55 protein-coding genes and 2 tRNA genes are annotated in these 57,207 nt (G+C 45.6%); 29 read left to right on the top strand and 28 right to left on the bottom strand.

Going from position 1 to position 57,207, the window contains the following annotated elements; translation table 11 throughout:
- Positions 1–243 precede the first annotated feature (243 nt).
- Genes aroQ through D1136_RS06055 form a run of 4 tightly spaced genes read left to right on the top strand, consistent with a single transcriptional unit; the run spans position 244 to position 3,419 of the window.
- Complete coding sequence (aroQ, locus tag D1136_RS06070) at positions 244–663, top strand: type II 3-dehydroquinate dehydratase (RefSeq protein WP_161876722.1); 420 nt, start codon at positions 244–246, stop codon at positions 661–663.
- A 57-nt stretch (positions 664–720) separates the two neighbouring features.
- On the top strand, positions 721–2,118 hold the full coding sequence (pyk, locus tag D1136_RS06065; RefSeq protein WP_161876721.1) for a pyruvate kinase: 1,398 nt from the start codon (positions 721–723) through the stop codon (positions 2,116–2,118).
- Positions 2,119–2,132: 14 nt separating this feature from the next.
- Positions 2,133–2,723 carry a uracil-DNA glycosylase family protein gene (locus D1136_RS06060; protein WP_161876720.1) on the top strand — a complete coding sequence of 197 codons (591 nt, stop codon included), beginning with the start codon at positions 2,133–2,135 and terminating at the stop codon, positions 2,721–2,723.
- A gap of 33 nt (positions 2,724–2,756) precedes the next feature.
- Positions 2,757–3,419, top strand: coding sequence for an HD domain-containing protein (locus tag D1136_RS06055; protein WP_161876719.1), 663 nt, complete (start codon positions 2,757–2,759; stop codon positions 3,417–3,419).
- A 43-nt stretch (positions 3,420–3,462) separates the two neighbouring features.
- Here the strand turns inward: D1136_RS06055 and D1136_RS06050 are convergent, their stop codons facing one another.
- The 4 genes from D1136_RS06050 to D1136_RS06035 form a co-directional block, all read right to left on the bottom strand.
- The gene (locus D1136_RS06050) at positions 3,463–3,837 is read right to left on the bottom strand and encodes a DUF3127 domain-containing protein (RefSeq protein WP_161876718.1); all 375 of its coding nucleotides are present in this window, start codon (positions 3,835–3,837) and stop codon (positions 3,463–3,465) included.
- Between the two features lie 91 nt (positions 3,838–3,928).
- Positions 3,929–4,642 (bottom strand): FKBP-type peptidyl-prolyl cis-trans isomerase, encoded by a 714-nt coding sequence (locus D1136_RS06045; protein ID WP_161876717.1) that lies wholly within the window; start codon positions 4,640–4,642, stop codon positions 3,929–3,931.
- 37 nt (positions 4,643–4,679) lie between these two features.
- Positions 4,680–5,282 carry an FKBP-type peptidyl-prolyl cis-trans isomerase gene (locus tag D1136_RS06040; RefSeq protein ID WP_161876716.1) on the bottom strand — a complete coding sequence of 201 codons (603 nt, stop codon included), beginning with the start codon at positions 5,280–5,282 and terminating at the stop codon, positions 4,680–4,682.
- Positions 5,283–5,424: 142 nt separating this feature from the next.
- The gene (locus D1136_RS06035; protein WP_161876715.1) at positions 5,425–6,075 is read right to left on the bottom strand and encodes an ABC transporter ATP-binding protein; all 651 of its coding nucleotides are present in this window, start codon (positions 6,073–6,075) and stop codon (positions 5,425–5,427) included.
- Between the two features lie 171 nt (positions 6,076–6,246).
- Between D1136_RS06035 and D1136_RS06030 the strand changes: the two genes are divergently transcribed.
- From D1136_RS06030 to D1136_RS06010, 5 genes are all read left to right on the top strand, one after another.
- A tRNA-Leu gene (locus D1136_RS06030) sits at positions 6,247–6,328 on the top strand.
- A gap of 117 nt (positions 6,329–6,445) precedes the next feature.
- Positions 6,446–7,798, top strand: coding sequence for a trigger factor (tig, locus tag D1136_RS06025; RefSeq protein ID WP_161876714.1), 1,353 nt, complete (start codon positions 6,446–6,448; stop codon positions 7,796–7,798).
- A 65-nt stretch (positions 7,799–7,863) separates the two neighbouring features.
- Positions 7,864–9,081: a pitrilysin family protein gene (locus D1136_RS06020; RefSeq protein WP_202623073.1), complete on the top strand. Its 1,218-nt coding sequence runs from the start codon at positions 7,864–7,866 to the stop codon at positions 9,079–9,081.
- Positions 9,082–9,092: 11 nt separating this feature from the next.
- Positions 9,093–9,731, top strand: a complete 639-nt coding sequence (locus D1136_RS06015; protein WP_161876713.1) for an O-methyltransferase — start codon at positions 9,093–9,095, stop codon at positions 9,729–9,731.
- 79 nt (positions 9,732–9,810) lie between these two features.
- The gene (locus D1136_RS06010; protein ID WP_161876712.1) at positions 9,811–10,605 is read left to right on the top strand and encodes a thymidylate synthase; all 795 of its coding nucleotides are present in this window, start codon (positions 9,811–9,813) and stop codon (positions 10,603–10,605) included.
- A 152-nt stretch (positions 10,606–10,757) separates the two neighbouring features.
- Here the strand turns inward: D1136_RS06010 and D1136_RS06005 are convergent, their stop codons facing one another.
- A complete protein-coding gene (locus D1136_RS06005) occupies positions 10,758–11,819 on the bottom strand; it encodes a glycosyltransferase (protein ID WP_237567001.1) in 1,062 nt (353 codons plus the stop codon).
- A 145-nt stretch (positions 11,820–11,964) separates the two neighbouring features.
- On the opposite strand from D1136_RS06005, the gene D1136_RS06000 reads away from it, so the two are divergent.
- Positions 11,965–12,453, top strand: coding sequence for a dihydrofolate reductase (locus D1136_RS06000; protein ID WP_161876711.1), 489 nt, complete (start codon positions 11,965–11,967; stop codon positions 12,451–12,453).
- A 4-nt stretch (positions 12,454–12,457) separates the two neighbouring features.
- Here D1136_RS06000 and D1136_RS05995 read toward each other — a convergent pair whose 3' ends face one another.
- Positions 12,458–13,234, bottom strand: coding sequence for a glycosyltransferase family 2 protein (locus D1136_RS05995; protein WP_161876710.1), 777 nt, complete (start codon positions 13,232–13,234; stop codon positions 12,458–12,460).
- 296 nt (positions 13,235–13,530) lie between these two features.
- Between D1136_RS05995 and D1136_RS05990 the strand changes: the two genes are divergently transcribed.
- Complete coding sequence (locus D1136_RS05990; RefSeq protein ID WP_161876709.1) at positions 13,531–14,307, top strand: glycosyltransferase family 2 protein; 777 nt, start codon at positions 13,531–13,533, stop codon at positions 14,305–14,307.
- On the opposite strand, the gene D1136_RS05985 is transcribed toward D1136_RS05990, so the two are convergent.
- Genes D1136_RS05985 through D1136_RS05970 form a run of 4 tightly spaced genes read right to left on the bottom strand, consistent with a single transcriptional unit; the run spans position 14,296 to position 17,664 of the window.
- Positions 14,296–15,060: a lipopolysaccharide kinase InaA family protein gene (locus D1136_RS05985; RefSeq protein ID WP_161876708.1), complete on the bottom strand. Its 765-nt coding sequence runs from the start codon at positions 15,058–15,060 to the stop codon at positions 14,296–14,298. The two genes, D1136_RS05990 and D1136_RS05985, sit on opposite strands and share 12 nt — an antisense overlap.
- Positions 15,061–15,074: 14 nt before the next feature.
- On the bottom strand, positions 15,075–16,127 hold the full coding sequence (locus D1136_RS05980) for a CDP-glycerol glycerophosphotransferase family protein (protein ID WP_161876707.1): 1,053 nt from the start codon (positions 16,125–16,127) through the stop codon (positions 15,075–15,077).
- A complete protein-coding gene (locus tag D1136_RS05975; protein WP_161876706.1) occupies positions 16,124–16,627 on the bottom strand; it encodes an adenylyltransferase/cytidyltransferase family protein in 504 nt (167 codons plus the stop codon). Before D1136_RS05975 ends, D1136_RS05980 begins: the two co-directional genes overlap by 4 nt.
- Positions 16,624–17,664 (bottom strand): alanine--glyoxylate aminotransferase family protein, encoded by a 1,041-nt coding sequence (locus tag D1136_RS05970; protein WP_161876705.1) that lies wholly within the window; start codon positions 17,662–17,664, stop codon positions 16,624–16,626. The genes D1136_RS05975 and D1136_RS05970 overlap by 4 nt, the downstream gene beginning before the upstream one ends.
- 266 nt (positions 17,665–17,930) lie before the next feature.
- Here D1136_RS05970 and D1136_RS05965 point away from each other — a divergent pair, with 266 nt between their 5' ends.
- From D1136_RS05965 to D1136_RS05955, 3 genes are read left to right on the top strand one after another with little or no spacing between them, the layout of a single operon-like run.
- On the top strand, positions 17,931–19,370 hold the full coding sequence (locus D1136_RS05965; protein ID WP_161876704.1) for an MBOAT family protein: 1,440 nt from the start codon (positions 17,931–17,933) through the stop codon (positions 19,368–19,370).
- Between the two features lie 3 nt (positions 19,371–19,373).
- Positions 19,374–20,225, top strand: a complete 852-nt coding sequence (locus tag D1136_RS05960; RefSeq protein ID WP_161876703.1) for a hypothetical protein — start codon at positions 19,374–19,376, stop codon at positions 20,223–20,225.
- A gap of 38 nt (positions 20,226–20,263) precedes the next feature.
- A complete protein-coding gene (locus D1136_RS05955; RefSeq protein WP_161876702.1) occupies positions 20,264–21,565 on the top strand; it encodes an O-antigen ligase in 1,302 nt (433 codons plus the stop codon).
- Here D1136_RS05955 and D1136_RS05950 read toward each other — a convergent pair.
- From D1136_RS05950 to ispD, 3 genes are all read right to left on the bottom strand, one after another.
- Positions 21,546–22,526, bottom strand: a complete 981-nt coding sequence (locus D1136_RS05950; RefSeq protein ID WP_161876701.1) for a glycosyltransferase family 9 protein — start codon at positions 22,524–22,526, stop codon at positions 21,546–21,548. The genes D1136_RS05955 and D1136_RS05950 overlap by 20 nt on opposite strands.
- A 75-nt stretch (positions 22,527–22,601) precedes the next feature.
- A complete protein-coding gene (locus tag D1136_RS05945; RefSeq protein WP_161876700.1) occupies positions 22,602–24,020 on the bottom strand; it encodes a capsule assembly Wzi family protein in 1,419 nt (472 codons plus the stop codon).
- 5 nt (positions 24,021–24,025) lie between these two features.
- On the bottom strand, positions 24,026–24,733 hold the full coding sequence (gene ispD, locus D1136_RS05940; protein ID WP_237567000.1) for a 2-C-methyl-D-erythritol 4-phosphate cytidylyltransferase: 708 nt from the start codon (positions 24,731–24,733) through the stop codon (positions 24,026–24,028).
- Between the two features lie 148 nt (positions 24,734–24,881).
- Here ispD and D1136_RS05935 point away from each other — a divergent pair, with 148 nt between their 5' ends.
- Both D1136_RS05935 and D1136_RS05930 read left to right on the top strand, forming a co-directional pair.
- Positions 24,882–25,865, top strand: a complete 984-nt coding sequence (locus D1136_RS05935; RefSeq protein ID WP_161876746.1) for an SDR family oxidoreductase — start codon at positions 24,882–24,884, stop codon at positions 25,863–25,865.
- A gap of 10 nt (positions 25,866–25,875) precedes the next feature.
- Complete coding sequence (locus tag D1136_RS05930) at positions 25,876–27,162, top strand: nucleotide sugar dehydrogenase (protein ID WP_161876699.1); 1,287 nt, start codon at positions 25,876–25,878, stop codon at positions 27,160–27,162.
- A gap of 65 nt (positions 27,163–27,227) precedes the next feature.
- Here the strand turns inward: D1136_RS05930 and D1136_RS05925 are convergent, their stop codons facing one another.
- The 10 genes from D1136_RS05925 to D1136_RS05880 form a co-directional block, all read right to left on the bottom strand.
- Complete coding sequence (locus D1136_RS05925) at positions 27,228–29,447, bottom strand: GH92 family glycosyl hydrolase (protein ID WP_161876698.1); 2,220 nt, start codon at positions 29,445–29,447, stop codon at positions 27,228–27,230.
- A gap of 75 nt (positions 29,448–29,522) precedes the next feature.
- Positions 29,523–30,485, bottom strand: a complete 963-nt coding sequence (locus D1136_RS05920) for an ROK family protein (RefSeq protein WP_161876697.1) — start codon at positions 30,483–30,485, stop codon at positions 29,523–29,525.
- A 247-nt stretch (positions 30,486–30,732) separates the two neighbouring features.
- The gene (locus D1136_RS05915) at positions 30,733–31,431 is read right to left on the bottom strand and encodes a tRNA1(Val) (adenine(37)-N6)-methyltransferase (RefSeq protein WP_161876696.1); all 699 of its coding nucleotides are present in this window, start codon (positions 31,429–31,431) and stop codon (positions 30,733–30,735) included.
- 11 nt (positions 31,432–31,442) lie between these two features.
- A complete protein-coding gene (locus tag D1136_RS05910; RefSeq protein WP_161876695.1) occupies positions 31,443–31,838 on the bottom strand; it encodes a DUF5606 domain-containing protein in 396 nt (131 codons plus the stop codon).
- A gap of 73 nt (positions 31,839–31,911) precedes the next feature.
- Positions 31,912–32,649, bottom strand: a complete 738-nt coding sequence (locus D1136_RS05905; RefSeq protein ID WP_161876694.1) for a TerB family tellurite resistance protein — start codon at positions 32,647–32,649, stop codon at positions 31,912–31,914.
- Between the two features lie 5 nt (positions 32,650–32,654).
- Positions 32,655–33,245 carry a dephospho-CoA kinase gene (gene coaE, locus D1136_RS05900; protein ID WP_161876693.1) on the bottom strand — a complete coding sequence of 197 codons (591 nt, stop codon included), beginning with the start codon at positions 33,243–33,245 and terminating at the stop codon, positions 32,655–32,657.
- 3 nt (positions 33,246–33,248) lie between these two features.
- Entirely contained in the window at positions 33,249–34,238 is a 990-nt protein-coding gene (locus D1136_RS05895; RefSeq protein ID WP_161876692.1) for a CdaR family protein, read from the bottom strand.
- 105 nt (positions 34,239–34,343) lie between these two features.
- On the bottom strand, positions 34,344–34,655 hold the full coding sequence (gene yajC, locus D1136_RS05890; protein ID WP_161876691.1) for a preprotein translocase subunit YajC: 312 nt from the start codon (positions 34,653–34,655) through the stop codon (positions 34,344–34,346).
- A 43-nt stretch (positions 34,656–34,698) separates the two neighbouring features.
- On the bottom strand, positions 34,699–35,097 hold the full coding sequence (locus D1136_RS05885; protein ID WP_161876690.1) for a DUF1573 domain-containing protein: 399 nt from the start codon (positions 35,095–35,097) through the stop codon (positions 34,699–34,701).
- 9 nt (positions 35,098–35,106) lie between these two features.
- Positions 35,107–35,877 (bottom strand): AMP nucleosidase, encoded by a 771-nt coding sequence (locus D1136_RS05880; protein ID WP_161876689.1) that lies wholly within the window; start codon positions 35,875–35,877, stop codon positions 35,107–35,109.
- 127 nt (positions 35,878–36,004) lie between these two features.
- Between D1136_RS05880 and D1136_RS05875 the strand changes: the two genes are divergently transcribed.
- The gene (locus tag D1136_RS05875; RefSeq protein WP_161876688.1) at positions 36,005–37,234 is read left to right on the top strand and encodes an S-adenosylmethionine:tRNA ribosyltransferase-isomerase; all 1,230 of its coding nucleotides are present in this window, start codon (positions 36,005–36,007) and stop codon (positions 37,232–37,234) included.
- Between the two features lie 11 nt (positions 37,235–37,245).
- The gene (locus D1136_RS05870) at positions 37,246–37,689 is read left to right on the top strand and encodes a type I restriction enzyme HsdR N-terminal domain-containing protein (RefSeq protein WP_161876687.1); all 444 of its coding nucleotides are present in this window, start codon (positions 37,246–37,248) and stop codon (positions 37,687–37,689) included.
- A 73-nt stretch (positions 37,690–37,762) separates the two neighbouring features.
- On the opposite strand, the gene meaB is transcribed toward D1136_RS05870, so the two are convergent.
- Positions 37,763–38,866 carry a methylmalonyl Co-A mutase-associated GTPase MeaB gene (gene meaB / locus D1136_RS05865; protein ID WP_161876686.1) on the bottom strand — a complete coding sequence of 368 codons (1,104 nt, stop codon included), beginning with the start codon at positions 38,864–38,866 and terminating at the stop codon, positions 37,763–37,765.
- Between the two features lie 38 nt (positions 38,867–38,904).
- A tRNA-Pro gene (locus D1136_RS05860) sits at positions 38,905–38,977 on the bottom strand.
- A 417-nt stretch (positions 38,978–39,394) separates the two neighbouring features.
- Here D1136_RS05860 and D1136_RS05855 point away from each other — a divergent pair.
- The 9 genes from D1136_RS05855 (at position 39,395) to D1136_RS05815 (ending at position 48,817) form a co-directional block, all read left to right on the top strand.
- Positions 39,395–40,144, top strand: coding sequence for a DNA-binding domain-containing protein (locus D1136_RS05855; protein ID WP_161876685.1), 750 nt, complete (start codon positions 39,395–39,397; stop codon positions 40,142–40,144).
- A gap of 143 nt (positions 40,145–40,287) precedes the next feature.
- Positions 40,288–41,661 (top strand): SUMF1/EgtB/PvdO family nonheme iron enzyme, encoded by a 1,374-nt coding sequence (locus tag D1136_RS05850; protein ID WP_237566999.1) that lies wholly within the window; start codon positions 40,288–40,290, stop codon positions 41,659–41,661.
- Positions 41,662–41,942: 281 nt separating this feature from the next.
- Positions 41,943–42,758: a formylglycine-generating enzyme family protein gene (locus D1136_RS05845; protein WP_161876684.1), complete on the top strand. Its 816-nt coding sequence runs from the start codon at positions 41,943–41,945 to the stop codon at positions 42,756–42,758.
- A 283-nt stretch (positions 42,759–43,041) separates the two neighbouring features.
- Entirely contained in the window at positions 43,042–43,872 is an 831-nt protein-coding gene (locus tag D1136_RS05840) for a formylglycine-generating enzyme family protein (protein WP_161876683.1), read from the top strand.
- A 248-nt stretch (positions 43,873–44,120) separates the two neighbouring features.
- A complete protein-coding gene (locus D1136_RS05835; protein ID WP_161876682.1) occupies positions 44,121–44,303 on the top strand; it encodes a hypothetical protein in 183 nt (60 codons plus the stop codon).
- Positions 44,230–45,402 (top strand): radical SAM protein, encoded by a 1,173-nt coding sequence (locus D1136_RS05830; RefSeq protein ID WP_370461317.1) that lies wholly within the window; start codon positions 44,230–44,232, stop codon positions 45,400–45,402. Before D1136_RS05835 ends, D1136_RS05830 begins: the two co-directional genes overlap by 74 nt.
- Positions 45,403–45,416: 14 nt before the next feature.
- Complete coding sequence (locus D1136_RS05825; RefSeq protein WP_161876680.1) at positions 45,417–46,169, top strand: hypothetical protein; 753 nt, start codon at positions 45,417–45,419, stop codon at positions 46,167–46,169.
- Complete coding sequence (locus D1136_RS05820; protein ID WP_161876679.1) at positions 46,166–46,435, top strand: hypothetical protein; 270 nt, start codon at positions 46,166–46,168, stop codon at positions 46,433–46,435. Before D1136_RS05825 ends, D1136_RS05820 begins: the two co-directional genes overlap by 4 nt.
- A gap of 78 nt (positions 46,436–46,513) precedes the next feature.
- On the top strand, positions 46,514–48,817 hold the full coding sequence (locus D1136_RS05815) for an SUMF1/EgtB/PvdO family nonheme iron enzyme (protein WP_161876678.1): 2,304 nt from the start codon (positions 46,514–46,516) through the stop codon (positions 48,815–48,817).
- A 212-nt stretch (positions 48,818–49,029) separates the two neighbouring features.
- Here the strand turns inward: D1136_RS05815 and ppdK are convergent, their stop codons facing one another.
- A complete protein-coding gene (gene ppdK / locus D1136_RS05810; protein WP_161876677.1) occupies positions 49,030–51,762 on the bottom strand; it encodes a pyruvate, phosphate dikinase in 2,733 nt (910 codons plus the stop codon).
- A gap of 308 nt (positions 51,763–52,070) precedes the next feature.
- Here ppdK and D1136_RS05805 point away from each other — a divergent pair, with 308 nt between their 5' ends.
- Both D1136_RS05805 and D1136_RS05800 read left to right on the top strand, forming a co-directional pair.
- On the top strand, positions 52,071–53,015 hold the full coding sequence (locus tag D1136_RS05805) for a TIGR01212 family radical SAM protein (RefSeq protein WP_161876676.1): 945 nt from the start codon (positions 52,071–52,073) through the stop codon (positions 53,013–53,015).
- Positions 53,016–53,035: 20 nt separating this feature from the next.
- On the top strand, positions 53,036–53,527 hold the full coding sequence (locus D1136_RS05800) for a prolyl-tRNA synthetase associated domain-containing protein (RefSeq protein ID WP_161876675.1): 492 nt from the start codon (positions 53,036–53,038) through the stop codon (positions 53,525–53,527).
- Here the strand turns inward: D1136_RS05800 and D1136_RS05795 are convergent.
- Together D1136_RS05795 and D1136_RS05790 are read right to left on the bottom strand one after the other, a co-directional pair.
- Complete coding sequence (locus D1136_RS05795; RefSeq protein WP_161876674.1) at positions 53,524–55,749, bottom strand: S9 family peptidase; 2,226 nt, start codon at positions 55,747–55,749, stop codon at positions 53,524–53,526. The genes D1136_RS05800 and D1136_RS05795 overlap by 4 nt on opposite strands.
- Positions 55,750–55,925: 176 nt before the next feature.
- Positions 55,926–57,206 (bottom strand): M64 family metallopeptidase, encoded by a 1,281-nt coding sequence (locus D1136_RS05790; protein WP_161876673.1) that lies wholly within the window; start codon positions 57,204–57,206, stop codon positions 55,926–55,928.
- Between the last annotated feature and the right edge of the window lies 1 nt (position 57,207).

Raw genomic sequence — 57,207 nt, 5'->3', positions numbered from 1 at the left:
TATTTACAAATGAAGAAGTTTAACAATCAGCAAAAAAGTATTTGAGTGAATGTTATGTTTTAAATGATTGGAATACAGTGTATTGCAAGGTGTGAGGTGGGGCTGCGCTTGTTTTTGTCCTTTATTGCAGGATGTGTCAGGTTGTAAACAGGAATTGGAGAAGACAATAAATTTACAACCTGGGAAAAAGAAACGGGAAAATTTGACTAATTTTGTAAAATTGGTAAGATAAAAACAGAAAAGATGAAAGTATTGGTACTTAATGGCCCTAATTTGAATTTATTGGGTATTCGTGAGCCGGAGGTTTATGGTAAGGAAAATTTTTTGGATTATTTAGATACTCTCCGTTCAAAATACAGGCAGGTAGAAATTGCTTATTATCAATCCAATATAGAAGGAGAACTGATTCATAAGATTCATGAGGTGGGGTTTGATTATGACGGCATTATTTTGAATGCCGGAGCTTATACTCATACTTCCATTGCTATTGCGGATGCTATTGCCGCTGTCGGGGCGCCGGTGGTGGAAGTCCATATTTCCAATACGGCTCGCAGAGAGGCATTCAGACATGTTTCTTATCTTACGGCGGTTTGCCGGGGAGTGATTATGGGATTTGGTTTGAAATCTTATGAATTGGCTTTACAGGCTTTGATAAATAATTGATAGATGATAACTATTTCCGGCGCTCTACGATAAAATAGAAAAAAAAGAATAAATGATATGAAGAGGACAAAAATTGTAGCTACTATTTCGGATAAAAGGTGTGAAGTCGGTTTTTTGCGGGAATTGTTTGAAGCGGGGATGAATGTAGTGCGCCTGAATACGGCCCACCAAACTTTGGATGAGGCTATGAAGGTGATTCAGAATGTTCGTGCAGTTTCGGAGCAGATTGCTTTATTGATTGACACCAAAGGACCGGAGGTCAGGACAACCGGAGTGGAGATTCCTGTTAGAGTGGAAAAAGGAGATGTCGTTTATATGAGCGGGGATTTGAACCTGAGAAAAGAGAAATTGATAGGAGTATCGTATGAAAATTTTGTTCAGGATGTCCGGATTGGCGATAAAATTTTAATTGATGACGGGGATGTGGAGCTGGTTGTACAGGCTAAAGGTGACAACATGCTGGAGTTGGTTGCTTCCAATCCCGGTGAAATAAAAAACAAGAAGAGTGTGAATGTTCCCGGTGTCAGTATGAAATTACAGTCTTTGAGTGAGAAAGACCGTAATTTTATAGAGTTTGCCATAAAAAACGACCTGGATTTCATTGCCCATTCTTTTGTGCGCAGCAAAGACGATGTGTTGGAAATTCAGCATATTCTGGATGCTCATAACAGTAAAATAAAAATTATAGCAAAAATAGAGAACCAGGAAGGAGTTGACCATATAGACGAGATTCTGGACCATGTATACGGGGTGATGGTGGCGCGGGGGGATTTGGCCATAGAAATTGATGCGGAGAAGATACCTTTGATTCAGAGGATGATTGTCAACAAATGTATAGAGAGTAAAAAACCGGTGATTATTGCCACCCAGATGTTGCATTCCATGATAGAACATCCCCGGCCGACTCGTGCCGAAGTCAGTGACATTGCCAATGCAGTGTTTAGTGGTACGGATGCTGTGATGTTGAGCGGAGAGACTGCGTATGGTAATTACCCGGCAGAGGCTGTGAAAGTTATGGCGAAAGTTGCCGAAGCGAATGAAGCTACTTTACTTCCGGATTCCAACCGGAACCTGGTGCGAATCAATAATGAGATTACAGCGGCATTGGCCAGGGCGGCAGTGAGAATGACAACCATGTTACCTATAAAAGCTATTGTGGTCGATACAAATTCAGGACGGACGGCCCGTTATTTATCGGCATTCCGGGGTGGGCATCCGGTGATAGCCCGCTGTTATGAAAAAAGGGTGATGCGCGAGTTGGCACTTTCTTATGGGGTTCAGCCTTATTTTTCGGTTAAACCTCATTCCCGGGATGAGTTTATGCGGGATATTCCTCAGGTATTATCTGAAAAAGGTTATCAGCCGGAAGAGCAGATTCTGGTTGTCGGAGGGAGTTTTGGACATGTCAGGGGGGCCTCATTTATGGAGATATGCCGCATCAGTGATATAAAATAGAAAGCCTGGCAAGAATGGAAACAGACGAAGAGAAAATAGAACGGCATCCGTTGGAGCCGTTTTTTCCGGAAGGAGCTCGCTTGCTTCTGATGGGGAGTTTCCCGCCTAAACGGGAACGCTGGAAGATGGATTTTTATTATCCTAATTTTCAGAATGATATGTGGCGGATTATTGGTTTGGTATTTTTTGATGAGAAAGATTATTTTTTGACTGAAGACAAAAAGTCTTTCTGTGAGTCGCGTATCCGCAGTTTTTTAATCCGGAAAGGGATTGCTTTGACTGATTCAGGTCGGGAAGTAATCCGGCAGAAAGATAATGCTTCCGATAAGTTTTTAGAGATTGTGGGGACGATAGATTTGTCGGAGGTGTTAAAGTGTTTGCCGGAATGTGAAGCGATAGTGACCACGGGCCAGAAAGCGACTGATACTTTACTTACTATGATAGAGGCTCAGCAGCCCGGAGTGGGGCAGGCTGTGGAGTTTGTCTATGATGGCAGGAAATTGCGTCTTTACCGGATGCCATCTTCTTCGCGGGCTTATCCGAAGCCTTTATCTGCTAAGGCTGAAGAATATAAAAAAATGTTTCAGGAAATGGGAATGTTGTAATTATTCCTTCCCATGAAATAGAGAAAAGGAGATATGAAAATTACGTTTGAGGATATAAAGAGTGACGGAAGAATTAAGTGTTACATAGCACAGGCTGATAAAGCCCTGGCTGCGATGGGGTATACGGAACATGCTTTTGCCCATGTCGGAAAGGCGGCAGAAACGGCAGAACATATTTTAAAAACTTTGGGATATCCGGCCCGTCTTGCAGAATTGGCAAAGATCGCCGGTTATATGCATGACATTGGTAATGTGGTTAACCGGATTGACCATGCCCAAAGCGGAGCTATTCTGGCTTTTCGTTTATTGGACAATATGGGAATGGATGCCGATGAAATAGCTTTGGTGGTCAGTGCGATTGGTAATCATGATGAAAGCACTGCTGCTGCTGTTAATCCTATTGCTGCTGCTTTGATTCTGGCAGATAAGACGGATGTGCGCAGAAGCCGGGTGCGTAACCGGGATTTTGCCAGTTTTGATATTCATGACCGTGTAAATTATGCCGTGGAAGAATCCAAAATTTATTTTAATGAGGATAACTCTGCGATTGTATTGGAACTCATTATTGATACAACCATTTCGGCAGTTATGGATTATTTTGAAATTTTTCTCGGTCGTATGATGCTTAGCCGGAAGGCTGCAGAATTTTTGAATATCAGGTTTGAATTAATCATTAACGGGCAAAGGTTGTTGTAAAACCGGAAACTAAAAACTGGTTTTCAGTTTCCGGTTTTGCTGCTTAAAAAGGCAGGTCGTCAGCCTCCGGCATAGGGGGAATGTCTTCTACGCGATATTCCGGTACCGGGATATCGGCTGGATTCCGGGGTTCCAGTTTTTCTATACGCCAGCCTTCCAGATTTGTAAAATACGATGTTTGTCCTTTGTTTTCCCATTTCCTGCCCCGTATATTAAAATATACTTTGATATTTTCTTGAAGGGAAATGTTTTCCAGCAAATCACACCTGTCCTGGATTAGTTGTACTTTCACGAAATCGTTCCATTGCGGATTTTTTTCGTTTTCTACTTCTATGACAAATTCCCTTTTTTGAAATTTGTCGCTGATATGTTGTGTTTCTTCTTTGAAAATCAGTTTGCCGCTTATTTCGTAGTTCATCCGTTTTGTAAAATTGAAAATTATTGGCGCAAAGATAACAAAGTCCGGAGGAAATTCCTCCGGACTTTGCCAATAATATTTATCCTGAAAATTATTTTTTGTCAGTAGCCGGAGCTTCCGGAGTGACGATGTTCAATAATTCGATTTCAAAAACCAGGGTTTCATTCGGTGCGATCGGGCCGCCTCCTCTTTGTCCGTAAGCCTGGTCTGCGGGAATAAATACCTCCCATTTAGATCCTACCGGCATGGATTTCAAGGTAGTTGTCCAACCCGGAATAACGTTATGCAACCCGAATTTCACCGGTTCTCCGCGGGAATAAGATGAATCAAATTCGGTACCGTCCAGGTGGGTTCCTTTGTAATTTACTTCTACAATATCCGTATCGGTAGGAATGGGACCGTTACCTTGTTTGATTACTTTGTACTGGATTCCGTTGGCTAAGGTGTCTACTCCTGCTTTTTTGGCATTCTCTTCCAGGAATTTTTTTCCGGCTTCAGCATTTTCCTGTGCTTCAACCATAGCTTGTTTCTGGAAATAGCTGGTCAGATACATTTCCATTTCCTGGGGAGTTACTTTGGTCTCTTTTTTCTCCAGTGCAGTATTAATACCGGCTACAATTGCAGACATATTGGGTTTTTTAAAGCGCATGTTTTGCAATCCGCTACCGTACATATAGCCAATGTAATAGCTGGCAGAGTCTGCTGCTGTTTTCAAAGGAGCAGTGGTTGAGGTCAAAGAACCGCTGTTGCACCCCATGGCCATTACTCCTACACTCAAAATAAGTAGTAAATTTTTTGCTTTCATGGTATTAGTAATTAAGTGATGAATTATGTTTCTGTTGTTATACGATGGCCAATAATTCCACATCAAAGATTAAGGTTTCATTAGGTCCGATAGATTGTCCGGCTCCGTGTGTTCCATACGCCAGGTTGGAGGGGATATAAAGCTGCCATTTTGAACCTACAGGCATTAATTGTAATGCTTCCACCCATCCCTGGATAACTCCGCCTACCGGAAATTCGGCAGGTTCTCCTCTGCGAACGGAAGAATCGAAAACCTGTCCGTTAATGAGCCGGCCTTCGTAATGGCATTTCACGGTATCGCTGGCTTTGGGTTTTGGTCCGTTTCCTGCTGTCAGGATTTTGTATTGCAGGCCGCTTGGCAGTACAACGACTCCTTCTTTTTTCTTGTTTTCTTCGAGAAAGGCTTTTCCGGTTTCCAGGGCTTCGTTACCTTTTTCTTTTTGCAGTTTGTCGAAGTAGTCCTGAAGTATATTATTGGCTTCATCGGGCATGATTTCAGGCATCTGACCGGAAAATACGGTGTTCATAGCATCATTGAATGCTTCGGCATTGATGGTTTTTACTCCCGAAGAGATCAGATTGCTGGCAATGCTTAATCCCAGACTGTAGCTGACTTTGTCAAGTTCGTTTGAATATTTCATTATTTTCGTTATATTTTATGATTGCGCAAAGATAATTTAAAAAGGTTAAAAGTAAAAAGTTCAGAATAAAAAGTAATTTTATGGCAAAGAACCTGCATTTAGAAAGAGTGTACTTTATTCGGAGCGGATAGGTTACATCTTTTCAGACGATTTTTCCGTCACGGATGAGTATTTGTTGGTCAGCCATGGTTGCCAGCTGGGTGTCGTGGGTGACGATGACGAATGTTTGTCCCAGTTCGTCCCGGAGGTCGAAGAAGAGTTGGTGAAGTTCGTTTTTACTCTGCGAGTCAAGATTTCCTGAGGGTTCATCGGCTAGTACGACTTTGGGGGAATTCATCAGGGCCCTGGCTACGGAAACCCGTTGTTGTTCTCCTCCTGATAGTTCAGACGGTTTGTGGTGGGTCCGGTCTTTTAAACCCATTATTTCCAACAGGCGGTAAGCTCTTTTTTCCGTGTCCTTCTTGTGAGACCCTTTAATCCAGCCCGGAATGCATACATTTTCGAGAGCGGTGAATTCCGGTAGCAAGTGATGGAACTGAAAAATAAAACCGATGTTTTGGTTACGGAAAGATGCCAGTTTATTGGGAGAATAAGAAGAAATGTTCTCCTGTTCATAGCGGATTTCTCCTTGGTCGGGCAGGTCTAACGTGCCTAATATATGCAATAGAGTGCTTTTTCCGGCACCGCTGGCTCCGATGATAGTGACTACTTTTTTTTCAGGAATGACCAGGTCGATGCCTTTTAACACTTTCAGGTCGCCGTAACTTTTCCAAATATTCTTTGCTTCAATCATACCCGCAGATATTAAATTTATGATTTCCGGTTTGATGTATTCCTGTCATTTCTATCGTCGGTAAAAATAAGAATATAAGTTGATAAATAAGTATCTGACTGCTTATTATTTTATAAAATTGTTTGGCTATTTGAAATTAAGTATTACTTTTGCAGCGTCAAAAATGGGCACGCGGGCGTGGTGGAATTGGTAGACACGCCAGACTTAGGATCTGGTGTCGCAAGACTTGGGGGTTCGAGTCCCTTCGCCCGTACAGAGCAGGGAAAGCCGCCTTATGAGAGGTGGCTTTTTTCTGATAGGAAACAATAGCAATTAATGTAAAATCGTTGTGAATATCTGAAAATCACAACCGCTGAAACAACCGATAGGCATGAATATAACAAAAAACCAAATCGACAATCTGAATGCTACCATTAAGATTGAATTAGGTAAAGAAGATTACGCCGGACGCGTAGAAAAGGCACTGAAAGATTACCAGAAAAAAGTAGTGGTAAACGGTTTCCGTCCCGGAAAAACTCCGATGGGCATTGTAAAGAAGATGTATGGCAAATCTTTGTTGGTGGACGAAATTAACAAAGTGCTGGGAGAGAGTCTGAATCATTACATCCAGGAGAACGACCTGCAGATTCTGGGTGAACCGCTGCCGAGTGAAACCGAGCAGAAAGAATTGAATCTGGATGAGGAAAACTTTGAGTTTGTATACGATATTGCCCTTTCTCCGGAAGTAAATGCCAAGATGAGTAAGCGGGAAAAAGTGCCTTATTATGTCATCAAGGTGGATGATGAAATGATTGACAAGCAGATTGAAAGTATTTGTAAAAGCAATGGAAATTTACTGCCTGTTGAGGAGATTGAAGGTACTGAATATCTGAAAGGGGAATTGATTGAATTGGATGAAAAGGGAGAAGTGAAAGAAGGAGGTATCAGGAATGAAGATGCTTCTATGTCTGTTTTTCATATGAAAGATGAAGCGGCGGTGAATGCTTTCAAAGGCAAAAAATCCGGAGAAGAAGTAAAGTTCAATGCCGCAAAAGCTTATCCCAACAAGACCGATTTTGCTTCTATGTTGGGTGTGAATAAGGAAGAGGCAGAGAAAGCAGGAGAAAATTATTGTTTTATCATAAAGGAAATCAAGCGTTATGTGGATGCAGAGGTGAATGAGGAATTGTTCACGAAATTGTATGGAGAGGGAGTAGTGAAAGACGCTGCGGACTTCCGTAGTCGTGTGAAGGAAGATATTGAAAAACAGTTGAAAGGACATTCTGAATATCGTTTTACAATTGATGCTAAGGAAAAACTGGTAAAGAAGAATGAAGATGTAGTCCTGCCGGAAGCTTTCCTGAAAAGATGGATTGTTGCGGTGAATGAAAAGATGACTCCTGAGGAAGTGGAGAAGGATTTTGAGGGTTACCGGGATGAGTTCAAATGGCAGTTGGTAAAATCCGCTATTGTAAAAGAATTTGACGTCAAGGTGGAAGCCGAAGATATGAAGAAAGAAGGACGTCAGATTGCTGCCGCACAGTTGCAACAATACGGGCTTTATGGGTTGAGCGATGAGCAGTTGGACGGTTTTGCCGCTAAGTTGCTGGAAGATGAAAAACAACGTCACCACCTCTATGAAAGAGCTTTGGATAGCAAGATTTTTGATGTGATCCGTGAGAACGTGAAATTGGAGGAGCAGGAAATTGCAATGGCTGATTTTGAAAAATTATTTCAGAATTAATTGGTTAGGATAAAAATAAATACCGGAAAAAGCCTTGCGTTGCAGGGCTTTTTTTGTTGAGGATTATGTATCAGACTTATATATTGAATAACGGATTAAAGATTATTCATCAGCAGATTCCCCGAAAGGCGGCCTGGTGCGGGTTGATTATTGGAGTTGGAAGCCGGGATGAAGGAAAAGAGGAGGAAGGGATTGCCCACTTTATAGAGCATGTTATTTTCAAAGGGACCGAAAAGCGAAAAGCCTATCATATCCTGAGTCGGATGGAAGATGTCGGCGGGGAGCTGAATGCGTATACGACTAAAGAAGATACTTGTATTTACGCATCTTTTTTGCCCCGGGATTATGAGCGGACGTTGGAGTTGTTTGCAGATATTGTATTTCATTCCGTGTTTCCTGATAAAGAGATAGAGAAAGAAAAGGAGGTGGTGATTGATGAAATCAATTCTTATAAGGATAGTCCCGGGGAATTGATATTCGATGATTTTGAGGAGTTGATTTATCAGGGCTATCCGATCGGAAGGAATATCCTGGGGAGTGAGGCTGCGGTAAAGCGTTTAAACCGGGAGAGTATATTGCAGTTTGTAAAGCGGAATTATCAGCCGGGGCGTATGGTGCTTAGTTCGATGGGAGATATTCCGTTTGAGAAACTGATCCGTCTGGCAGAACGTTATTTCGGGGATATTCCCGGAAGTGAGACTCCTTTGCTGAGGAAGTGTCCCGAACGGTATCTTCCCCGTACCCAGGTGATAAAAAGGGATACTTATCAGCGGCATTGTATTATAGGAAATGTGGCTTACGATTACACGCAGGATAACCGTCTGGCTTTGTCGTTGCTGGTAAATATATTGGGAGGAATGGGAATGAACTCCCGTTTGAATCTGAATATTCGGGAGAGATATGGATTGGCTTATAATGTAGAGGCTGCTTACACGCCCTATTCAGATACCGGGGTATTTACCGTTTATTTCGGGTGTGATGCCGGAGACCTGGAGAAATGTATCCGGTTGTGCCGGAAAGAAATGACGGAATTGTGCCGGGTTCCCCTGGGACAGATGCAATTGCGCAAGGCAAAAAATCAGATGATCGGGCAGTTGACACTGGCGTCTGAGAATTATGAGAATATGATGCTTTCTATAGGCAAGAGTTTTTTGGTTTACGGAAAGGTGGATGAACTGGATAGTATTTGTGCAGAGATTCAGGAAATTGATGCTGCGCTTTTACAACGGGTGGCCCGGGAGATTTTTGCAGAAGAAAAGCAGTCTGTGTTGATTTATGAATAAGAAGGATGGATATGGAATTAACTTCTGATTTAGAAGAATATATAGAGTTGCATACCGAGAAAGAGCCGGAAATTCTGGCCCGGTTGTCCCGTGCTACACATCAGAAAATCCTGCGGCCCCGGATGTTGTCGGGAAATATGCAGGGACAGTTCCTGAAATTGTTGTGCCGTATGAATGGGGCCGAACGCGTACTGGAAATCGGTACTTTTACAGGATATGCCGCTTTGTCTATGGCAATGGGAGTGGGAGAGAAGGGGGTTGTGCATACCATTGACATTAATGACGAAATAGAAGAGTTTGCACGTTATTATATGGCCCGGAGTGGTTTGGAACGGCGGATTGTTTTTCATATTGGGGATGCCTGTGAAATCATTCCCCGTTTAGAGGGGATGTTTGACCTGGTGTTTATAGATGCTGATAAGAGGCAGTATTCCCGATATTATCGTCTGGTATTTGACAAGGTACGTCCCGGGGGGCTTATTGTGGCGGATGATGTATTGTGGGACGGAAAAGTTTTAGAGACGGATTCCCGGGATGCCCAGACTAAGGGTATTCTTGAATTTAATGATTTGGTGCAAAAGGATGAACGGGTGGAAAATATATTGTTGCCGTTACGGCATGGTCTGATGTTAATCAGGAAGAAGGAATGAGGAAAAGGGAATATGAATATTCCGATTATTTCGTATTTTTGTCCGGTTCTAATTTATCAACACTCTATTAAATATCATCATGCAGCAATATTTGGATTTACTCGACCGGATTTTAAGAGAAGGAGAAGAGAAAACCGACCGTACGGGCACTGGTACGGTTAGTATTTTCGGGCATCAGATGCGTTTTGATTTACAGGCGGGATTTCCTTTGCTGACAACGAAAAAGCTGCACTTAAAATCCATTATCTATGAGTTACTCTGGTTTTTGAAAGGAGATACCAATGTGAAGTATTTGCAGGAACATGGAGTGAAAATCTGGAATGAATGGGCGGATGAGTCGGGGGAACTCGGACATATATACGGTTATCAGTGGCGTTCCTGGCCGAATCCGGACGGAACTCATCTGGACCAGATTACTCAGGTAGTACATGATATCAAGACCAATCCGGATTCCCGCCGATTGATTGTCAGTGCCTGGAATGCCGGAGATATTAAGAACATGGCCCTGGCTCCGTGCCATGCTTTGTTTCAGTTTTATGTCGTGAACGGGAAGCTTTCCTGTCAGTTATATCAGCGAAGTGCGGACACTTTCTTAGGAGTTCCTTTTAATATTGCTTCTTATGCATTACTGACTATGATGATGGCACAGGTATGTGGATTGAAGCCCGGAGAGTTTGTGCATACTTTGGGGGATGCCCATATCTACCGGAATCATGTCGAGCAGGTGAAATTACAACTTTCCCGTACTCCCCGTGCTTTGCCAAAGATGGAAATTAATCCGGATGTGAAAGATATTTTTGATTTTCAATATGAGGATTTTCAATTGGCTGGATACGAGCCTTATCCGCATATCAAGGGGGAAATATCTGTTTGATGTTCAGTCTTTCTTTTTATTTCCGTTCGAATCCCGGCGGTGGTTCCTGTGGGGCCGGTGATAGAATGCTTCAACAGTTTTTTTGCTCCGATTGGCCGGATACTGCCGGACAGACAAATCCCCTGCCGGCCCGGTTGCTCTGTGAAAGGATGTCAGGAATGAGTGACTGAATGAAATACCTTTTTCAGGTTTGCCACGTATTTTTCCATAGTGTATACTGTCCGTATCCTTTCATAGCCGGCGAGCCCGAAGGCTATTGCTTTCTCCCGGTCGGAGGCTAAGTACCGGATGCTTTCGGCTATGGCTTCGGGGGAGTTGGGCTGAATAATCAGACCGGTTTCTCCGTCCACGACCAGTTCTTTTGCTCCCGGAATGTCCGTAACAATACAGGCCACTTTACAAGCCATTGCTTCCCGCAAGCTTCGGGGGGAAGCGTCCCGGGTGGAAGGACAGATGCAGACATCTTTTCCAGGCAGATAATGAATGGCATCCTTGTGTTGGCCCAATAGATGAATCTGGGGAGCAGCCGGGCCCTGTTGGGCCAATTCAAGGTCAGCGTTGTCGTAGTCTCCCAAATGGATTAAGTGTATATTGGAACCGTGGAGTAAGTGCATGCCTTCAATTAAAATCCGCAATCCTTTGAAGGGACGGTTTTTTGTGTTGGCCAGGCAAATGACTTGAAAGGCATCTTCCGGAATCCCCTCCGCTTTTTTGGGGTGGGCGAACACATCATCCATCCATTTTACATCATAAGGTTTAGGGTTAATTGTCATTTTCTTTTCCGGAATATAACGGGATAATTGTTCTTTTATGTCGGCCGTTGCGCACATGACATGGGAGATACAAGGATTCAGAATACCCAGGTAGTAGGTCAGGTCGCTTCGGCGTATTTTTGCCTGTGTGCCCCGGTAGCCGACTACTTTGGCTTTTGTGAAATAGGATGCGAACAGGGCGATGGATAAATCAGCGCTGTTCAGGGCGTAAATCACATCAATATCATATTGTTTGATGATCGCCCGCACGGCCTTTATGGCCGACCATTTGAATTTACTACGGAAATGCGGGATTTGTAAAGGAGTACAATCTTGAGGTAAAACTTGTTTTTCTTCTTCAGAGGCATAAGTGACGTAAACATGAAAGCCTTCTTTACTCATGGCCTGGAGCATTCCATAGTTGATAATATCTATAGAATGAGAAACACAAAGTAGGTTCATATGATATTTTAGGATTAATCAGTATTTTGTTTGAGTAGACAAAGTTCAATAAAATTTTTTAAAAAGCAATGCCTGGCGAATATATATCTTTATTGACTGATTTAATAGGCTAAATTGCTATCTTTGTGAAATAAAACAAATGAGGATGGAATTATCTATTATTGTCGCAGCCGCAGAAAATAACGTGATAGGCCGTGAAAACGGTTTGATATGGCATTTGTCGGCTGATTTAAAACGGTTTAAGGTTTTAACGACCGGATATACTATTTTGATGGGAAGAAAGACTTTCGAATCTATCGGACGTTCGTTGCCCGGCCGGCGCAATGTGGTTATCTCCCGTAATGCTGCTTTTAGACCGGCCGGCGTTGAGGTGGCAGGCAGTCCGGCGGAAGCCATGGAGAAGTTAAAGGAAGAGGAAAAAGTGTTTGTTATCGGGGGCGGAACGATTTACCGGGAATTTTGGGATAAAGCTGACACCCTGTATTTAACGAGAGTGGGAGTAAGTCCCGAAGGCGATACTTTTATTCCGGAGATTCTCCCTTCCCAGTGGGATTTGCTGGACCGGGAAGATTTTGAGGCTGACGGGAAGAATGAGTATGCTTATTCTTTTTTGGATTACCGGCGGAGAAGATAGTTCTTTATGTCCGTAAGTCCGGGTCTATGTCTTCCGGATTGACCCGGCTTTCCCAGATTTTAGCAATGGTGGTGAATTTATAGAATGCATCCATTCCGGCATTCACCAACCCGGCTTTCCCGTCTTTGAATCCGCCTTTTAAAATATAAGCTTTAAAAAAGCGGTAGGCAGGTGCATAGAATATCGCCCCAAGAGGAAAGTTGTGATTTGCCCTTTTCGTGATTTCCTTTGTCGTATAGGTATTTAATTTGGTCAGTCGGAGTTCCAACGGATTGTTGATTAAATGGATGAAAGCCAAATCTTTTCTTTGTTTGGGTATACGGATAGTCTTTCCCTGTACATTGGGGACGGAATGGACGTAGGGAGGCCAGTAGCTACCTTCTTTCCGGAAAAAACGCAGGATGTAATCCGGATAATCACCGTGCATGAATCTCCCCATCAGATAGTTTTTGCGGGGAATCCAAATGCCGTTCAATGTGTCCGGGGATTGGATAAATTCGTATAAATATTTCCTCAATGCGTCCGGAACGATTTCGTCTGAGTCAACCACCAACACCCATTCATGACTGGCTGCCTGTATGGCAAAGTTTCGGGCAGGTTCACAATAATTGGTTTTTTCATGAAATACGATTTTGCAGTTGTATCGCTCCGCAATTTCAATGGTTTTGTCCGTGCTATACATATCACAAATCACTATTTCGTCGAATGCTTTGACGGATTGGAGTACCCGCTCCAGAAATTTTTCAGAGTTTAAGGTTTGAATGACGACAGAAATCTTCATGAGTAGCTGGATTGAATCTTTACGCTCGGTAAATATTAAAATCGTCTGCTGTGCGAAGACGATTAAAAATAAAAATGTACGTTTATTCCGGTAACAAATGTAAAGAATCTTTCAGGATAGTGCAAATTTTTATTTTACATATAGTCAATCTTTTATTTATTATAACCGGGCGGGTAGGTCTTCTGTATATCTGACCAAAATAAACGTACCATTAAGTTGGTGGGGAGGCCTGTTGCTGAAATGTATTTTGGTGTCAGAAGGCTGTGGCGGCAGTTGGTTTTAATATAAGGCGGCTTATGAAAATATCGGTGGTAATTCATACTTATAACTCAGAAAAGTTTTTAGAACGGGTATTGAACTCTGTGTCCGGGTTTGATGAAATAGTGATTTGTGATATGTATAGTACGGATAAGACACTTGAGATTGCAAAAAAATACAATACCCGGATTATTTTCCACGAACCATGCAATCCTCCGGAGCCGGCTCGTAATTTTGCCATCCATTCCGCAACCTGGGAATGGGTGTTGGTTGTGGATTCGGATGAGGTTGTTCCGTTGGCTTTAAAACAGTATTTATATGCTTATATTCGGCAGAGCAATCCTCCGGAGGGTTTGTGGATTCCCCGCAAAAACTATCTGATGGGGAGATTTATGCACGGTGATTATCCGGATTATATCCTGCGTTTTTTCCGGAAAGAAGGTGCCTATTGGCCTCCTTATGTGCATACAGTTCCTCAGTTAGCGGGAAAAACAGTAAAGATACCCAAACAACGAAAAGATTTGGCTTTTGTCCATTTGATCAATAATCCTCTGAATCTGAAATGGAGAAAACTAAATGCCTATACTGATAATGAAGTGTTGAAGCGTTCGGGAAAATCTTACAGTTATTGGTCTTTGTTTTATGCTCCGGCTTATCGTTTTATAAAAGCTTATATTTTAAAAGGAGGGTTTAGGGATGGCAAGGCCGGATTGGTGAATGCCGGAATGGAAGCTTTCTATAAATTCACTACCATTGCTAAAATCTGGGAGAGCCGCGTAAAACCGGAAGATGTGGATCCGCAATTAAAAGGATAACCAGGTGAAAAGTTTTTTCCTGAATCTTTTTACCCGTTTTTTCCTGCGGTCCCTTTGGAGAGACAAGCGGTTGTAATGTAAGGTTTGTTTGATGCATTCTTCCGGGGAAAAACCGCGTTTCCGGGCGTATTCCCTGGCCAGGAAGACATATAATTCCTGATTCTCAAACATCCTTTTCAGGTTGCGGCATCCCTCTTTTAGATTCATGGGTTTGAATTTCATCCGGTTGATATCCACTAATGAAAAACGGTATTGTTCCTGATTCCGGCCTATCAACACGTTGCCGGGAGAGTAATCATTGTGACAAATGCCGTTTTCATGCAGGTCTGCCGTGTATTGGGCAAATGCTTTTATTAAAGGTTCATTTCCTGTTAGCGGACCGAAATAATAGTCTCTCATTTCCTGCCGGAAGGAACTTTGCAGGCTGATGTAGTAACTCCAGTGCAGAAGCCCCCCCCGGTATTGTTCGATGTAAGCAATGGAATGGGGAGTTTCAAATCCCCGGCGAAGCACTTCCAGAGCGTTAAGATATGCTTTGGAGGCTTTGGAAGCCCGGAAAAAAGTATAAATAATACGGTTGAAAAAGAAAGGTACCCGGAAACGTTTCACATTAATATCCAAGCCATTTACGTGAAATACTTTAATCGTATTCCGCCGGTCCTGAAGCACTTCTCCTTCCTTGGAGAAACGTTGGGGCAATTCTTCAACGAACTGGCGCAGATGCTCAAACTGGGGATGCAATATGAGTTTCATCGGATTAAAGGAGATTAGTTCTTTCGGATTTTACCGAATTTTTTAATACTGGTATATTTTCTCCATAAATTGAGTGGACGTTTCTGCGGGACTCCTTTGCGGGCAATATAATCTGCGGCAGCGGCCAGCATGCGTTGGCAGACTTTACCGTCCAGATAAGGGTCGTAGTTATCGATAATCCATTGGCGTTTCTGCAAGGAGCTATCGTCGTGGAGTGCCTGTTCATAAGCAGAAGACAGGTCTTCTGCTTTCTGGATATCGATCCAGTATATATCTTTAGCTACGGTTTTATAGGTGATTACCGGTTTGTCCAGCAGTAAGAATTCGTATACCGTAGAAGAGGTGTCGCTGAGCATGACGTCCGACATCAGTTCGTATTTGGTGATATCGTGGTCTTCTATCCAGACTACGTTTGGCTGCTGCTGAGCCCAAAGGCGGTATTCCTCTTTCCATTCATCTTTGGTTAGAGGATGGAATTTCAGCAAGAGAAGAATGTTTTTTTCTTTTACCAATTGTTCCAACCCTGCTTTTAAATGGGGAAGGGAGGTCAGGGATGGGGAAAAGGTTGGTGCATACAATACCATTTTTTCCCGTTGGTATTGTTCCAGTAAGGCTTTTTTTTCTGCATCAAAAGCGTGTAAATGATGAAAAATCCAGTCCTGGCGGGGCCATCCGGTTTCTGTCACTTCGAAGTCTTTGTATTTTCGGGATAGGGCCGAAAAAACTTTGGTGAAGAAAGGGCCTTGCGTAAAATAAGCATCGAAATACCTGCGGATGATCCAGTGGTCTTTTTTCTCTGCGGCGTAGCCGTGAAAGATTTGGATTTTTACCCCTGGCAGGTAGTAAGGAACGATGTTACAGGGTACAAATATAACTTCCGGCCTGTAATCGTAAATATCCTGTATATTATTGGTCCAGTTGACCTGGTCTTTTAAGGGAAAATCAGGAATGTTTTTTTTATGCACGTACCACAATATCCCGTGTCCTCCTTGACGGTCTGCTTCTTCCTGAATAGGATGTAAGATGTGGATGGCATATTTTTGTTCGCAAAAAAGTATTATTTTCATTTTTCAGGTGTTGAATTGGTGTTGTCTTTTCCTGTCCAATCCCGTTGTTCCCGTTCGAGATTTGCCAAAATAATAGCGTTTGCGTTATCGATAATTGTTTTTTTGATTGAGGTTGTACTGATGCCTCCGGTATAAGGCAGGTATACCACTTGTTTGTCCGGTTGGGATTTCATCCATTCCAATCCTTCCAGGTATTTGTTTTTCCAGTCATCTCCGATTGTGACGATGTCGACATCGAATTCTTTTAGTTGACGGATATCTGTCAGGATTTCCTGGGGCACCACTTTTGAAACTACGCCAATGGCTTCAATGATGCGCATTCGTTCCTCAAACGGAATAATGGGTTTTATACCTTTATAACTGTATATCAGTTCGTCGGTACTGACTCCAACGATTAATTTATCTCCTAAAGCTGCTGATTTTTCCAGAATATTCAGATGGCCTATATGAAATAGGTCCCATGTACCTGAGGTATAGACAATAATTTCTTTTTTTTTCATAGAGTATTTTCTATGTTTTTGATGGATTTAGCTAACATGTCGCAGTCTTCCGGAGTTTGACAGCCCAGATGAGAGACCCTTAAAAAGTTATTGATCCCCCCCGGCATAACAAAGATTTCTTTTTTCAGTAATTCCTTAAAAATGGCATAACCGTCTTTTTTTACATAAAATCCGGTGATGCAGTTTGAAGGTGTTTCTGCTGGTATTTGCCAATTGTTTTCTTTACATCGCTGTCTGAAATGTAAGGCGTTTTCCCGTATTTTTTGTAAAATGGGGGCTATTCCGTTTTTTTGAATCATTTTCAGCCGGGCATGTAATTGAAGAAATATGGTGGTTGCCGGGCTATAAGGTGTTTGACCGCGTACCAGATTTTTCAGGTTTTCCTCAAAATCCAGATAGAAATTCAGGTGTTTGAATTCCTGTTCTGATATTTTTGAAGACAGGATGATAAATGATAATCCCGGGGGGATGTTTAGTCCTTTCTGGCTGCTGATGATGGTCATGTCAACTCCTGACCGGGACATATTATAAGAATCAGCCAAAAAGGAGCTGATGGCATCTACGACCAGTGTGATGTTGTATTTTTTACATAGCCGGGATATTTCATCAATGTTGAATAATTCCCCGGAAGAAGTTTCGTGATGTTGGCATAACAGCACGTCCGGCTGTGAGGTTTGCATCATTTTTTCTAATGCTTCGTAGTCGATGTCTTTAGCGAACGGAACTTCAAAAACATCACAGGGGACGTGGTAATACTTGCATAAAGAGTGCCACCTGTGTCCGAAAGAGCCTCCTGCAATAGCGAGTGCTTTTTTTCTTGTAGAGACATAACAGGCGACAGTTGCGTCCATGGCAGCCGTTCCTGAGGCGGTGTAAAAAATAACACGCCCACCGGGACATCCCATCAGCTCCAACATGATTTGTTCACATTCTTTAACTATGGCTGAAAAAGCTTCGGTCCGCATATAAGGAATCTGGCGAGCCCCGATTTCTAATATTTCCGGCTCTATATTACCGGGAAATACAAATGACTTCATTCGTAAATAATTATGAACTATAATTTTTTTCAGTACAAAAATAGAAAATATTATGAAGAGAAAGCAATGTTTTCTGTTTTAATCGGCATTCATGGGTGAAAACAACAGTAGGGAAGTAAAAATATTGAATTTCAAAGATGTGTGAGATTAAAATTTGCCATATATATAAAGATTCTTTAATTTTGTCCGTTGTGCTATTATAAAGCTGGTGTCTGGTTAATGTATCCGGTATAATTACTTTGATAAATTGTAGTTGAAAACGGAAGATGTTATTTAATTCGATAGAATTTCTGTTTTTTTTGCCTTTGGTGTTTTGCTGTTATTGGATGTTGTCTGGATCCAGGCAGTGGCAGAATCTGTTTGTTGTTGCGGCCAGTTATCTTTTTTACGGTTGGTGGGATTTGCGTTTTTTGCTTTTGATAGCCTTCACCTCATTTTGTAGTTACTGGAGCGGAATATTACTGCAGAAAAATGATGGGAACCGCCGGGTTCAGAAATGGATTAGTGCAGGCAATATCTCACTTAATCTTTTCATTCTCGGACTTTTTAAATATTTTAATTTTTTTTCGGAAAATCTGGCCGCTTTGTTCAGGTCTCTGGGGTATGAGCCTGATTGGGTTATGCTGGATGTCCTTTTGCCTGTCGGCATCAGTTTTTATACTTTTCAGGCGTTGAGTTACACCATAGACGTTTATCAGAAGAGAATCAGTCCTACCTGCGATATTGTTACTTTTTTTGCTTATATCAGTTTTTTCCCTCAACTGGTGGCCGGACCTATTGAAAGAGCCACTAATTTATTGCCTCAGTTTGCGAAGTCCCGGAGTTTTGACTATGGAAAGGCAATGGACGGTATGCGCCAGATTTTGTGGGGATTTTTTAAGAAAGTGGTGGTAGCGGACAATTGTGCTGTGGCTGTCACTGTTATTTTTAATCATTACACACATGAGTCGGGAAGTACGTTGTTGTTAGGTGCTGTTTTGTTTACATTTCAGATTTACGGTGATTTTTCCGGTTATTCCGATATTGCAATCGGTACGGCCCGTCTGTTTGGGATAGATTTGATGAAGAATTTTCATTTCCCTTATTTTTCCCGGGATATTGCGGAGTTTTGGCGGAGGTGGCATATCTCTCTGAACACCTGGTTCAGGGATTATGTCTATATTCCTCTGGGGGGAAGCCGGGGTAAGAAGGGAATGGTGTTCCGCAATACAATGGTTATTTTTTTACTCAGTGGCCTGTGGCATGGGGCCAACTGGACGTTTATCGTCTGGGGGGCATATCATGCGTTTTTGTTTCTGCCCCTTTTGCTGTTGGGAAAAAACAGGAAATATCAGGATACGGTGGCTCGTGGCAGGTTCTGGCCGAATGGAAAAGAAGTGTTGCAGATGGGAGTGACTTTCGGGCTGGTGATGACCGGTTGGGTGATTTTCCGTGCAGAAAATATGACACAGGCCATCGCTTATCTGAGGCGTATGTTCTCGGCTTCTTTGTTTTCCTGGCCGCATTGGGAAGGCTGCGGGATAGCTGCGGGAGGAATTTTAATCTTATTGTTAGTGGAGTGGATACAACGGGATAAAGAACATGCATTGGCCATAGACAGGCAAATTCGTTCGCAGGGTGTGCGCTGGAGCATTTATTATGTGCTTGTTTTACTGATTCTGATGTTTGGGGGGGAATCTGTTGATTTTATTTATTTTCAGTTCTAAAATATGATTTGCAAATTTATAAGGAAAGGGATTGTTTTTATATTGCCATTGACTATATTGCCGGCGATAATCGGTTTGGGTTATTATTTGCACCGTCCGGACAGTCTCAGTCTTCCTGACGCTTCCCGGAAGATTTTGATTTTAGGGGATTCCCATACAGAGTGTGGTATCAATGATTCCCTTTTTTCCAATAGCTTCAATTTTTCAGAAAGCAGTGAATCCTATCTGTTTTGCTATGCTAAGCTGCAGATGCTGACTTCCGGGCAAAAGACTTTTGATACCCTTCTGCTTAGTGTCAATCCCCGGAGTCTTTCGGCCGGTACCCATATCCCCGGAGTGTATAAGTTCAACTCTACCCTTTGCCTGTTGGACTGGAGTACTTTGCAGGATTATCTCGACGAGATGCCTTTGTATATGGCAGGGCGTTTGTTGCGTCCTTTCTGGCAGGAACCTTGTCTGGAAGGAGGTTTTTTGGGGTTGCCCGACTGCAAATTGGCTAAGGATATAGCATCGAGGCAAGGGAAGGATAAAAACAGTTGCATTACCTATCCTTTGCAATTGACCTATCTTCAAAAGATTGTCCGGCTGTGTGAGGAGAAGAATATCCGTTTGTATTTTGTGAATGTTCCTATGTATAATGCCGGCCATTATTTTAATATGGATAATTTTTATCAGTGCATAGACACTAATTTCCGGGAGATTCCTTTTCTGGATTACGGTGATATGCTTTTGCCGGATTCCTGTTTCATGGATGCCGGTCATTTAAACAGGAGGGGGGCTGAAATTTTTTCCCGGATTCTGGAACGGGATTTCCATGAAAAAAGGGAAATGATGGCTGATAATTCCCTGAAATAAGTATATTTGCTCCCCATTCTTGAAATTGAGTAATATTTATGAAAAACATTGAAGTCTGGTTGTTTCTGGTTATAGCTTTTTTTCTGGGGACATGGGGGGCGTTATTTAATGTTGTGCAGACTGTTTTGATTGCGGTCGGACTGGTGTGGAACGTGATAAAATACCGGGATGAGTTTGTCCGGAATTTCAAGTCTGCCCGTTTTTATGTCCTGGTGCCTGTTTTTTATCTTCTTTATTTAGCTGTTCAGACCCTGATTTTGACCAGTAGCGGAAAGTATGTCGGATTTAAACCCGGATACGGTATTTTCGAACCTGAGTTTTTCTTTTTCCTGTTAGGGGTGTTGTATGTCCTTTCGGCTAAACCATTTGTGACCTTACAATTGTTGAAAAAATTTTTGTTGGTATTCGGGCTCAGTGTGTTTTCTTTTAATTTGTTTTTCCTGTTTTATTTGGGTGGGACCGGTTTATTCACCGACACGGTTCAGACGATAGAACATCTTTATCAAAGTCGTTTCGGATTCACGAAGTCATTGTGGGGGGGGAAGGTCTATTTGGATGCTCAGGCTTTGCAGATATATGCTTCGGCTTTGATTGCTTATTTCTTCGGACTTGTGCAAACCAGGCGTATTGAGAAAGGTGTGGCATTTGTGCTGTTTATTATTTTAGTCTGGTTTTTGTCTTTGACGGTGACCAAGAGTTCCATCTTGTCCTTTCTATGTGGTTTTGTGGTGTTGAACCTTTATTTTTTCCGGCGGTTTTCTTTAAAATATCGTTGGAGGTTGTTTGCCTTTTTGTCGGTTATGCTTGTTGGCGCCTTTGTTTTCCGTCCGTCCAGTTTTGATGAGCGTTGGCAGCAAATGCAGAGAGAGATAGAAGATGTGAGGGAGGAAAGGCTGGCCTCGGGAAGTTCTATTGTCCCCCGTTTTGTTTTTTATAAAGCATGTTTTGAGCACTTTGACGAATATGCCTTGGGAGGGCTGGGAGTATATACTAATTCTGTTTCCAAACAATGGTACCTGAATTCCGGGAATGTAGTGGTTGCAGGTTTAACCCATAGCCATAACTCTTATCTGCAATATTGGATGTTGGGTGGAATTGCCGGGTTGTGTTATATTCTGAGTTGGTTTATAAGGCCTTTTGCCCGTATGGTCCGGAAACGGCAATATGCTTTTTTGCCTTTGTCTGTTATGCTGGCCTTTTTTATTGATGCAAATTTCGAGGTCTTGCTGATTGTCAGTGATGCCGTTCCTGTGGTTTTGTTCTTTTTGGCGATGTTTTACCTGTATGGGGATCAATTTTATGCTTTGGAGGATTCTCCGTTTAAGGAGCAATCTGCTTAGCTAATAGTTGCCGGATATTTTCCAGGATCAGTTCCGGCGTGATATTCCGGATGTAATCTTCTTCCCGGATCAGATTGTTTTCCACTTTAAGAATATGGCCGAAATTCACTTTGGGCATAATGGTTGAGGTGGGACTGGTGGAAAGTCCCATTAAAGCGATGAAAGGAGTCCCTACGGCTGCTGCGATGTGCAGGGCACTTGAATCAATTGTGACCAGCACGTCCACATTAGAAATCGTGTTGATAAATTCCTCGACTGTAGTATTCGCTGTCAGATTAATGATATTGCTGATCCGGGCTTCTGCTATGTATCGGGTGTGTTGGATGTTATCGTCGGCATCTCCGATAAGTACCAGATTATATCCGTTTTCATTCAGCAACCGGAGCAATTGAACGGATTGTTCCGGACGGTAGTGGCGGTAACCTTTATTTTCGCCTCCCAGATAGAGACCGATAGTGGGCTGGGCATTGGAAAAATGAAAGGTGGCTTTTCCGGTATGCGGAAGGGAAAGGGGGGGGAGGGTTACATATTTATTCCCGATAAATTCGTTGAACAGGGAAGCATAACGATTGATGTAATGCTTTTGGTAATTGAGTTTCGGACTGAAATCAAGTAACAGGCTTCTGCCTTCTTTCCGGTAACCGATATTGATTTTTACTTTTCCCAGTTTGAACAGTACGGCTGAAATGAAGGTATTGACAAAAATGATGCCTAAATCTCCTCGGTATTTACGCAATTCTTTGATGATGGAAAAATAAGTGGACAATTTTCTCTTTTTTTTCGAAGAGAAAGTGATAAATCCGCTTACTTGTTTATCATATTTGAAAATATCTTTCACAAATTCCGGACCGACGATAATCAATTCTGCATCCGGATATTCTTTCTTTACTAATTCCAGACAAGGAGTTATATTTACCGTATCTCCGATAAAATTCGGAGTCCTGACAATAATTCTTTTCATTACCTGATTAGCCTTACACACCTTTTTTCAACAATCGCTTGAATTAAAATTTATCTGCTCAATATTCAAACAAATTTAAAAAATTCCCGTTTTAAAAAGCTTAATCATCACTCCAAAATTATTTTTGTATATATCCCCACGGTCAAAACCGATATTTAATGCGGTCCGGAAGGGTAGATGCCAATCCGGGGCAGTGAGTTCCAGGCCAAGACTGAATTGGGGTTTGGAGGTCGGGCGGTTGTTTTCATCCCGGAAAGCATGGGAATGGGTCCCGTAGTTCAGGGAGTAACTCATTCGCAGCTTGTATTGGATTGCCTGCGGTAGTTCACCGCAGATTCCCAGGTGGTGGGCGTAAAAGCGGTTGTTTAGAATACCGATGGTGATTCCCTCTTCGTTTTCAGGCCTGGGAATGAAAAATGGGGAGCCGATGACATGGCCGAAAAAAGTCCAGCCGGATTGATATATCCCGTTATTAAAATAGTTGTCATTTCCTCCCACTATTTCACCGCTGACCGGGTCGTTGTGATAGGGGCCGCTTTGGCATTTGGTGTAATAAAACTCGTAGAGGATGCTTTTTAGCCACTTTTGTTTTTTGGTGCGGGTAAAGTAAAAACCATAAAGCCCGTCGGGACGGTTCCTGAATTTTTCGCCGGAACCGTCTTCAAAGATGTGGTTATAATAAAATTCTGCCGCCCAGTTTTCGTTGTGGTATTTGAATTTTGCGAAATGCATCCCGATGTGATTCCCTAATTTATTAATTTCATTTTCCGGGGCGTCCTCTCCTCCTTCTTTGACTAATACCACCCGGAGATAGTCCTTGAATGAAGCAGGTAATTTCCCGTATTTGGTTGTGGTTCCGGCCCACTGTGCATAATGGTCCAGACCGGCTTCAAAACTGAAACAGGGGGTGATTGTAAATTTAATATCCAGCATTTTGTGGTGTAGACGGGTGCGTTTGCCTGCATATCGTTTGTCTGTCATCATGTATTCTTCATACTGTCCTTTAAAAGATATCCATTTGCCTATCCACGGTAATTTAATGAAATCCCAGGTGCTTAGGCTGATTCCGGGAAGGTTCCGGCTGTTGGTGGAATAGAGCATATTTCCATTCGTGGCGGACAAGCCCTCGTATTCCGTGTCCGGAGCGATGAGTCCCAAGGTTAATACCAGGTTTTGCCAGCGAAGTCTGCCATAGAGTTGATTGACGAACAAGCGGTTGTCTTCTCCTTTTTCCAATGAGCCTGTGCCTTCTGCTCCGAAAGAAAAGTCGAAAGCCCGGGTGTTGCTTTTGCTGAAAGGCGTTGAGAGACCGGCAGTACCCCAGAGATAAGTGTTTCCTGTTATTTTCCCGTAGGTGTTGGTATGTAACCAGAAAGGGAGTTTGCCGGCCGGCAGGGCGCCCCCGGTTTCTGCTTTATAGGTCAGGGTATGTTTTTGAGAAAAAACAGGAAAAAACCACAGGAGGAAGAAAAAGAAAAGAAGGAGTTGTTTCATTGCCATTATTTTAAGAGTTGCTCCAGTAGGGTCAGGTCTTCCGGATAGGTAAATTTGATATTGCTGTTTTCGCCTTTAACAATTTTGATTTTTTCCTGGGGTAAATATTTGTGGATGACGCTGCAATCGTCGGTTGTGATGAAATGAGGATCCGAAAGGGCTTTGGCATAGGCCTGGCGTAAGGTTTGCAAATGAAACCCCTGTGGGGTCTGCACCTGATATAAGTATTTCCTTTCCGGAATGGCCGTGATAAAAGTGTGGCCCGGGTCGGTTTGTATGATGGTGTCCGTCGCCGGGATAGCAACATTTACCGCAGCGTATTCCTTCAGATTTTCCGCTACTTCTTGAATGATACGGGGAGAAACGGCCGGCCGGACTGCATCGTGGATGAGGATGTTGCAATCTGTGGTTTTGTAGTTTTCCAGGGCACAAAGTACTGAATCGTAACGTTCTTTTCCTCCTGCAATGATGTGCCTGACTTTTTGAAAGTGTGAGGAAACAATAATGTTTCTGCATTCTTCCAGCCAGGAAGCATGGACAACAACAATGATTTCGTCAATACAGGCCAAAGACTCGAATTTGTTGAGACTATGTTCTAAGATGGTTTTCCCGTTGATTTTTAAAAACTGTTTGGGAATGGATCCTCCGACCCTTCGCCCGGACCCTCCGGCGAGAATAATGGCAATATTTTGCATAGGAATCACACTCGTCATATAACTGAATACAAAGGTAATATTTTTTAATAATATTCGTAATAATCTGGTGGAAAGCAGTATTTTTGCAAAGTTGTCCGATGGTTTGCAGGGAGCATTTGCAAACACTCCCGATGAAGGCTGCGGGCTTGTAAAATAAGAAAAAATGATGCGAAAAATTTTAGTGACCGGTGGCGCGGGATTTATTGGTTCCAACCTGTGTGAGTCCTTATTGGAATCCGGAGAGGAAGTCAGATGCCTGGATAACTTTGCTACGGGGAAGTTTGAGAATATCGAAGCTTTGTTGAGAAAGTTTCCGGGGCAGTTTAAACTGATTGTGGGGGATATTCGCAATCCGGAAGATTGCCGGAAGGCCGTGGAAGGGATGGAATACGTGTTCCATGAAGCTGCTTTGGGTTCTGTGCCTCGTTCTATTCATGACCCTCAGACGACCAATGAGGTGAATATTTCCGGTTTCCTGAATATGTTGGTTGCGGCCCGTGATTGTGGTGTGAAAAGGTTTGTGTATGCGGCCAGTTCTTCTACCTATGGAGATTCCCAGGGCTTGCCGAAGGTGGAGGAAGTGATCGGGAAACCTTTATCTCCGTATGCTATCACTAAGTATGTGAATGAATTATATGCCGATGTGTTTGCCCGGACTTATGGTATGGAGTGTATCGGACTGAGATATTTTAATGTTTTCGGGCGCAAACAATCGCCGGACGGGGCTTATGCTGCTGTCATTCCTAAGTTTGTGTTGCAATTGATGAAGCATGAATCGCCTTTGATTAACGGCGACGGGGAGTATTCCAGGGATTTTACTTATATAGATAATGTTTTGCAAATGAACCGGCTGGCAATGGAGACAACGAATCCGCTGGCTTTAAATACGGTTTATAATACGGCTTACGGGGAAAATACTACTTTGAATCAGTTGGTGGGTTATTTGAAAGAATTGCTGAGCCGATATGATCCGGAGATTGCCCGTATAGAAGTTTTGCATGGACCGACCCGAAAAGGGGATATTCCTCATTCGCTGGCTTCGATAGAAAAAGCCAGAAGACTGCTGGGCTATGCTCCTCTTTTTAATATCCGGAAAGGCCTGGAGGAAGCGGTGGAATGGTATTGGGAAAATTTGAAAAGTTGCAATTAAACCGAAAATGATGAAAGATATTAAAATTGCTGTAATTGGTCTGGGATATGTAGGGCTGCCGTTGGCGCGGCTTTTTGCAACAAAGTATGCCGTTGTGGGATTTGACGTAAAAAAAGAACGGGTGGAAGAATTGAGAAGAGGAGAAGATTCTACGTTGGAGGTACTGCCCGAAGTGCTGAAGGGGGTATTGAGGCAGTCTGTTCCCGGTAAAACCGAACGCGGCCTTTATTTTACCTGTGATGTGGCGGATATGAAGGAGTGTAATTATTATGTGATTACAGTCCCGACACCGGTGGATAAGCATAACCGGCCGGATTTGACGCCTTTGATGAAGGCCAGTGAAACGGTAGGCCAGGTCATTGGCAGGGGAGACATTGTCATTTATGAATCTACTGTTTATCCCGGAGCAACGGAAGAAGAGTGTATTCCGGTCATTGCCCGTACTTCGGGATTGGTTTTTAACCGGGATTTTTTTGCCGGATATTCGCCTGAGAGGATTAATCCGGGAGATAAGGAACATACGGTAGAGAAAATTAAAAAAGTGACCTCTGGCTCTACTCCGGAAGTCGGCCGGCAGGTGGACGAATTATACCGCTCGGTGATTGTTGCCGGCACCCATCTGGCACCTTCCATAAAAGTGGCGGAAGCGGCTAAGGTGATTGAAAATTCGCAACGCGACATCAACATTGCTTTTGTGAATGAATTGGCAAAAATATTCAATTTGATGGGGATAGATACGGCGGAGGTTTTAAAGGCTGCTTCAACCAAATGGAATTTTTTGTCTTTTTCTCCGGGCTTGGTCGGAGGGCATTGTATCGGGGTGGACCCTTATTATTTGGCCCAGAAAGCCCAGGAGTATGGTTACCATCCGGAAATTATTCTGGCTGGTCGCCGGATGAATGACGGAATGGGGGAATATGTGGCCAAACAGGCTTTGAAATGTATGATCCGCAAAGGGTTGTGTATTAAGGAATCCAAAGTATTGATCCTGGGAATCACCTTTAAGGAAAATTGTCCGGATGTCCGGAATACTAAAGTGGTGGATATTGTGCGGGCTTTACAGGAATTTGATTTACAGGTGGATATTTACGATCCCTGGGCTTCTGCGGAGGAAGTGAAAAAAGCGTATGGTTTGGACATTTATACCACCTTGCCCGACGGGACATACGAGGCGGTGATTTTAGCCGTAGCCCATCAGGAATTTGGAAAATTGAACCTGCGACAACTTTGTAAACCTTCCGGTATTATTTATGACGTAAAAAATGTGGCCTGTGAGCAGGTGGAAGGAAAGTTATAATCAGCAGATGTTGTTTTACTTTTCAGGTAAAACAACATCTGCCGGGATTTAAAAACCCCGATTTTTTACCGGCCCGTTTGCTGAGGACGGGCAGGCCGGGTGTCTAAAACAAAGTCCAGTTCTCCGCCTTTCATGATCTCTTCATGGGTAATCCAGGTCCGTTCCAGTTTTTCGCCGTTCAGGTACACTTCTTTCACGTAGATGTGTTTTTCGCTGTCTTTATTGGCTGTTATTGTGAACTTCTTTTCCGGTCCGACCTTTAAAGTGATTTTGTGGAACCGGGGACACCCTAACTGGTATTTCCCTTCTGCCGGATTGACAGGATAGAATCCCATGGCTGAGAAGACATACCAGGCGGACATTTGTCCGCAATCTTCATTGCCGCACAGGCCGTCCGGTGTATTTTTATAAAGGTTGCTCAGAATCTCGTTGACGTAAAACTGGGTTTTTTCCGGTTGTCCGGTATAATTGTAAAGATAGGCAATGTGGTGTGAGGGTTCGTTGCCATGGGCATACTGACCGATAAAACCGCTGATGTCAGGAGAAGCGTCTTCGCCTTCCAACGCTGCTTCCAGGGTAAATAGGCTGTCCAGTTTACAGGAGAAAGCTTCTTTGCCGTTGTGGAGGGCTATTAACCCTTCGACATCGTGAGGGACAAACCAGGAGTACTGCCAGGCGTTCCCTTCGGTGTATTCATCGTCCCGGTGTTTGGAATAAAGGGGAGAAAAAGGTTGCTTCCATTCACCATCGGCGGATTTTCCCCGCATGAAACCGGTGGAGGGATCAAATAAATGAGCATAATTGCGTGAAGCTCCTGAGAAAAAGAGATAGTCTTCTTCTTTCCCCAAGGCTTTGGCCATTTGGGCTACACACCAGTCGTCGTAAGCATATTCCAAGGTTTTGGAAACCGATTCATTTTCTGTCTCGAAGGGGATATAATGATAGCGGCGGTAAGCATCCATGCCGGCTTTGGGGGCTAATACCGTTTTTTTCATGGCTTCGTAGGCTTTCTCGCCGTCAAAGTTCCGGATTCCTTTCAACCAGGCTTCTGCAATCACTGCAACGGCATGATTGCCAATCATACAGTTGGTTTCGTTTCCTGCCAGTTCCCATACCGGTAATAGTCCGTAGGAATCGTAATGTTTGAGTAAAGAATTAACCATGTCACCGACCCTTTTTTTCTGGGTGAGGGTGAAAAGCGGATGGATAGCCCGATAGGTATCCCATAGAGAAAAGACGGTATACTGGGCATGTTTCTTTACGCTGTGAATTTCTCCGTCCGGTCCTTTGTAGTTCCCGTTTACATCTGAAAAGAGGTAGGGGGCTGTATAAGCATGGTAAAGTGCCGTATAAAATATTTTCAGGTCGTCTTCATTGTGCCCTTCGGCTTTGATTTTCTGAAGCTGGCGTTTCCATGCCTGTTTGGCATCCCTTTTTACTTTGTCAAAACTCCAGTGGGAGAGTTCTTTTTCCAAATTAGCCGCAGCTCCGTCCGTATTGGCTGAAGAGATACTTACTTTGGCAAGGATTTTATTGGTATGCTTGCCGAAATCAATCCAGGCATAACATTTGGGTCCTTTATATTTTTGTCCGTTTTCCAGGGGAATGAATTTTTCCTCGCCGACGTATATTTGACAATCCTGTGAAAATTCAATCGTAAAATAAACACGCTGGTCGTTGGCCCATCCTCTTGATTTCCGGTAGCCTTCCAGCATGCGGTTGTTGATTTTCCGGAGGCTTGTTTCCGTAGTATTGTCCCAGTTGCGTGCTGTTCCTAAGTCCAGGGTGAGGGCATAGCGGCTGTCGGCCGGGTATTGGTAATACAGGATGCCGCAACGGTCTGTCACGGAAAGTTCTGTCTTTATGCCATTGCGGAATACCACACTGTAATAACCGGGCTCTGCCTGTTCATCGGCATGCGAAAATAAGGCATAGCCGGAGCGGATGTACTCCTCGGGTATGGCATTGCTGTCCGGGGAGGTAACCACCGGAAGGAACCGGATATCCTGCAGGTCCCCGATGCCTGTTCCGCTTAAGTGGGTCAGTGAAAAGGAAGCGATGATGCTGTCGGAATAATGGTAACCGGAACACCAGTCCCATCCGCTGCGCGGATTGTCCGGGCTGAGTTGTATACCTCCGAAAGGACGGATTGCACCGGGAAAGCAATGTCCGTGTTCGGCTGTTCCGATAAACGGATTGACATACTCTGTGATTTTTAGTTCCTTTTCCTTAGGGTGGCAACTGAAAATAGAAAGGATAAAAAATAGGCTTAAAAAGATTCTCATATCGGATAAAAAGATAAAATGTCATTCCGGATGAAAATCACATTCATCCGGAATGACATTGGGGGGTAAGAAAGTTTATTTCTCCAGTTCTTTCCACACTAATGCGGCAGCTCCGTAAATGGCCACATTTTTAGTCAGTTGGGAAGGTAATAATTTCACTTTGTTACTGAACATTTTTAACATATTCATTTCCATGTGTTCTTTCGTAGGACCAAAGAGCAGGTCGCCGGCTTTAGTCAGTCCTCCCATGAGGAATATGGCTTCCGGGCTGGTAATAGCCACTACATTTGCCAATGCCTCGCCCAGCATTTTTGCCGTGTATTTGAAAGTATTGATAGCAATCATATCGCCTTTTAAGGCAGCCTCACAGATGGTTTTGGAGGTCATTTCATTAAAGGGGATGGCTCTCAGTTCGCTGGGGTAATTGTATTTGGCCATCATTTTATAGGCAGTCCGCTTCACGCCGGTGGCTGAAACGTAGGTTTCGAGACAGCCATTCCGTCCGCAACCGCATTGCCGGCCATTGGGAGATACAATGATATGGCCCAGTTCCCCGGCGAAACCGTCGTGGCCGTAAATTAATTCTCCGTTGGAGACAAAACCGCTGCCCACACCGGTTCCTAAAGTAACCATAACGAAGTTTTTCATTCCTTTGGCACCTCCGTAAATCATCTCCCCGATAGTAGCTGCGTTGGCATCATTCGTCAGGTATACCGGAAGATGAGGATAGAATTCTTTCATTAAATCGCAAAAAGGAATGACTCCCGGCCACCTCAGGTTGGAGGCATGCTCTATGGTGCCTTGTAAATAATTGCCGCAAGGAGCGCCGATACCGATTCCTGTTAATTCCACTTCATTACGGATGGTGTCCAATACTTTCTCAATCTCCATGTGGAGTTCTTTGAGATAGTCATTTATATCTTCATGATTGTTGGTGGAAATGTTTCCTTCGGCCATGTAATTTCCTTCTTTGTCAATAAAGCCGAAAGCTGTATTTGTTCCTCCGATATCTATTCCTAAGGCAACTTGTTTTTTCATGCTGTATTTTAATTGGATTAATGAATGCTTTGAATTTCGAGTTAAAGATAGCAAAAAAATAAGAGACCATCACTGATCTCTTATTTTTTACTAACTACTAACCTAAACATACAAACTTATGAAAAAAATGTCCTCATTCAGACAATACAAATGTAAGATGAATTTTAGGGATTTATAGTTAAGGTATAGTTAAATCTTGACGGGAAAAACGAAGGATATGCGCTTTACTTCTTAATAATTTATAAAATCATAAATAAAGATAAAATTCATGTGTCAGCCTGATATACTCTTCACTGTACTGATGACGGCTGAGTTCTATGGTCAGGTGGTCTTCCGTTGGCGTATCCACAGGTTTCCGGCCTAAACGCAGCAGGCATCGTTTCGGAGGTTTTCCGGGAATCGGGTGTACCCGCGTGATGTGTTGTGCATAGAGACCGGCATTTCCGGCCTGTCGGAGGAATAACTCTTCATTTTCCGCCGGGAGGATGACACAGAGGTTTCCTGCGGGGGCTAACAGACGGGAAGCGTGTTTCAGTAATTCTTCATGTGGCAGGCTGTCGGTGTGGCGTGCGAGTGTACGGCCCCGGTCGGGAGTTTTGGTCGAGTTGATGAAAAAAGGAGGATTACATACGATACAGTCGTAAAGATGGGGAGGGGAGAAGGTCTGGAGGGCGGACTCCCAAACCTGTATGCGTTCTTTCCAGCGGCTTGCCCGGATATTTTCAATAGCTTGCCGGCAGGCGTCCGGTTCGATTTCTATGGCATCAATCCGGGCCAAGGGATTCCGTTGCGCACTCATCAGGGCAATCACTCCTGTTCCGGTCCCTGCATCCAAAATTGTAAGTGCTTTTTCTGTGGCGGCCCATGCGCCCAACAATACACCATCCGTTCCGACTTTCATGGGAGTGCGGTCCTGACGGATGGTGAATTGTTTGAATTGAAACATGTTTCCGGACTTTATTTGTCTTCTTCTTCAAAATGAAGGAGACCTTTGTCCGATAAGAGGTTGTACCACTGTATGATTTTTTTCATGTCCGATACGTATACCCGGTCCTGGTCGTATTCGGGAACGATTTCACTGAAATAAGAGATTATTTTTTCAGTAGCGTCCTTATGGCTCAGGCAGGCTTTCCCTCCTTCTTTGGTGTGGATGCGTCTGAACACTTCTTTCAGGGGCAAGTCTTCTCCTTCCGTATAAATGGAAATATCTTCCAGCGCAATGATTTTAGCGTTGGAATAGGCCGGGAAGCGTTTCCCGTCAATAAGCGATTCTACAATGATGGCATTGGAGGAATTACTGATCAGTTTTTGCAAACCGGGTTTTCCTGATATGGATAAAATCTCTTTTAACATAATTCTCTGTTTGAAATTTTACAAATGAGCTGCAAAACTAAGGTAATTTATTGAAAATTGAAAATATTTCGGATTAAACCATCCCTCTCTGTTTTTTGATTTTTTCGTAGGCGACGTTGATTTGGGTAAATTTTTCTTCTGCCGCTTTCCGGATGTCTTCCCCTAAGTGCCCGACTTTGTCCGGATGGTTTTCTATGGCCATTTTGCGGTAGGCTTTTTTCACTTCTTCGTTGGTGGCCGTACTGGTGATTTCCAGGATTTGGTAGGCAGATTCGAGGTCGTCGTAGTACATGGATCTGACCGACAGAAAGGTTGTTTTTCCGATGCCGAGCTGGTCCGAAATATTTTCCAGGAGCCGGATTTCCAGGTCGCTCACTTTTCCGTCGGCTTTGGCTATACCGAATAAGAAGTATAGGAGTTGTGTTTTGGCCGGCATGTCCATGTGGTAACGGATCTGTGCGCAAACCTCCGATACGGGTATTTCGCGGCTGCTGAGTTCTTTGATCATGCCCATTGCTTCCCGGGTGGCTTCTATGCCGAAATTGTGTTTCAGAAATTCTTTGACATAGTTCAGTTCCGAACGCATCATATTGCCGTCGGCTTTCATCACGGAGGTTGCCAGCACGGTCAGGCTGAACATGAAGTCTCCTCTGCCGCTTCCGGGGAAAGGAACGCCCTGTTCTTCGGAAGTCAGGGGAAGCGTTTGGATATTGTCGAACATTGAGCCGAGAAACAAGCCGAATAATGCGCCTAAGGGGCCGCCCATGGCGAAACCGAGACCTGCCCCGATCCATTTTCCATATTTTGCCATATCAGTTAAATGGTGTTGGTTTCTAATTTGTTTATGAGTGAAAGTGTTTGTTCCAGTGTTTTGTGGGCTTCATCGTTATAAATGACAAAGCTTGCTTTCCGGCATTTCTGTTCATCGTCCATTTGGTTTTTCATGCGTTCCTCCACCTTCCCGGCTGAGGTATGGTCTCGCAGGACCACCCTGTGTAAACGGAGGGGGAGGGGTGCGGTTACGCAAATGGTGTGTTGGAAATGAGCATCCAGCCCGGCCTCAAATAAAATTGCCGATTCAAAGAAAACCAAAGAAGCGCGTTGCTTTTGTGTCCATTGCCGGAAATCTTCCATTACCCGGGGATGGACGATGGCATTGACTTCCGATAGAGCGGTTTTGTTATTAAAGATGAGGCCGGCTAATTTTTTTTTGTCTAATATTCCTGAAGGGCAATAAAGTCCGTCCCCGAATCTTTTTTTCAGTTCCCGGACGATGGGTTCGTCGGTATTCATCAGCCGGGCTGCTTCTTTGTCCGCAATATAAACCGGATATTCAAGCTGTTGCAATATCCGGGCAATGGTACTTTTACCGGCACCGATGCCTCCTGTCAGTCCTATGGTTTGCATGTCCTATTTCTTTTCCAGGATATATTCCACTTTTTGGGGGGTGTAGGTCAGGTTTTTAATAAAATCCGGGACTTTCCCTGTTTTGACTTCCAGATAGGAAATCTCCGTATCGGTCGGATAATCGACGTAAAATACGAAATCGTGGTCCGTTACCTGGTCGTATTTGCTGAGGCCCGTTTCATAACTGATGTTTACGACTGCCGGGAAGAGCCGGATGTTCATGTTCCCCGGAACACCGTAGGGTGTAATGGGAATGGTCTTTTTCACTTCGGTAAATTGTTCTGCTTCCAGGGTGAGCTCTGCGGTTGTCTGACTGTACTGGCAATTGGGCAGCGGCAGAAGTTCCATGGTATGCCGGAGCGTTTTATTCAGTTCTTTCACCTTCCACTTAGCTGTCCGGACATATTGCAGGGTGTCAAGTATCGGGGCGGGACCGCTGACGGTGATGCTGTCCGGATTTACTGTAATTTGATTTAAAATATATTGTCTTTTTAATGTATAGTCGACCTGGGGTTGGATTGCTACCTTTTTGTTCTGGGCTTCGGCAAACCGGAAAATGATTTCAGAGGGGTGGGTATTCAATAACTTGATTTCAGTGTTGAGCTGATTGCTGATTTTGTCCTTCATATCGTTGAGGCGGAGAGTGTATTCAAAAATATGCTCTTTTTTTGTCAGACGATTGTGGTAGGACTCCAGATTGAATGTAATGGGAAGAAAAGAGGTACGGATTTTGTGTCCCAATAAGGCAAAGCCTTTGGCCTTTACATCCAATAAAAGACGGGAGGGCAATCGGGTAACCAGATACTTCCCTTCCGGCAGGTTAATGTATTTTATCGGGTATGAGATTTCTGCCGAATAGTCTTTATTGAGGGCATTCAGAAACCATAGGATGGAAGCAATGGTAACACAGATGAAATAAGTGATGATGTTTTTATTCAGACGAACATTCCTGAGTTTCCTGATTTCACAGATAAGCGTTGAAAAATTCGGCATGGCGTAAAGTCTAAACGTCTGGTATGGTGCTGATTTAAAGAATGGTGTAAAGATTTCCGGTGCTATTACGGACCGGAAATCTTTCTTTTACAGGCAAGCCGGGAATTATTTTGCCGGGGTAGCGTCGGTCATGTCTTTTATGATGGCCGATTTGTCGATTTTTAACCGGTTCTGGCCTTCTACTTCCATAATGATGTAGTAGTCGCCGATTTCCTGCACTTTGCCGTAAATACCTCCCGTAGTCACGATTTTATCCCCTTTCTTGAGGGCTTCGCGGAAGTTTTTCAGTTCTTTTTGTCTCTTCATCTGAGGCCGGATCATAAAGAACCAGAAAACTACGATAATTAGAATCAAAGGTAAAAAACTGGCCAATCCGTTGGCTGTTTGTTGTTGTAATACAATAAATAGTGTGTTCATGATTTTGTTACTGAATTTGATTTATATTCCATTTCTTTTTTCATCATTCTTTTATATTGGCCGTAAAACTCAGGGTGGAGTACTTTTCCGGAATATTTGCAAATATACGGATTTCTTTGTATTGTTTGCCGAATCTGCCTTTCGAGTTGAAAACAATTTCAATTTTTCCTTCTTCGCCCGGCGCTAAAGGGGCCTGATCGTAGTTTACGGTGGTACAACCGCATCCTGTTTCGGTTTTTTTCAGAATGAGGTGGCAGGGACCGGTATTTTTATAGTAAAAGGTATGGCTCACCTCTTCTCCGGCTGTGATATTGCCGAAGTCCCAGTTTTTCTTTTTCCATTCTATCCGGGTGTCAGCTGTGGTTTGGGAGGATTTTTGGCGACAGGAACAGAGAGAAAGACAAAGTAAAAAGGCAAAAAAACAGAAACCGGTTTTAGTCATGGGGAAAATTTAAAATATCAGGTGTTTGACTGAGTAATTTTTGTCCCGGATATTGGATAGTACTTCTATGCCGATTTCCAGGTGTTGCCTTACAAAATTCCGGGTAACCTGTTTATCCGATTCTGCTGTTTTTATCCCTTCCGAAATCATCGGGCGGTCTGACACCAGGAGTAAAGCTCCTGTCGGGATGCGGTTGGCGAAGCCTACGGTGAAGATGGTGGCTGTCTCCATGTCTACGGCCATGGCCCGCGTGCTTTTCAGGTATTCCTTGAATCGGTCGTCATATTCCCACACCCGGCGGTTGGTGGTGTATACGACTCCCGTGTAGTAGTGGTGTCCCCGGTTGGTGATGGCTTTGGAGCATGCTTTTTGTATGCTGAAAGCCGGCAGGGCCGGTACTTCGTGGGGCAGGTAATCGTCTGAGGTCCCTTCTCCTTTGATGGCGGCGATGGGAAGGATGTAGTCCCCTACGGAGTTTTTGGCTTTGATGCCGCCGCATTTTCCGATGAACAGGACAGCCTCGGGTTCCACTGCGGATAAAAGGTCGATAACCGTAGCGGCATTGGGACTTCCCATGCCGAAGTTGATGAGGGTTATTCCGTTACAGGAGATGCTGGGCATCGTTTTGTCTTCCCCCACGATGGGTACCTGGTATATTTCGGAAAACAATTCCAGATAGTATTCAAAATTGGTGAGTAAGATGTATTTCGTGAAATCTTTTAACGGACGCCCTGTATAGCGGGGCAACCAGTTGTCTACAATTTCTTTTTTCGTTTTCATGGTTTCCAGTCGGGAAAAGGGGTTATCGGGTTTTAAAGAAGTTTCCGGGCTTCATTTGACCGTTTGTTTTTCTTATCTTTGTCCGCTTTTCGGCAATAAAATTAGGATATAATCGTCAAACGGCAAAATGAAAATGGCAGTAGAAGACTTCAAAAATATCAGAATAGAAGACTATACCTATGAACTTCCGGAGGAGAGGATTGCGAAATTCCCTTTAGCCCGGCGGGAAGCGTCCAGGTTGTTGGTTTATGAGGAGGGGAACATTTGTGAGCGGCGTTTTTCCGATGTGACCGACATGCTGCACCCGGGGCAGACTTTGGTTTTTAACAATACCAAAGTCATACATGCCCGTCTTTTTTTCCGGAAGCCGACCGGGGCAGTGATAGAGGTTTTTTGCCTGGAACCTTACAAGCCGGCGGATTATGCCTGCAATTTTTCGGCCCGCCGGGAGTGTTGGTGGAAGTGTATGGTCGGTAATCTGAAAAAATGGAAAGAAGGGGTGATCTCCTGCCGTTTCGGGATGGGAGAGGGAGAGTGTGTGCTGGAAGCGACTGCGGTGGAACAACGGCAGGGGGAAGTCGTTGTGCATTTTGCCTGGAACCGGGATATTACTTTTAGCGAAGTGCTGGAGGAATGTGGAAAGATACCTATCCCCCCCTATCTGAACAGGGAGTCGGAAGCATCCGATGAAATCCGCTACCAGACGATTTATTCCCGCGAGGAAGGTTCGGTGGCTGCGCCTACTGCCGGGTTGCATTTTACCCGGGATATTTTATCGCATCTGAGACAGAAAGAGGTCGAGATAGCCGAGCTGACCCTTCACGTCGGTGCCGGCACTTTCCGTCCCGTCAAGGCAGACACCGTCGGAGGCCATGAAATGCATACGGAACACCTGGTGATTTCCCGCACCTTGATAGATGCCTTGTTGCATACATCCGGGGATGTGGTTGCCGTGGGAACCACTTCCGTAAGGACTTTGGAAAGTCTTTATTGGATGGGGGTGAAGCGGTTGGCGGGAGAAGAGGATTTTTTTATACTGGGCCAATGGGAAGCCTATGCTTTGCCGGGGCGGTATTCTTTGCGGGAAGCCCTGGAAGCCCTGGCGGGATGGTTTGAAGAGACTCATCTGGAAGTGTTGAAGGCGAGGACCACTATTATTATTGTGCCGGGTTATCGCTTTCGTGTTGTCGGTGCCATGTTCACCAATTTCCATCAGCCGCAGAGCACTTTGCTGCTATTGGTGGGGGCGGCAGTGGGTGAGGATTGGCGGCGGATCTATGACTATGCCTTGAAGCATGATTTCCGTTTTTTGAGTTATGGAGACAGCAGTTTTCTGAGAATAAGGTCTGAACGATAAATGGTTTGTTTATGTTGGAATTGTCCTTACCGCCTTTTGAATATAAAGTAAAAAGACAAAGCGGGTCGGTTTTGATTTTTGATGTCGTCCGGAAGAAATATGTGGTCTTGACTCCGGAAGAATGGGTCCGTCAGCATGTTATCCATTACCTTATGGAAGAGAAAAGAGTGCCTGCGGCGTTGATTGCGGTGGAAAAAGAGATTCCGCTTTACAGTTTGCGGCGGCGTTTTGATGTTGTGGTTTTCGACCGTCAGGGAAATCCCTGGCTGCTGATTGAATGTAAGGCCCCTTCCGTTGGGTTGAACCAGCGGGTTTTCGACCAGGCATTCCGCTACAATATGACCCTCGAGGCTCCTTATGTGGCTATTACCAATGGGGTGACGCATCTGTGTGGCAGGATTGAACCGGCGCGTGGATTTGTTTTTCTGGGCGATTTCCCTGTCTTTTTATCCTGATGCTGGTGAAACAAACCCGGAAAGCTTTTTGGGTCGGCTTTCCGGGTTTGTTCCGTTGGGGGGCCTTTTGAAATCATCCCTGGTTGAAATAGCGTTCCAGCAGGTCGAAAGCGGCAGCAAATGAGCTGACCTGGTTTTTCATCACCTGTTCCTCGGCCGTTTTGAGGTTGGCTTTCTGGTTTTGATAGAAACGGTTCCGCAGTTGTTCATTGATGGTTTCATACATCCAGTATTTGGCCTGCTCGGCGCGGCGGTATTCGAAGTAACCGTTTTGCTGGGTTTCGCTGCAATAGTGCAGGATGTGTTCCCAGATGGAGTCAATGCCTGTACGTTCGTAGGCAGAGCAGGTCATCACTTTCGGCATAACGCCCGATTCGTGGGGCGGGAAGAAGTGCAGGGCTGTCTGTAATTGTGCCTTGGCGAGTTCCGCCCGTTGGATGTTGTTGCCGTCTGCCTTGTTGATGATGATGCTGTCGGCCATTTCCATGATGCCGCGTTTGATGCCCTGCAGTTCGTCGCCGGCCCCGGCAATTTGCACCAACAGGAAAAAATCCACCATCGAGTGGACGGCCGTTTCGCTTTGTCCCACACCCACGGTTTCAATGAGTATGGTATCGAATCCCGCCGTTTCGCACAGAATCATCGCTTCGCGGGTTTTGCGGGCCACTCCTCCCAGCGAACCGGCGGAGGGGGAAGGGCGGATGTAGGCGTGCGGGTCGCACGACAGTTCTTCCATGCGCGTCTTGTCGCCGAGGATGCTGCCTTTGGAGCGCTCGCTGCTCGGGTCTATAGCCAGGACTGCAATTTTATGGCCTTCCCCGGTGAGGTATTTGCCGAAACTTTCAATAAAGGTGCTTTTCCCGGCTCCCGGCACTCCGGTGATGCCGATGCGGACGGAACGTCCGGACGAGGGAAGACACCGGTTGATGACTTCCTGTGCGGTGAGCTGATGCTCCGGTTTTGCGCTTTCCACCAGGGTAATGGCCTGGCTGAGTATGTTGATATCGCCTTTCAGGATGCCTTCGACATAATCGTCCGCAGTCAGTTCCCTTTTCCGGATGCTCTTTAACCGTGCAGCGATGTTCGGGTTCATGGGATCGGGTTGCTCGATTCCCTTATTGACTTTCAATCCTTCGTATTCCGGAGCGTTTTCCGGGTGTTCGCATGCTGTCGTCATAATCGTGAGTTTTGTATGGGCAAATATAAACAAAAAATCGGGGGTGACAGGATCCGAACCTGCGACCCTCTGCACCCCAGGCAGATGCGCTACCGGACTGCGCTACGCCCCGTTTGAATGTGGGAACAAAAGTAGGGCTTGGGATGAAATTATCCAATTTTTTATCTGAAAATCTGAATGAGAGTTTCGGAAATGTAGGCTGAAAACAGGAAAATGGAGAGGACCGGTCCTGGCGGTTCTGTTAAACGGCTGATTTTGATGGGTATACCGTTGTAAAATCATCCAATAAAAACGTCCGTTTTTTTGGTAACACTTCTTAAGAAAGATTCACAAACATAATAAAAAAGCGTAAACACAATAGCTTTATTTTCAAAATATTAATGTTCTTGCATGAAAAGAGCATGACTCTCTTCCAAACAAAGAAAAAAACGGACGTTTTTATTGGATATAAACAGGAGTTGTAGAAACGTGACTCCGGTTGGTAATGTTTTTAGGGGCAGATAATGACAAACTAAAAACATTGAAATTATGGCAAAGAAAACCGTATTCTGGCAGGGTTGGTTGGTGGATAATCCACTGACGGAGGACCCGAACGATTTTACGTTGAAAGTAAAATCGGGCAACATGGTGACCACGGAAGACATCGCGAAAGCGTTGCAGGCGGAGGGTTGCGAGTTCCAATTGGAGACGCTGATAGACATCCTGAACCGGGGCGACCGCATCATCCGCAACAAATTGCTGGCTGGATTCAGCGTGGGTACGGGCGTGTTCTACGCCTATCCGAGCGTGTCGGGTGTGTGGCACGACAAAAACGAGACACTGGACGACAGCCGCCACAAAGTGGGCGTGAACTTCCAGTTGGGTGCCTCGCTGCGCGAGGGCATGAAGCAGGTGGGGGTGGAAGTGCTTGGCATTTCCTCTGCCGGTCCGGAGATTGTCGGAGTGACCGACACGTGGACGGGCGAGCTGAACGGCCTGGTAACGCCGGACGAAACGGTGACGGTGAGAGGGCGCAACATCCAGATTGCCGGCGAGCACGAGGGCAACGGCATTTGTTTCCGCCGGGTGGACGATAGCAGTGTGGTGGCAGTGGATATGCGGCGTCTGACGGTGAACAACCCCTCGTCGTTGTCCTTCCGCGTGCCGAAGCTGGCGCCCGGCGACTATTATCTGGAACTGACCACCCAGTTCTCGTCGAGCAACAGCGTGCTGAAACAGGCCCGCACGACCCGTTTCGAGAAAGTGCTGAACGTTGCCGAACCGGAAGAGCAAAATTAGGGTAGTGTCCCCTACGGGCGTAGTGGAATATCCCCTACGGACGTAGGACCCCTCCCCCTTTGAGCGTAGGAGCCACCCTCCTACGCTTGTAGTGAACGGTCACAAAAGATAGATATGATGTTTAATCTATAAATTAAGGTGTTATGTTGAAAAGATGTTTTTATTTGGTGGTGTGTGCCGTCTTTTTGGCGACGGCATGTACGGGTGGTACGGATGAGCCGATAGGGCCAAACGACCCGGACAAGCCGGAGGTACCGGACCGTCCGGGGGATGACGATGATTCGGATGAACCGTCTGGTGTGACGTTAGAGATTTCGACGCCGGAGTTGTTGTTTGAGCAGGAAGGCGGTACGCAGGATTTCACTGTGACGAGCAACGGTGACTGGGAGATTTTCTGCTCCGAGGATTGGTGTAAGACGAATTTTCCTGCCGGTAGCGGTAATTTGACGGTTTCCGTCATGACGGAGGCTTATCAGGGTTGGGGAGATGTACGGGAAGCGGTGGTGACCTTGCAGTCGGGCAAAAAGAAAAGGGAACTGAAAGTGAAGCAGAAACCGGAGAAAGCCATGCATATAGCGCAGGACACGATTCATGTGTCAGCGGATGGCGGCACGATTTCAGTGAAGGTGCAGAGTATTTATGACAGAGTGGAGTATGTGGTGGATTTACCTACTTGGATAAGTCAGGTTCAGGAGACGAAAGCGATTATTTCCGCGACGTATGATTTTGTGGTTAAAAGAAATGGTATCCCTAAGAAGCGTGTAGGATATATTATTTTTCATGACACAGTCAATAGGTTGGAAGATACGGTTTATGTTGTTCAGGAAAAGGGTGAGATAGAGATGGTTTACGTGGAGGGCGGTACGTTCCGGATGGGTGCGACGTATGATGAGGAACCTGTTCATTCCGTGACTTTGTCCGATTACTATATCGGTAAGTATGAAGTGACTCAGGGTTTGTGGAAGGCTGTGATGGGTACGGGTGTGGAGGAGCAGATGGAGAAAGTGGGTGAGAGTGATCTTTATGGAGTCGGAGACGACTATCCGATGTATTATGTCAGTTGGGATGAAGCCCAGGAATTTGTCAGCAAATTGAGTGAACTGACAGGAAAGAAGTATGTTTTGCCCACGGAAGCGCAATGGGAGTATGCCGCCCGCGGCGGGGTAAAGAGCAGGGGGTACAAATATAGCGGCAGCAATACGATAGATGGTGTGGCCTGGTATTGGGGAAATAGTGAAGAAAAATATTCGACTTCTTCAGTTGGCACGAAGTTGCCGAATGAATTGGGAATTTATGACATGAGTGGTAATGTGTGTGAATGGTGCAGCGACTGGTACGGTGATTACAGTGACGTTTCTCAGACCGACCCTACCGGTCCTTCAAGCGGCTCCTGCCGCGTGGTCCGCGGCGGCAGTTGGCTTCACGATGCGAGGGACTGCCGGGTGTCTTCTCGGTACGACGGCGGTCCGGACTCCCGCGACGGCATTCTGGGCTTCCGGGTTGCGTTGGTTTTTTAAGTTTCTGGGCAGACGGAGTCCCCTTGTACTAAGCTGAGGGGCCGCAGGCTGATGGAGTATGCGGGGAGCGAACGGAGTGGAGCGGACGGCATACGGAATGAGCCTGCGGTTAGTGAAGTAGATGATGATAAAAACATAAATGATATGAAAAAGAAGAAATGTATATCGGTAGATGTTTCGATGGGGACTGTAATCGGACTTGTTGCTTTGTTTAAATTTTGGGGCCGTTGGGGATGGTAGGAAAATTTTTTTTGAATGTTTAATCTATAAATTAAGGTGTTATGTTGAAAAGATGTTTTTATTTGGTGGTGTGCGTGGCGTTGTTTGCTGGCTGCCACAAGGATGATGACGATGATAAACTCGTTATATACGTGGAAAAGGGTGTTTCCGGTTTTTCTTTCGATATGGTTTACGTGGCGGGCGGTACGTTCCGGATGGGTGGGACGGAGGAGCAGGGAGAGGATGCGTGGGCTAATGAGAAACCTGTTCATTCCGTGACTTTGTCCGATTATTACATCGGTAAGTATGAAGTGACTCAGGGTTTGTGGGAGGCGGTGATGGGTACGGGTGTGGAGGAGCAAAGGAAGAAAGCGGGTGAGAGTGATCTTTATGGAGTCGGAGACGACTATCCGATGTATTATGTCAGTTGGGATGAAGCCCAGGAATTTGTCAGCAAATTGAGTGAACTGACGGGAAAGAAGTATGTTTTGCCCACGGAAGCGCAATGGGAGTATGCCGCCCGTGGCGGAGCGAAGAGCAGGGGGTACAAATATAGCGGCAGCAATACGATAGATGATGTGGCCTGGTATGATGGTAATAGCGGATTCGCTGCTCATCCTGTGGGGACGAAGTTGCCTAATGAATTGGGAATTTATGACATGAGTGGTAATGTGTGGGAATGGTGCGGCGACAGGTGGGGTTTGTACAGTGACGTTTCTCAGACCGACCCTACCGGTCCTTCGAGCGGCTCCGACCGCGTGCTCCGCGGCGGCAGTTGGCTTGACTATGCGGGGAACTGCCGGGTGTCTTATCGGAGCTTCGCCGATCCGGGCTCCCGCTACAACTTTCTGGGCTTCCGGGTTGCGTTGGTTTTTTAAGTTTCTGGGCAGACGGAGTCCCCTTGTACTAAGTTAAGGGGGCCGCAGGCTGGTGGAGTATGCGGGGGAGCGAACGGAGTGGAGCGGACGGCATACGGAATGAGCCTGCGGTTAGTGAAGTAGATGATGATAAAAACATAAATGATATGAAAAAGAAGAAATGTATATCGGTAGATGTTTCGATGGGGACTGTAATCGGACTTGTTGCTTTGTTTAAATTTTGGGACCGTTGGGGATGGTAGGAAAATTTTTTTTGAATGTTTAATCTGTAAATTAAGGTGTTATGTTGAAAAGATGTTTTTATTTGGTGGTGTGCGTGGCGTTGTTTGCTGGCTGCCACAAGGATGATGACGATGATAAACTCGTTATAGGTGAAGATTACGTGGAAAAGGGTGTTTCCGGTTTTTCTTTCGATATGGTTTACGTGGCGGGCGGTACTTTCCGGATGGGTGCGACGGAGGAGCAGGGAGAGGATGCGTGGGGTGATGAGAAACCTGTTCATTCCGTGACTTTGTCCGATTACTATATCGGTAAGTTCGAGGTGACTCAGGGTTTGTGGAAGGCTGTGATGGGTACGGGTGTGGAGGAGCAGATGGAGAAAGCGGGTGGGAGTGATCTTTATGGAGTCGGAGACGACTATCCGATGTATTATGTCAGTTGGGATGAAGCCCAGGAATTTGTCAGCAAATTGAGTGAACTGACAGGAAAGAAGTATGTTTTGCCCACGGAAGCGCAATGGGAGTATGCCGCCCGTGGCGGGGTAAAGAGCAGGGGGTACAAATATAGCGGCAGCAATACGATAGATGATGTGGCTTGGTATTGGGAAAATAGTGAAGAAAAATATTCGACTTCTTCAGTCGGCACGAAGTTGCCGAATGAATTGGGAATTTATGACATGAGTGGTAATGTGTGGGAATGGTGCAGCGACTGGTACGGTGATTACAGTGACGTTTCTCAGACCGACCCTACCGGTCCTTCAAGCGGCTCCAGCCGCGTGTGCCGCGGCGGCAGTTGGCTTCACGATGCGAGGGACTGCCGGGTGTCTTCTCGGAACCGCGACCATCCGGACCACCGCAACGACTTTCTGGGCTTCCGGGTTGCGTTGGTTTTTTAAGTTTCTGGGCAGACGGAGTCCCCTTGTACTAAGCTGAGGGGGCCGCAGGCTGATGGAGTATGCGGGGGAGCGACGTCTAATATTGAAAGGAGTTGCCGATAGCCTAATTATAAAGTGGAGGCAATTTAAAATAAACACTATGTTAACTGAATTATTGAATGAACTAATTCTTAAAAGGCTGAATCTGCTGTCTTTCACGGCATTAAGTCTAGTTGGCGGTGGTCGTATGGATGCTTATTCCCGATGTTATGATGGAAGCTGTAGCGGAAATTGTGTGGGCGGGTGTGATGGAGATGCTCGTGGCGATTATGGTAGTCCATGTTATGATGGAAGTTGTAGTGGTGATTGTGTCGGGGGATGTTCAGGTACTCCCGCCGGAGGTTTTTAATTCTTTGCAATATAGGGGGATGCTTTCCCCTATATTGTATTAAAAATAGCATGGACATGAAAAAATTTCATTTATCATTGGTGTTAACCAATCAATGTAACTTAAACTGTGTATATTGTTACGAGAGTCATAAGACAAAAAAGTCAATGGATATTCAACTGGCTAAAAATATTATTGCCGAATATCTGAATGGCGAAGATTATGATGAAGTGGAGATTGATTTTTTCGGGGGAGAGCCTTTCTTGGAGTTTGCTGTCATCAGAGAGGTGTGTGAATGGGTATGGAGTCGGCAATGGAAAAACAAATACATCTTTTTCGCTACAACGAACGGTGTATTGGTACACGGGGAGATAAAAGAGTGGCTCAAAGTTCATAAACGCTATTTTTGGGTAAGCCTGAGTTTGGATGGAACGCGGAGCAGTCACAATATCAATCGCAGTTGTTCGTTTGATAAAATAGACCTCTCTTTTTTCAAAGAATGTTGGCCGGAACAAACGGTGAAGATGACCATATCGAAAGAAACGGTTGGGGATATCTATGATAATATTGTGTATATACACTCGCTTGGTTATGACATTACCGGTACTAATTTCGCAGAAGGCATTGATTGGGAGGATGAGCGCTATCTTGCTGTTGTTTCAAGAGAGTTGGAGAAATTGTGCAAATATTATATGGAGCATCCGGAGATGAAGCCTGTGCCATTGATAAATATGGCGATACATAAATGTGCCGACACAAGAGAAAAAAACAAATGGTGTGGCTGCGGGGAGCATATGGCAGCGTATGAAACAGACGGACACAAATATCCTTGCACGTTTTTCACACCGATGACTTTTGACGAAGAAACCATGCGACGGATTGCGGGAACCGATTTCAGTTGCCATGATGCGTTTGTAGATGAAGAATGTTTTCATCATTGCTATTTGGAGCCGGTTTGCAATTCCTGTTACGGGGCTAACCTGTTGGCAAACGGTCGAATGAACAGGCGGGACAGGAGCAAATGTGCCTTGATGAAAGTGCGTGCCGTATATTCGGCAGCGTTGAAAGCGCATAAGATATTGGAAAACCCCTCAGACACTTATGAAAACAAATTGACCGTACAGGCAATTCAACGAATAAATGAGCTGTATAATAAGATGTAAAATTGTTATGTAATATGAAGACTATAAATATCATTGCTATTTTAGTGATTGGAGGTTTGTTAGGATTGTCTTTCCTATTCAAGTGGGGATTCAAGGTATTGGTTGATGAATCTGTATCGAAGATGGAATACTGTCAGTTTGTAACAAATATATTTGAAGCAATCGGAACTTGTGCTGCTGTGATTGTTGCTCTTTTTTTGAATGAAATCAGGGCATGTTTTAGAAAAGTATCTTTTGATATAGCACTTGGCTGTGAAGATCTTTTTGAAGAATTGGAAGATACCGGAGGAACTAAAAGAGCTTTAAAGTATTATAATTACATACAATTCTTTAATAAAGGCAATATCAATGCGCATAATTGCGAATTGTATTTAGAAAATGCGACATTTTTCCTTTTAGAAGACAATAAAAATGGCGATTTTGTATCTGTTGGAAATGAGCCGATTAATTGGGGATATAACCGAAGTTCAATGATTTATATTCCATCCCACGGGAAAAAGTCTGTACGTGTTTTTGAAATGATAGCTCCGCAGCAACAAAGCGATCCCAATGGCAAGGAGGATAGTACCACTCCTGTTCAGTATTGTTTTTTAGGGTTTATTCGTAGCATAGAGGCAAAGAAAGGTAAATGGGAGTTGACGTATTGTTTGAATACAACGAATGCTAAACCGGTTCGCATAAAATTAAGTGTTACGTGGACTGGAAAATGGGAACAACGCCAGACGGATATGAAGAGGTTTTTAACTGTGAAAATTGAAAAAGTATGAAAAAAGTGTTTCTTGTAATTCATGAATTAGGTATTATAAACGATGTGTTAAAAGATCGAATTAGGTCGTTGGGAAGAAGTTACGTTTTTTGGAATAATCATTGGTTGGTAGAAACCGATTTAACAGCAGAAGAAATTTACCACAGAATTGCTTGTGATATTTTTGAAAGACAAGCATTTTTTATTGTAGAAATAACAAACAAATCGAGAGAGGGATATTGGGGAATAATGAATAGAACTCTTTGGAAGTGGTTGAAAAATGAATGAGGATATTTGATGTCTGTAAAAGAAGTAAAGATGTTTTTCCATAAATGAATGAAAGAATTGTGTTAAATCAGATGTAGTATGATGAAAAAATTATTTTATGGATTGTTATGCCTGTTGACGTTTGCCGGGTGCGGCAAGGATTCGGGCGTGGAAAAGGAGGGGAAGGACGATAAGCCGACCCCGGAAGAGGTGACTTTGGAGCTTTCCGTGAGCGACCTCGTGTTTGAGGCGGCGGGGGGAGTGAAGGTGTTTACCGTTGCTTGCAGCGGGGAGTGGAAAATCGAGGGAGCCGGAGAGTGGTGTGCCGTGGATGCGGACGCGGGGAACGGCAACCGGGTGGTGGGTGTGACGGTGGCGGCTTATGAGGGATTGGAGGACCGGAATGTGAACCTGACCGTCAAGGCGGGCGACAGGGCGAAGGTGCTTGGCGTGACCCAGAAGCGCAAGGACGCGGTGGTGCTGAGCAAGGACAAGTTGGAGGTCCCGCAGGACGGGGGGACGCTGTCGGTGGAGGTGAAGAGCAACATCGACTATGAGGTGAGCATACCTGCGGAGTTCCGGTCGTGGATTTCGCAGGAGCCGGAATCGAAGGCGGTGGAGGCGCGGGTGTACCGTTTTGCGATAGCGGGGAACGAGGAGCCGGAGAGCCGCCGGGGGTACATCGTGTTTGCAGGCAGTGAGGTGAAGGATACGGTTTACGTCTACCAGGCGCAGAAAGACCGCCTGTTGCTGGTACAGGACAGTTATGACGTGGCTGCGGACGGGGAGACTATCGCCGTGGAGCTGAAAACGAACGTGGACTATGAGGTGGAGATTCCTGCCGATGCGGACTGGGTGAGCCGTGTGGAGACGCGGGCGTTGCGTACGGACCGGCTGACGTTTTCGGTGGCTGCGAACGGGGAGGCCGACAGCCGTTCGGCAAAGGTGGTCATCAGGGACCGCAACGGCTCCCTTGACGACACGCTGTACATCCGGCAATCGGGTTCCCGCCTGCGTTGGGTGCGGGATAAGTTTACGGTCCGGGCGGAAGGTAAAGACCTTACGGTGGAATTGGAGACGAGTATCGCCTATCGGGTGGAGATTCCCGCCGATGTGGATTGGGTGAGCCGGGTGGAGACACGGGCGTTGGAAACGGAGGGCCTGCAATTCCGTATCGGGGCAAACGGCGGCGCTTCGGCCCGATATGTGAAGATTGCCGTGAAAGGGGAGGAAATCGGGTTGACCGACACGTTGTATATCACCCAGCAGGGCGGAGAGATTGCTCCTGGGGACGAGCAGGACATTACGGCCGATTTCGACCCCGCATTTGCCAACGTGTTGCAGGAAAAAGGGTATATCCCGGATGCCGCACGGATTATACTGGCGGATGTGAAGTATGTCGACCGGTTGGTTGTTTCCAATGGCAATTTGACCTCTTTGCGGGGAATTGAGCATTTTGAGGCGTTGACGGAATTGGATTGTTCCAACAATAAATTAGCGGCGTTGGATGTAAGTCATAACATGGCTTTGGCTTATTTGTTTTGTGCTGCCAATCCCGGACAGGACGGAATCTTTTGGTTGACCGTTTGTCCGGAGGAGAACAATAGTTTATCGGTGTTATCATCCTGGTTTTGTGAGGGACAAAATGTTGTACTACTACTACTGAGAAAGCAGGGAAGTAAAATTGTTTATACGGAGACGGTTTCCGGGTTTTCTTTCGATATGATTTATGTGGAGGGCAGTACTTTTCTTATGGGTGCGACGGAGGAGCAGTGGGAGGATTATGATAGTGGTGAGAAACCTGTTCATTCCGTGACTTTGTCCGATTATTACATCGGTAAGTATGAAGTGACTCAGGGTTTGTGGAAGGCGGTGATGGGTACGGGTATGGAGGAGCAAGGGTATGATGATCTTCGTGGAGTCGGAGACGACTATCCGATGTATTACGTCAATTGGTATGAAGTCCAGGTATTTGTTAAAAAATTGAATAAACTGACGGGTAAGAATTATGTTTTGCCCACGGAAGCGCAATGGGAGTATGCCGCCCGCGGCGGGGTGAAGAGCAGGGGATATAAATATAGCGGCAGCAATACGATAGATGATGTGGCCTGGTGTTGGGAAAATAGCGGATTCGCTACTCATCCTGTGGGGACGAAGTTGCCTAATGAGTTGGGAATTTATGACATGAGTGGTAATGTGTGTGAATGGTGCAGCGACTGGTACAGTGATTACAGTGACGTTTCTCAGACCGACCCTACCGGTCCTTCAAGCGGCTCCAACCGCGTGCGCCGCGGCAGCAGTTGGTATAGCCGTGCGAGGTTCTGCCGGGTGTCTGCTCGGAACTACGGCTATCCGGGCGGCCGCCGCGACAATCTGGGCTTCCGGGTTGCGTTGGTTTTTTAAGTTTCTGGGCAGACGGAGTCCCCTTGTACTAAGCTGAGGGGGCCGCAGGCTGGTGGAGTATGCAGGGGAGCGAACGGAGTGAAGCAGACGGCATACGGAATGAGCCTGCGGCTTAATGGTTAAAGGTGTATTGCATATACAGAGACCAAAGAAAAAGGACTTCCCGTTTTGAGAAGTCCTTTCTGATTATTTAAGCTTGTAATAAATGCTTATTACTTGCCGGCGTGCATGATGGCAGCCTGCGCCGCAGCTACGCGGGCGATGGGCACGCGGAACGGTGAGCAGCTCACGTAGTTCATGCCCACGGAATCGCAGAAGATAACAGATGAAGGTTCTCCTCCGTGTTCGCCGCAGATACCTACTTTCAGGTCCGGATTGGTCTTGCGTCCCAGTTTAACACCCATTTCCACCAGACGGCCTACACCTTCCTGGTCGAGAACAGCAAACGGGTCGGTTTTCAGGATGCCTTTGCGGATGTATTCCGGCAGGAATTTGCCGGCGTCGTCACGGGAGTAGCCGAATGTCATCTGCGTCAGGTCGTTCGTACCGAAAGAGAAGAATTCAGCTACTTCAGCAATCTGGTCGGCCGTAATGGCTGCACGCGGGATTTCGATCATGGTTCCCACTTTGTATTCTACTTTCACACCTTTTTCTTCAAACACCTGTGCGGCTACCCGGCGGATGATTTCAGCCTGTTGTTTCAGTTCTTTGATGGTGCCTACCAACGGAACCATGATTTCCGGATGGGGGTCCAGACCACGTTGTTTCAGGTTGCAGGCGGCTTCGATGATGGCGCGTGCCTGCATTTCGGTGATTTCCGGATAGGTAACTCCCAAACGGCAGCCGCGGTGGCCTAACATCGGGTTGAATTCGTGGAGGGCATCCACTTTTTCTTTGATGCGTTCAACCGGCATGCCTAATTTCTGGGCCATATATTGTTGTGAGGCCGGTTCGTTCGGTGTGAATTCATGCAAAGGAGGGTCGAGCAGACGGATGGTTACGCCCAATCCGTTCATGGCTTCCAGGATGCCTTCAAAGTCGCCTCTCTGCATCGGCAGGATTTTGTTCAGGGCGTCACGCCGTCCTTCTACGGTTTCGGAAAGGATCATTTCACGCATGGCGTCGATACGGTGGCCTTCGAAGAACATGTGTTCCGTACGGCAAAGGCCTACGCCTTTAGCACCGAAGTCACGTGCTTTGCGGGCGTCTTTCGGAGTGTCTGCATTGGTGCGTACAAACATGCGCGTATATTTTTCCGCCAAGTTCATGATGGTGGTGAAGTCCTTGTCCAGGGTTGCGTCTTCTGTTTCTACTTTGCCCAGATATACTTCGCCGGTGGACCCGTTCAGTGAAATCCAGTCGCCTTCCTTGATTACGGTTCCGTTTACATTGAAATTGCGTTTTGCATAGTCTACGATGATGTCGCCGGCACCGGAAACGCAGCATTTACCCATACCGCGGGCAACGACGGCAGCGTGGGAGGTCATACCTCCGCGGGCGGTCAGGATACCTTCGGCAACGTTCATACCGCGCAAGTCTTCGGGCGAGGTTTCCAGACGGACCAATACGACTTTTTCTCCCCTGTTTTTCCATTCTTCCGCTTCGTCGGCGAAGAATACGACACGGCCGCAGGCAGCACCCGGAGAAGCCGGAAGACCTTTGGTGATGGTGTGGGCTTTTTTCAGAGCTTCTTTATTGAATACGGGGTGGAGCAATTCGTCCAGTTTGGCAGGTTCCTGGCGCAACAAAGCCGTTTTTTCGTCAATCATGCCCTGGTTCAGCATGTCCACTGCCATTTTTACCATGGCGGCGCCGGTACGTTTGCCGTTACGGGTCTGGAGCATCCACAGTTTTCCGTCCTGGATGGTGAACTCCATATCCTGCATATCGCGGAAATGGTCTTCCAGTTTTTCCTGTACGGCATTCAATGCAGCGTAAGCTTCCGGCATGGCTTCTTCCAGTGACGGATATTTGGCTGCGCGTTCCTCTTCGGAAACACCCTGTAATTTAGCCCAACGGCGTGAACCTTCGACGGTGATTTCCTGCGGTGTGCGGATACCGGCCACAACGTCTTCTCCCTGTGCGTTGATCAGATACTCCCCGTTGAAAATATCTTCTCCCGTAGCGGCATCACGGCTGAAAGCCACACCCGTAGCAGAATTTTCGCCCATGTTACCATAGACCATAGACTGTACGTTTACTGCGGTACCCCATTCTTCCGGAATTTGATTCAACTGGCGGTACAGAACGGCACGTTCAGTCATCCATGAATCAAATACGGCACAGATGGCTCCCCACAACTGTTCCCACGGACAGGTCGGGAAATCCTTACCGGTTTTGGTTTTAACCACTTTCTTGAAGTTTTCAACCAATACCTGCAAATCCTCTACCGTGAATTCGGTATCTTGTTTGATGTTTTTAATTTCTTTCAGTTTGTCGATTTCAGCTTCAAACGGGTTGTGTTCGCCTTTTCCGGCAGCCACACCCATGACTACATCGCCGTACATCTGGATGAAACGGCGGTAAGAGTCCCATGCGAAACGGGCATTGCCTGATTTTTCTGCCAGCAGTTTTACGGCATCGTCATTCAATCCTAAGTTCAGGACGGTGTCCATCATACCCGGCATGGAAACACGGGCACCAGAACGTACAGATACCATCAACGGGAAAGCTTCGCCTTTGGAACCGAATTTTGCATTCATGATTTTTTCCATGTGTGCGATACCGGCTTTGACGTCGTTTTCTATCAATTTGACAACAGCTTCTTTTCCTTGCTGGTTGTAGATGGTACAAACTTCAGTAGTGATGGTGAAACCTGCAGGTACAGGCAGACCGATGAGGTTCATTTCTGCCAGGTTGGCGCCTTTACCGCCCAGCAGATTTTTCATGTCTGCTTTACCTTCGGCTTTTCCGTCTCCGAATGTGTAAACGTACTTAGTGCTCATATTTTTATTTATTTGAATTATATCCCTGTTGCAGGGAATTGGTTATATTGATTTTTGTACTGGGCCTGAAAAGAATGACACCCGAAGGCTGTTTTTTTTTCAGGTTTGCAAATATACGTTTTTCTCTTGAATATAGAAAATCCGGTGCCGGTTTTTAGCGGATGCTTTCTTTTTCCGGCACTCTCGGAAGCAATGGGGCGCTTGTGCTTTTTTTTCGCCGGGTGCATCATGCGGCAAAATGTTATGAATGGCTTCGTTTCGGGAAGAAAAATAAATCTGTATTTTTGTGATCTGTTTAAATTCAGAAAATGAGTGATACGGATATCAGGAAAAGGTACAGGGATTATCCTGCCTTCTTCAAAACCTTGTTTCGCGAACGGGTACAGAAGTTGTCTATCGACGGAGGGTTTACCTGTCCTAACCGGGATGGGGTAAAGGGAACCGGCGGATGTACTTTTTGCAATAATAAGAGTTTCAATCCGGACTATTGCCGGGCTTCGTCCGGAATCCGGGAGCAGATAGAAGAAGGCCGTCGTTTTTTTGCCGGGAAATATCAGGGACAGAAGTACCTGGCTTATTTCCAGGCCTATTCCAATACGTATGCGCCGCTGGAAGTTCTGCGCCGGAAGTATGAAGAGGCATTGGCCTGCCCGGATATTGTAGGCCTGGTGATTGGTACGCGGCCGGATGCCGTGAATGAGGAAATTCTGGATTATGTCGGAGAACTGGCCCGCCGTTGCCACGTGTGTATCGAATATGGGGTGGAGTCTGCCAATGATGCGGTTTTGGACAGGATTAACCGGAGACATTCTTTTGAGGATGCCGAGAGGGCTATCCGGATGACGGCCGGACGGGGAATCCACATCGGAGCGCATCTGATTCTCGGTTTGCCCGGAGAGAGCCGGCAGTCCATGTTGTCGGGGGCAGTCCGGCTGAGCGAGTTGCCTGTGGATGTGCTGAAACTGCACCAGCTTCAGATTATCCGGGAAACCGCTATGGCTGACGAGTATTTGAGTAATCCGGCTGCTTTCCGGCTTTATACTTTGGATGAGTATCTGGATGTTGTGGTGGATGTCATTGAACATATCCGTCCGGATATTTACCTGGAGCGGTTTGTTAACCAGGCTCCCGAAGAGTATCTGATTGCTCCCCGGTGGGGCATAAAAAATTTTGAGTTTGTGGCTAAGTTGGAGAAACGCTTGCGGGAAAGGGACGGATGGCAGGGGAAAAAATACGGGGAATTGAAAATATAGGTATTTTGTAAGAACAGATTATGAGAGGACAAGACAAAGTTTATGATGTTTTAAAAGAATTGGGGATAGGATATGATTACCTGGAACATCCCGCAGCACCGACCATAGAACTGGCCATGCAATATTGTAATCATGTGGACAGTACCCATTGTAAAAATCTGTTTTTGCGGAATCATAAAGGAAATCAGCATTATCTGGTTATTTTCCATTGTGAGCGGAGTCTGGCTGTGCACGAACTGGAACAGAGATTGAAGCAAGGCAAATTGAGTTTTGCATCGGAGCGGCGAATGGAGAAGTATCTTGGGTTGAAACCGGGTTCCGTGAGTCCTTTCGGGTTGTTGAATGATACGGGACATCATGTGTATGTGTTTCTGGATGAGAATCTGAAAGAAGCCCGGAAGCTGTCATTTCATCCGAATGACAACCGGGCTTCTTTAGCCATAAGAACGGAAGATTTTATCCGTTATATGGATTTTACAGGCAATGGGTATGAATGGACAAAGTTGTATTAATCCATATTCCAATCCGGAGGATTGAGCCCTTGCAGATGTTTTATAAAGAAGTCGCGCCGTTTCCTTTCGCCGTAAGTGCCGCCCATGGTGTGGCGCTGGTTGGGCAGCATGACGAATTCAAATTCTTTATTTGCCTGGATCAGGGCATTCACTACCTGCAGGGTGGAGGAGGGGTCGACATTGTCGTCTAATTCTCCGAGAATCAGCATCAGGCGGCCTTTCAGTTTATGGGCGTTCGTGACGTTCGAACATTCTTCGTATTCCTTTCCTACGGGAAAACCCATCCATTGTTCGTTCCACCAGATTTTGTCCATCCGGTTGTCGTGACAACCGCAGGCAGCAACACTTGCTTTATAGAAGTCGGGGTGGAAGAGTACGGCTCCCAGGGCGTTTTGTCCGCCTGCCGAACAGCCGTAAATCCCTACCCGGCTGATGTCTATTTCCGGATATTTGGCCGCGGCTGCTTTCAGCCACGCAATCCGGTCGGGGAAACCTGCGTCCTTGAGGTTTTTCCAGCATATATCATGGAATTTCTTTGAGCGGTTGGCCGTTCCCATGCCGTCTATCTGTACGACGATGAAACCCAGCTGGGCTAAAGCTGCATCTACCGGTGAGATGGAAAAAGATTTCGGGACAAAGGAATCGTGAGGACCGGCGTAAATGTATTCGATGACAGGATATTTTTTGTGGGGATCGAAATCCGTCGGCCGGACAATCACGCCCCAAATGTCGGTTTCGTTGTCCCGTCCTTTGGCACAGAATACTTCAGGCATGCGCCATCCCTCAGCTAACATTTTGCTGATGTCCGCTTTTTCCAAAGGCATACGGATGCTCCCGTCTGCCGTATTTTTTACGACAATCACCGGCGGGCAGTCCACCCGCGACCAGCAGTCGGTGAAATAGCTGTAATCCGGAGAGAAAGTAATTCGGTGGTTGCCGTTTTCAGGCGTCAGGCATTTTATTTTCCTGCTGTCTATGTTCAGGCTGTACAGTTTCTCCAGATAGGGGTCCTCTCCGGGAGTTTTTCCGCACCCCGTGAAATAAAGGGTCCTGGTGGATTCATCTACATGGAGGACATTTTTGACAATCCATTCGCCCTGGGTTAACTGGCGTTTTACAAGACCCCGGCCGGCATCGTAAAGATAAAGGTGCCGCCAGCCGTCCCGTTCGGAAATCCACAGGATTTCTTTTTGTTTTTGCAGGTCATGGCGGTATAGACGACCGTAATGGATGAAAGTAGGCATCTGTTCCTTAATCAATACCTGGGCTTGCGGGGTATGTCCACTGGCTTTGTAGACGATGTATTCCTGATGTCCCCGTTTATTGTAATCGAAGGTAAAATATTCGCTGTCCGGACTCCAGCGGATGTTGCCGACACTGAACTGGTCTTCTGCCCCGGGGAAGTCAATGGCGATCTGCCGGCCTTCGGACACGATGAATAGTACCGGTTTTTTTATGGGCAGGGCGTCTCCGGGCTTGATGTAATCTCTTTCTTCCATACCGGGTTGCAGCCGGTCCTGGGGAGATGATACGACGGTCCGCAGTTTTCTGACCCACGCCGGACGGTATTTACAGCATGCAATCTGGCGGGAGTCCGGCGACCAGTATATCCGCGACGAATAATATTCACCCGGGGAGCCGTCCTGACTGAGCCGGGTGACTTTTCCGGATTCCAGGTCTTTGACAAAAAGATTGCCTTCGTTGATGTAGGCTTCTTTTTTCCTATCCGGAGAGAGGGTGCTTCCTTTCCGGTTTTCCTGGTCAACGCCACCCCAATAACCGTTGCCTCTTCGTGGTTCTTCCGGTTTCCGGCCGGTGATTTTATTTTTTTTACGGGAATAAGTGTATACCACTCCTTTCCAGCTAAAGCTGATTGCATCCAAATCTCCTGTAAAGGTAATCTCTCCGAAAGGCAGATGGCGGGCATCTGTCTCTTGTGCGGTTGCTGTTGCTAATGCTTGGGCCAGGGCCTGGTGATTGAAGGCCGGTTGTTTTGTTTTTTTATCCGCGTCTGCCAGGATAAAAGTAGTCCCGCCGGCATCGGTTGTTCTATACCAAAAGAAATGAGTGTCCCCGATCCAGTGGGGAGTGATGTCTCCGTTGTAGTATTTGGAGTGGTATTTGTGCCAGTATTCGTCGGCCAGTTTGTATTTCTCTTTGATGTTCTGTGCGTTCAGGCTATAACATAGGAGTAGCGATAGAAATAAATTCCAGTATTTCATAGAAATAAGTTTTATGACAATAAGACAAAAGATAGCAATAAGGACGAAGAGAATATGTCGTTAACATATCCAGCACTCATAGAGGCCTTTGTATGAGCGGTTCTGTAAAATCTGATGCTCTGCCAGCATTGTTTGTGATTGGAATTCTGAACGGTCGAAAATAATCAATTTTCCGGTTATTGGCACAAAAAACGGATGTATTTTACAATAGCCTGTGTGCATACCGGACAGAACCGGTCGGTGCTGAACTCCCGCATCAGACAAGTCTGATAAGGACGGTAGACTCCTTTGCTGGTATATCCTCCTCCTTCAAAGACGCCTGTCCGGTTGGCATATTCCGGTGTTGCCGGCGTCGGGACCGGGGTATTTTTATCTATCATCTTTTTCCATTCTTTCCGGTCGAAATAGGTCAGGGTGGTGAGATTTGCTTCCCAGGGTTCGACGTGTGGAGGATACATATCGTTGTAGGACACATTGCCCGCATATTCGTCTCCCAATCCGAGCAGGAGGTGTCCGAATTCATGAACATAGATTTTGTCGGAGCTGGTGGGATGATGGGCCGCACTGATTCCGTAGAAATTAAAAATACCTCCTCCTCCGTATTTCTGTGTATTGGAAAGTACATAGATATAATCATAGGGTGCATGGGCGGCAATGTCCCTGAGTCCCTGGAAGTCTTCTACCATTTGGTAGCGTTCGGAATTAAAGGTGTAGAACTGGGCTTTGGCTGCCGTATTCCGCCACACATGCTCGCCGGGAAGGGTAACCCCCGACTCCCGGGACGGAGCCCACACAGCGCGGATGTTAAAATGCTCGCGGTGTTCCCGGTAAGGGGAATAGCTGAAAAATGCTTTGGCAAAATTTTCGCAGGCGGCTGTAAACTTCTCTTTTTCGTTTGAAGTGTAGCCTTCCGGGATCAGGACAATGTCCACCCGCTGGGAAGGGGTGCCGGAATATGCGATTTCCATCGTTTCATAGCGGGGGGTAAATTTCCGGATGAAACAGGATTGCGGGTCGATGTCCTGGGCCCATTTCTTTTCCAGTTTTCCTTTGTGGTTACGGGCATACAATTCAAGGCGTACCGGATTTTTTGGGAAAGGGAAGACCACCGATTCGGGCATTGCCTTCCGTATTGTTTTGGCCTCTTCTGTGGTTTGCCATTCGTTGAATAAAGTACAGAATCCCCGGGAATATATTTCTTTCCCGCTGGCTTGGTCGATGATCCTGAAAAACTGGTTGCCGTATCCGGTTGTGTCAATCAGCGAGCGGAGGGAGCCGCCCCAGTAGGGTTCTTCTTTTAATTCGTCAAAGTAATATTCTTCCTCCTGGTGATTTCCGCAATGGTAATAATCAAACCGCAGGGTTTTCGGTTGGAAATATTTATCAAACTGCGCCTGTGCGGAAAAGGTGATGGTGGAAAATAAAAGGAAAAAACTTAAAATCGTTTTTGCTGTCATG

Source organism: Odoribacter sp. Z80 (assembly GCF_009935865.1).
Classification (GTDB): domain Bacteria; phylum Bacteroidota; class Bacteroidia; order Bacteroidales; family Marinifilaceae; genus Odoribacter.
This window is presented reverse-complemented; position numbering and strand designations above follow the sequence as displayed.

Bases quoted from the DNA above. Each gene is read 5' to 3' on its own strand.
- aroQ (WP_161876722.1), top strand. From the start codon at position 244: ATGAAAGTATTGGTACTTAATGGCCCTAATTTGAATTTATTGGGTATT.
- pyk (WP_161876721.1), top strand. From the start codon at position 721: ATGAAGAGGACAAAAATTGTAGCTACTATTTCGGATAAAAGGTGTGAA.
- D1136_RS06060 (WP_161876720.1), top strand. From the start codon at position 2,133: ATGGAAACAGACGAAGAGAAAATAGAACGGCATCCGTTGGAGCCGTTT.
- D1136_RS06055 (WP_161876719.1), top strand. From the start codon at position 2,757: ATGAAAATTACGTTTGAGGATATAAAGAGTGACGGAAGAATTAAGTGT.
- D1136_RS06050 (WP_161876718.1), bottom strand. From the start codon at position 3,837: ATGAACTACGAAATAAGCGGCAAACTGATTTTCAAAGAAGAAACACAA.
- D1136_RS06045 (WP_161876717.1), bottom strand. From the start codon at position 4,642: ATGAAAGCAAAAAATTTACTACTTATTTTGAGTGTAGGAGTAATGGCC.
- D1136_RS06040 (WP_161876716.1), bottom strand. From the start codon at position 5,282: ATGAAATATTCAAACGAACTTGACAAAGTCAGCTACAGTCTGGGATTA.
- D1136_RS06035 (WP_161876715.1), bottom strand. From the start codon at position 6,075: ATGATTGAAGCAAAGAATATTTGGAAAAGTTACGGCGACCTGAAAGTG.
- tig (WP_161876714.1), top strand. From the start codon at position 6,446: ATGAATATAACAAAAAACCAAATCGACAATCTGAATGCTACCATTAAG.
- D1136_RS06020 (WP_202623073.1), top strand. From the start codon at position 7,864: ATGTATCAGACTTATATATTGAATAACGGATTAAAGATTATTCATCAG.
- D1136_RS06015 (WP_161876713.1), top strand. From the start codon at position 9,093: ATGGAATTAACTTCTGATTTAGAAGAATATATAGAGTTGCATACCGAG.
- D1136_RS06010 (WP_161876712.1), top strand. From the start codon at position 9,811: ATGCAGCAATATTTGGATTTACTCGACCGGATTTTAAGAGAAGGAGAA.
- D1136_RS06005 (WP_237567001.1), bottom strand. From the start codon at position 11,819: ATGAACCTACTTTGTGTTTCTCATTCTATAGATATTATCAACTATGGA.
- D1136_RS06000 (WP_161876711.1), top strand. From the start codon at position 11,965: ATGGAATTATCTATTATTGTCGCAGCCGCAGAAAATAACGTGATAGGC.
- D1136_RS05995 (WP_161876710.1), bottom strand. From the start codon at position 13,234: ATGAAGATTTCTGTCGTCATTCAAACCTTAAACTCTGAAAAATTTCTG.
- D1136_RS05990 (WP_161876709.1), top strand. From the start codon at position 13,531: ATGAAAATATCGGTGGTAATTCATACTTATAACTCAGAAAAGTTTTTA.
- D1136_RS05985 (WP_161876708.1), bottom strand. From the start codon at position 15,060: ATGAAACTCATATTGCATCCCCAGTTTGAGCATCTGCGCCAGTTCGTT.
- D1136_RS05980 (WP_161876707.1), bottom strand. From the start codon at position 16,127: ATGAAAATAATACTTTTTTGCGAACAAAAATATGCCATCCACATCTTA.
- D1136_RS05975 (WP_161876706.1), bottom strand. From the start codon at position 16,627: ATGAAAAAAAAAGAAATTATTGTCTATACCTCAGGTACATGGGACCTA.
- D1136_RS05970 (WP_161876705.1), bottom strand. From the start codon at position 17,664: ATGAAGTCATTTGTATTTCCCGGTAATATAGAGCCGGAAATATTAGAA.
- D1136_RS05965 (WP_161876704.1), top strand. From the start codon at position 17,931: ATGTTATTTAATTCGATAGAATTTCTGTTTTTTTTGCCTTTGGTGTTT.
- D1136_RS05960 (WP_161876703.1), top strand. From the start codon at position 19,374: ATGATTTGCAAATTTATAAGGAAAGGGATTGTTTTTATATTGCCATTG.
- D1136_RS05955 (WP_161876702.1), top strand. From the start codon at position 20,264: ATGAAAAACATTGAAGTCTGGTTGTTTCTGGTTATAGCTTTTTTTCTG.
- D1136_RS05950 (WP_161876701.1), bottom strand. From the start codon at position 22,526: ATGAAAAGAATTATTGTCAGGACTCCGAATTTTATCGGAGATACGGTA.
- D1136_RS05945 (WP_161876700.1), bottom strand. From the start codon at position 24,020: ATGAAACAACTCCTTCTTTTCTTTTTCTTCCTCCTGTGGTTTTTTCCT.
- ispD (WP_237567000.1), bottom strand. From the start codon at position 24,733: ATGACGAGTGTGATTCCTATGCAAAATATTGCCATTATTCTCGCCGGA.
- D1136_RS05935 (WP_161876746.1), top strand. From the start codon at position 24,882: ATGCGAAAAATTTTAGTGACCGGTGGCGCGGGATTTATTGGTTCCAAC.
- D1136_RS05930 (WP_161876699.1), top strand. From the start codon at position 25,876: ATGAAAGATATTAAAATTGCTGTAATTGGTCTGGGATATGTAGGGCTG.
- D1136_RS05925 (WP_161876698.1), bottom strand. From the start codon at position 29,447: ATGAGAATCTTTTTAAGCCTATTTTTTATCCTTTCTATTTTCAGTTGC.
- D1136_RS05920 (WP_161876697.1), bottom strand. From the start codon at position 30,485: ATGAAAAAACAAGTTGCCTTAGGAATAGATATCGGAGGAACAAATACA.
- D1136_RS05915 (WP_161876696.1), bottom strand. From the start codon at position 31,431: ATGTTTCAATTCAAACAATTCACCATCCGTCAGGACCGCACTCCCATG.
- D1136_RS05910 (WP_161876695.1), bottom strand. From the start codon at position 31,838: ATGTTAAAAGAGATTTTATCCATATCAGGAAAACCCGGTTTGCAAAAA.
- D1136_RS05905 (WP_161876694.1), bottom strand. From the start codon at position 32,649: ATGGCAAAATATGGAAAATGGATCGGGGCAGGTCTCGGTTTCGCCATG.
- coaE (WP_161876693.1), bottom strand. From the start codon at position 33,245: ATGCAAACCATAGGACTGACAGGAGGCATCGGTGCCGGTAAAAGTACC.
- D1136_RS05895 (WP_161876692.1), bottom strand. From the start codon at position 34,238: ATGCCGAATTTTTCAACGCTTATCTGTGAAATCAGGAAACTCAGGAAT.
- yajC (WP_161876691.1), bottom strand. From the start codon at position 34,655: ATGAACACACTATTTATTGTATTACAACAACAAACAGCCAACGGATTG.
- D1136_RS05885 (WP_161876690.1), bottom strand. From the start codon at position 35,097: ATGACTAAAACCGGTTTCTGTTTTTTTGCCTTTTTACTTTGTCTTTCT.
- D1136_RS05880 (WP_161876689.1), bottom strand. From the start codon at position 35,877: ATGAAAACGAAAAAAGAAATTGTAGACAACTGGTTGCCCCGCTATACA.
- D1136_RS05875 (WP_161876688.1), top strand. From the start codon at position 36,005: ATGAAAATGGCAGTAGAAGACTTCAAAAATATCAGAATAGAAGACTAT.
- D1136_RS05870 (WP_161876687.1), top strand. From the start codon at position 37,246: ATGTTGGAATTGTCCTTACCGCCTTTTGAATATAAAGTAAAAAGACAA.
- meaB (WP_161876686.1), bottom strand. From the start codon at position 38,866: ATGACGACAGCATGCGAACACCCGGAAAACGCTCCGGAATACGAAGGA.
- D1136_RS05855 (WP_161876685.1), top strand. From the start codon at position 39,395: ATGGCAAAGAAAACCGTATTCTGGCAGGGTTGGTTGGTGGATAATCCA.
- D1136_RS05850 (WP_237566999.1), top strand. From the start codon at position 40,288: ATGTTGAAAAGATGTTTTTATTTGGTGGTGTGTGCCGTCTTTTTGGCG.
- D1136_RS05845 (WP_161876684.1), top strand. From the start codon at position 41,943: ATGTTGAAAAGATGTTTTTATTTGGTGGTGTGCGTGGCGTTGTTTGCT.
- D1136_RS05840 (WP_161876683.1), top strand. From the start codon at position 43,042: ATGTTGAAAAGATGTTTTTATTTGGTGGTGTGCGTGGCGTTGTTTGCT.
- D1136_RS05835 (WP_161876682.1), top strand. From the start codon at position 44,121: ATGATGGAAGCTGTAGCGGAAATTGTGTGGGCGGGTGTGATGGAGATG.
- D1136_RS05830 (WP_370461317.1), top strand. From the start codon at position 44,230: ATGTTCAGGTACTCCCGCCGGAGGTTTTTAATTCTTTGCAATATAGGG.
- D1136_RS05825 (WP_161876680.1), top strand. From the start codon at position 45,417: ATGAAGACTATAAATATCATTGCTATTTTAGTGATTGGAGGTTTGTTA.
- D1136_RS05820 (WP_161876679.1), top strand. From the start codon at position 46,166: ATGAAAAAAGTGTTTCTTGTAATTCATGAATTAGGTATTATAAACGAT.
- D1136_RS05815 (WP_161876678.1), top strand. From the start codon at position 46,514: ATGATGAAAAAATTATTTTATGGATTGTTATGCCTGTTGACGTTTGCC.
- ppdK (WP_161876677.1), bottom strand. From the start codon at position 51,762: ATGAGCACTAAGTACGTTTACACATTCGGAGACGGAAAAGCCGAAGGT.
- D1136_RS05805 (WP_161876676.1), top strand. From the start codon at position 52,071: ATGAGTGATACGGATATCAGGAAAAGGTACAGGGATTATCCTGCCTTC.
- D1136_RS05800 (WP_161876675.1), top strand. From the start codon at position 53,036: ATGAGAGGACAAGACAAAGTTTATGATGTTTTAAAAGAATTGGGGATA.
- D1136_RS05795 (WP_161876674.1), bottom strand. From the start codon at position 55,749: ATGAAATACTGGAATTTATTTCTATCGCTACTCCTATGTTATAGCCTG.
- D1136_RS05790 (WP_161876673.1), bottom strand. From the start codon at position 57,206: ATGACAGCAAAAACGATTTTAAGTTTTTTCCTTTTATTTTCCACCATC.